Below are 57,671 nucleotides of genomic sequence, written 5' to 3'. Positions count from 1 at the left end.
GCCCGAATAGAGCTCGCTCCGCGATTTGCGAGGCCGTCCGGTCACGTCACGTCGGACGGTGCAGGGTCATCATCAGGTCTCGTATCGCATCACGCTATTCAGATTTCGGTCCCCTCGACAGAACCGAACGCGAAGGTTGGGCAGGCGTGCCCTGAAACAGACATGCAGAACTCGATCGCAATTCGAAAGCAGTTGTATTCTGATGCGCTCGCTCTCCTGCCAGCCGCCGGGCTGTTTGGCATCGGCATGGACCGGTTTATGTCTTTGTCGTGCATACGGGATAGCCAAGTTCACAATTCAATCTTACAGGTGGCGGTGGAGCTAGGATGGGTCGCGGCAGCTATGCTTATCGCGCTTCTTGTCTTGTCGGTTTTCTCACTGTCGCATTTGGCGCGGCAGAGCTATGAGACACGGTTCGCGCTCTGCGGATTGATATTTGTCGCTCTACTCACGATGGCACATGGTCGGCTTAGCCGAGATTCTCTTCTCTTCCTATTCCTAGGCTACACGGCTAGCATCAGGGCGATACGCCCGCGCTGAAGATGGGCGCTGGCTAGTCAGGAGAGATGCCGGGCATCGGGGCAGGTTGCCGACATAGCGATTGATGACCCGGAACAGCGCCCGGATCGCTTCCTGGTTAGTTGTGATCGAATAGAGATTGCACATCAGGTGACTACAGGCAGGGGTAATAGTAGGTGCAAGTGACGGATAGCGCAGCATAGACGCCCGGCCAAATCAGAATCATCAGAAGGCTCGGAAGCAAGAGCAGCAAGGCCCTGGCGCCGCCGTCCCCAAGCTAACATCGCGAACCACACGCAAAACACAATTGCGCTGACGAACATGGGCCCAACGAGGATGTTCGAAACAAAAAATGCAAGTGGCGGTCCGACCAAACCCAATGCACCGACCATCAAGTACCAATCGAAATACCGGCTCATCGCTCACCTGGCCACCACGTCGACGGCGGGTCCTGAGCGGATATCTTGTTCGGTCGCAGTGCCACGAGGTGACTGCGCTTGTAGGGATAGTCTGAAAGTGCTTGACCTCAAACGGCCGATTAGAGAAGCAGACATCCTGCAAACGGGCCAAAAGATGAGGTGAATGTCCTTAAGGTCGGCGTCACGGTTAGCGCCTGCGCATCCAATCAATTACCTTCGGCCAGATTTCTCGATGCGCCTGTCTGCCCACAAGTGGTCCCACGTGCTGAAGCGCCACTCCGACTTCCGGCTCATAAGGAAAAATCGAAGGGTCCCTCAACGCTCCTAACACGGACGAGGATGGGACCACTCGGCTTGCATGATCGACAATTGCCGCGACCGATAGTTTGCTCAGCGAGTTCGATCGGGCAACCTGCCCAAGCACATGAAGCTCGTTCCGGGCGAATCGGTCTTCACGATAGAGCAGCTCGATTACATCTCGGATTAGTTGGTCGCTGGGAGCGAACTCGTCAAGACTCCAACGAATGACAGCAAGATGGATTGCTAACGCTTCCGGGTCCAGCAAGCTTGTGCAGCTATCTCCACAGCGCCAGATTACGAATTCTTCCGGGGCCGCGAAAACGCTCGCAAGATCGAGCAGACTTCCCGGAACAGGACCAGGCGGCACTGCTGGCGAAGACAGCACAAGCGGACCTAGCGCTCCGGTCTGTTCGCCGAATTTCAGGGGGGCTTCAACAAGCACGAGTTTGCTGACCAGACGCGGCGCAATGGACGCAGTGATCGCGGCGAGGGTACCACCAAGAGAGTGCCCAACGAGGATCGATGGGCTGCGATGCTCGGTCGCGATCATTTCAGCTGCAAGGCTGAGCGAGCTTATGCCGGATTCGAGGTTCGACTTGCCATCCTGTTCCTCTGGCCATTCGTACAGGTAGACCGCAAATCCCGCCCGGATGAGACGCCGCACGACGCTCACCTCCGGCAAGAGATCGAATATATATGCCCGCTTGATCGGGGCGGGTACGATCAAGACTGGCAAAGCGTTCGCTGCTAAGGGCGCGTAGCGGCGCAGTCGAAAATCATGATGCTCAAGGCGATCCCATGCTGTTTCATGCGGCCCGTAACCCGCATTTTCCATTAGGTCGCCAACGGACCTTCTAAAGGCGTCGCTGATCGAAAAAATCGGAAACATCGTCCGCCCTCGCTGCTCGTCAAAGACAAAGTTCTCGGATAGCGAAAAGATCACGATCAATCTTGGCTATGTCGATCTTGGTCAGGTCGACTTGATGGTGCAGGAAGGCTTCTATTCGAACCGAACCGATTTCATTCGAACGGCAATCCGCAACCAGCTGGAACGTCATGCGGACGTCGTCAAACAATCGGCCACCCGAAAAAGCTTGGATCTGGGTCTGAGGCACTTCAGCCGAGAGGATCTCGAAGCGGCGCGGCGATCCGGGGAAATGCTGCACATCAACGTTTTGGGCCTTGCCAGCATCGCTCAAGATGTCACGCCCGAGCTTGCGCGCGCCGCAATTGCGTCGGTCTGCGTGCTGGGCGCTTTGCAGGCCAGTCCGGCGGTCAAGGCCGCCCTCGTCGATAGAACGCGGTGAACGCGATGCTGAGACCGGAGATGATTGCAGAAGCCACACGCCTCACGCGCACTGGCCGACTTGTCGAGGCCACCGCGCTGCTGCAACGCATGCTGCGCGGCGAAAGCGCGCCAGAGCCGACATCGCGCACCAGTCAGCCCGCACTTATTCGACAAGAGCCGCCAATCATCGATGCGAAGGCCAATGCTGTTGAGGAGAACAACAGCCCGGACCTGGCGCGGGCGGAATCTCGCATGCTCCGCGAGCTGCTCGAGCGCACCCGAGAACGCCGTGGGTTCAGACTGCAAGCTGTGACTGAGCGCAAGCCGCTGTCCACGTCAGATATCGTGCCTGACGGCACAAGGTTCATCGAAGGCAGCTACAGCAATCCGGCGGGAAGCCGCGTCTACAAACTCTTCATCCCCAGCCGCCATCAGGGTCAACCGCGTCCCTTGATCGTGATGCTACACGGCTGCACCCAATTCCCAGACGATTTCGCCGCTGGCACGAGGATGAACTTCATTGCTGAAGAAAACTCCTGTTTTGTGGTCTATCCGGCACAGCGCAGCGAGGCAAACCCCGCGAAATGCTGGAACTGGTTTCGCGCAGCCGACCAGCAGCGGGGCAGCGGTGAGCCCTCGATCATTGCCGGCATCACGCGCCAAGTCATGCGCGATTGTTCGATTGATCCGCATCGGGTCTATGTTGGGGGATTATCGGCCGGAGCTGCCGCGGCAGCTATCATGGGCAATGCTTATAAAGATCTGTACGCGGCGATCGGCATCCATTCTGGCCTTGCTTGCGGGGCCGCCATGGACCTTCCTTCCGCGCTGGTCGCCATGCGAGAAGGTGGCGGATCCAGTCACAGCGTTCTTTTTGATGACGGGCCACCTGTGCCAACTGTTGTTTTTCACGGCGACCGCGACACCACAGTTCATCCCAGCAATGGCGATCAAATGCTTGCGCGGTCTATGAGAGCCATGAGCCTACAAAAGAAGGTTGATCGCGGCCAGGTCCCTGGAGGGCATGCTTACACCCGCACGATCCTGAGCGACGCGAGTGGGCGCGGAATATTGGAGCACTGGAACATCCATGGAGCTGGACACGCGTGGTCCGGAGGCCACCCTGCCGGCTCCTACACTGATCCGAAAGGACCGGACGCAACAAGGGAAATGCTGCGTTTTTTCCTGGAGCATTCGCTCGCACAGCGATCAGGTTAGCGTCCGCCCGTTGGTGGCCCCAAGCAGCGGTTGAGGGATGGCTGCTATTCTGCCGCTGTCAGGGGATAAGCGGACATCCGGCGAATAGGCCAAAAATGACGCGAGTGACCCGAACCGGACATCGACCCTGGCCGCACCGTCCTGGAGACGGTGTTGACCTCCGGTCTGGCGCAATCGCGGGAAGGTACAGGTCAGGTGGCGCTGCTGGCTCTGCAGCGATTTGGCTTCTGCGCATGGGCAGCCGAAGGGAGCCGACGGATTGAGCAGCATGGTCGATGCGAACGATATGCGCGAGCGTGGTGTTCCGATGACGCACACGGCGCAACATTTGGGTCGAATGTACTATTGGCTATAAGGGTCAGTCCGATTCCAGGCCTCAAGAACTGTTATGCTCGCCTGCAAGAAGGCAAGGTAATTGCTATGGGAAGCTAAAAGACCAAGATTGACCAGTTCAAACGCAGCTTCCCATGAGCTCTCTCTCGGCGCGAATCTCGCTCGCGCGCCCCCATGAATGACCAGCGGTCGGAAGCTACGGCCGCGCTGCCCGTGCTTTGCTCCCTGTCGGATGCCGTTCGAGCAATGGATCAATAGTAGGCGGGGTTTCGACATTTCAATCTCCAGATTTGTGGTCGACGAGGGTTCGCCATCGCGGCCTCGCTCGATCCAGGACTGAAACGGCGTGAGCGTTGCGCAACTCGGTGCCTGATCCGGGAAATTCAGGCGTAGGCCACCTCCGCGATCGCGCCTTCAATCTCTGGAGCGAACGTGACCTTTGCGGTGTGAACTTGGGGAAGATCGGCCCAATGCATGTCTTTATAGTTGAAGCCTCGCGCGAGCGTGGGCTTCACCACCATAAAGTAGGGCGAAACATCGAAGTCGCGCGGCGCGTAAAGTGACGAGTGGCGGGTCTCGGCGATTTCGCGCCGCGCCGTCTGGCTCTCGAGGTGCGTGATCTTGGGCAGGATCGGGTAACGCACGGCGTCGAATGCTTGCGCAATTAGCGAAGAACAGATGATGCGGCTAGCATCGCCGGACCCAAGCGCAATCGTTTGGCGGCGCCAACGCGGCGCCACTGGCCATGGGAATAGATAGCGCATCAGGTCGACGACGTTTTTGAAATCGTAGCTGAGACCAATGCGTTCGATAGCGTAATGGCAGACCTTTGCGCAGTCCGCTCCGCTCAGTCCCACCGGCCGACAGATACGGGTTTGACAATGCAGATATTTCGACAGCGGCGCCGACACGACACCTTCGCCGATATTGGCTTCGATCAGGACATGGCGCTCGCCGTCGGTTGCGGCGCCGGCCACCGGCCCGACGTACAACGCCGAGTGCGACCAAGTCGATTGGGTGAGATATTTGATGCTGCCGGAAATACGACCTTTGCCCTCGACCAGCAAGACATCACCGGGTCGAAGGGTGTCGCGTAAGGCTGTGGAATCGTTCGGAGTGAACGGCTCACAGTGGTTGACCGGCTTCTGCAACCGGGCAATCAGACGTCCGGCATTGTCGAACATCCAGCCCATAACTCGTTTCTCACCTGTTTGGTTTTTTCCGTATGGCAGTTCCAGAGAGTGCTGCCGTTCGGTTACCCAAATTACATCCCAAGCATAATCATTGAGAGATGGACCTGACCATTGCACGGAGGTTGATCCCCCTCGTTACATTTGGTTGAGAAGAGCATACCAAGGTTTAGGATCGGGCACCCGCCTGTTGTGACTGATGGGAGCGTCGCACCTCGTTCGGCGGCCACACCCCCGAACTCGCGATCGCATCATCTTCCGCGCCGACAGGCGCACACGAACAGTAACTCCGTAACCTACGCTGAGCCGTCATCGGTGAGGGGCTCAGCGCTGTCGCCGCGGTGTTCGCGATCTCAGCGTCGATCTCCTTGCTCAAGCCGGCAACGCCTACTGCGCCCACGACTGCGCCATTGACATGGATCGGCACGCCGCCGCGCAGCACCAAGATGCCGGCAGTGACGAAGGCCGTTCGAGCTTGGTTTATGTTGTCCTCGATCTCCGCTGTAGCCGCGCCACCGTTCGTGCCTCCTCGATGGCGAGGCAACTTTGTACCAACGTCGTCTTACGCCATCATGCGGAGGGCTACGGGCGCGGCGATGGCGACGATTACGCTGCCCGTCACGAGCAATGCGGACCCCGGCAGCCTCCATAGCGCCATCGACGTTGCAGCTACACACCGTCAACGGCAATACATTCAACGTCGCTATCAGAACGGCATAAGATCGAAAAAGCGGGGCATTTGGCCTCGGGCCGCCGCCGGTCCCATTTTATTTGTTGCGGCGCATGAGTCTCTTGTTGGCCCAACTCGGACCTCTGGTGAGGTCGGCTTTTGCGCCGCTATCAGGAGCACAGCGGACCTCATCCGCGCCTTAACTGCGGCGCGGGTTTATGAGTATACGCCCTAGCCAGTACGGCGAATGGTACGGCTCAACGTGGAAAGCTTGATCGCCAAGGATCTGGCGCAGGTGCATGACGCCGTAAGCAACACCTTCATCGCCAAGGGCCACGGCCCGATGTACCGCGCGGGATCACTGACGCCGGCCGGCCGAATGCGACTTCAAAGCCTTTCATAACCTAAGTTATTGACCTCGCCAGTTTGCTGCCCCTGACGAGACGCTCCTCTTCGGGGGCTTTCTTTTTGGGCGGCGAGCGCGGAATCGAATTTGAGTAGCACGGGTCAGAAGTGCACAGACGTCCTGCCCATGCCGCGCTTGGCTTGACACGCAACCTCTCGGCCGATCGTCTCGACCCTCAGCCCGGTGGTCGGCCAAAGAGGAGGCGCGGCCCCGGCGCGCTCTCCAGTCGCGTCGGGGCGGCACGCCCTGCCGTCAACGGGAATTGGATGAGCAAACGCTGGTTCGGGTTAAGACAACGAGAGGAAGTGACGATGACGCCGCGCGAGAAACGGGACATGCCCTATATCGTGCTCGCGGCCGTGGTGGCGGCGTTGATGGTCGCCCTTGCTGCGCTGTGGCGATAGCGCCAGGATCATGCGGGACAATGACTGTCTGTTTACCGCGCTCATTATCATCGCGGGCATTGCCTCGACGATCATGGCGGCGATTGCGGTTCTCTCAGCTCGCTGACGCCATGCGCCATCCTAATCGCGGCGCGACCACCCTTGACCGAGCGATGGTGCGCCGGCCGCACTGTGCCGCTAATCCTGGGGATTGAGAAGTAGCCCATGACTCGCTGTAGTTGCGATCATGGGCACCCGTCGAGTAAAGTTTGGCGGTGCGCTTCAGCCGGAATGACTTCTTTCCGCCGACACCGCGCTGCGGCTCGCCCGCTACTTCGGAACTCCCGCGGAAATGTGGGTCAATATGCAGGCCAGCCACGATCTGTCGAAGGCGCGGGTGGAAAGCGGCAAACGGATCGCGGCCGAGGTTAGAGCGCGCACGGCTAAGGACGCGCAGCGATGACAGCCGACGAACGATTTGCGCTTATCGGGCAGAAGATTGATCGTGCTAACAAGCATATCCGCGATCTGCAAATTGCAATCGCAGCTTTCGTCGAGAGCCGCCCCCTCGAAATTGGGGTGAAGCGGGATTCACATACCAAACGACCAATTTATTATGTGACCGCCGTTCGTCCAATCCCGCATGAAATACCGCTCATTCTGGGAGACGCGATTCACAACCTCAGAACGGCGCTCGATCACCTAGCCCAACAACTCTATCTCGTTGGCACCGGGGCGACCACTTACAGCAGCAAAACAGAGTTCCCCATCTCGGAGAGCACCCAAAAATTAAGGGGAGTTATAAAGGATAAGTGCAAGGGTATAAGGCCGGAAGCCATCGACGAACTCCTAGCGCTTGAACCGTACAAGGATGGCAAGGGCAACGACTTATGGGTCTTGCACAAGCTTAACAACATAGACAAGCATCGCACCCTGGTCGCAGCTGGCGTGAAATACCGCAGCGTCAATATTAGATCGATGCTCCTAGCGGCCCTCTCGCCTGACTCTCGCGAAAGATTCGGCGGTCTACCAGACATAGATCTCAAACCAGAGGACACACTCAGCCCACTCAAAGTAGGCGACGAACTCGTCACCGATCTGCCAGGAGCCGAGATATCGTCAATACCATTCAAACTAGAAGTTGCGCTTTTTGAGCCGGAAGTGCTCAAGCCTGCGGCCATGATGGAAATCGTGCAGCATCTCTCCAGCTTAGTCACTGCCACCGTGACGGCGTTCAGGCCGTTTCTCGTCTAGCGGCCTAGCGAGAAGCTCCAGCCTGCCGTGACGTTTTTGAACCGCACGCGCTGAACGGCCCGTGCGGTTCTTTCGTGCCGACGGTCGCACAAGAATTAGATGAAACCTCTCACAATCTAAGCTTGAAATAATAGCCACGATGATCGTATTCAGGCTTTAAGCAGCCTTTTGTACCGACAACTCTTCTTCTTACAGGCGGAGAAAGGTGACGGGATAACAAAGAAAAACATCGAAATCGCCATTGCGAAATTTCACGCGAAGCAGGCAATGCTAGAAGTTGAGAAGGCCGAAGCAAAAGGATCAAGTGGTGGCTGACATAGACGATTTCGCAACTTCACTGCTGGAAGAAGCGAAGCGTTTTTGGAGAAGGCGCAGGGAGCCGCTGCCTCTGATACAGTCGCCCACTTAGCTTACCTGCATGCTGCTCTCATGCTGGGCTTTTGTTCACTTGAAGCCCACGTAAATGCCATAGCAGATGAGCGCCCAGAGTTGTCTCAACACGAAAGAGGATTTCTCCTGGAAAGCGACGTGAAGCTAGAAAACGGCGAGTTCGTGCTTAGTGGCCTTAATGTCGCGGCTCGAAGACCGGCTGGCCTTCTTGCATCGAAGGTTTTCAGGAAAGCAGTTGGACTGAAGTGGACCCCGGATTTTGGACCAGCGGCTTAGGTGGTGCGGATGCCGTTCCGTTTTGATAAACGGAGCGGACCATGAAGAAGACGAGACGGAAAATCGATGCGGCGCTGAAGGCAAAGATCGCCTTGGAGGCGCTGCGAGAACAATCAACGGTGACGGATCTGGCGCAGCGCTACCAGGTGCATGTGAACCAGATTTATGCGTGGAAGAAGCAGCTTCAGGATCAAGCGGTTCGGGCGTTCGAGGCGGGCGCTGGCCGGGATGGCGAGGCGGCCCACGAACTGGAGGTCGAGAGGCTCCACGCCAAGATCAGACAATTGACGGTCGAGCGAGATTTCTTAGCCAGGAGGTCCGGAAGATGAGCGCGCCGGATCGCCGAGGATTGCTTCAGCGCGATCATGAGAGTCTATCGATCCGGCGGCAATGCCAACTGCTGAGCGTTGCGCGATCGAGCGTATATCGGCCGCCGCGGTCGGCCAATGACAACGACGTTGAGCTGATGCGGCGGATCGACCAGCTGTTCACGGCCTGGCCGTTCCTGGGCTCGCGGCGGATGATGGCGATGCTCAATGGCGAAGGATGTCGCATCAATCGCAAGCGCGTGCAGCGGTTGATGCGCAAGATGGGCATCGCGGCGCTGGGACCCAAGCCCAGAACCACAAAGCCGGCGCCGGGACACAAGATCTTCCCATATCTCTTGCGCCATATGGTCATCGATCGGCCGAATCAAGTGTGGGCGGCCGATATCACCTATGTGCCGATCGGCCAGGGCTTCCTGTATCTGGTGGCGATCATCGATTGGGCGAGCCGTGCGGTGCTGGCCTGGCGCCTGTCGAACACGATGGACACCTCGTTCTGCGTGTCTGCGCTCGAAGAGGCCTTGGCACGCTTCGGCCGGCCTGAGATCTTCAATACCGACCAGGGCAGCCAGTTCACCAGCGCCGCCTTCACCGGCACGCTGACCGCCACCGGTGTCAGGATCTCGATGGACGGTCGCGGGCGCTGGATGGACAACGTGTTCATCGAGCGGCTGTGGCGCTCGCTCAAATACGAGGACATCTATCTCAATGGTTATTCGGATGGCCACGAGGCCAAAGCCGGAATCGCCCGATGGATCGAGTTTTACAATTTCCAGCGCCCTCATCAGGCGCTGGAAAACCGCGCGCCGATGGCGGTCTGGCGGGCCGGTGTCACCGGCGCATTCGGCGAAGAGGCTGTGGGGATGACGCTTCTCGCAAGCGAGAAGCTTGGACAACGCTGCGCGTTGCCCACATCCCCACAGCCACAACAGCAGCAAGCAAGAGTAGCGTAACGTTATTGGGAAGAACGAACGGCAGCAGTTCCACTTAAGAAACCGGACCCAGTGGTCCTCAGCATAGGGTCCACTTCAGGACACCCAAGCACCTTGGTGGGGGCAATTGCGGGCGGCTATAACGTTGCGCAATAAGCTTACGCACCCAAAAGATGCTCAGCCGATATCCGATGGAGATGTGCAACTAGCACTCCAAGCCATCATATCGACGCTGGATGCGCTTTAACGTCCTCAGGCCACGATCAAACGCAATACCAACCTTCACCGCGCTTGTTTGTGCGATCAAGTACGGGGCCGTAACCCATTCCGTTTGCACTCCCATTCATAGATCGCGCGATACAACCAAGATCTTTGCCGCCGAACAATGCGTTCATTATAAGTACGCGCCAGTAATCGTTTCCGCTGTAACCACAGCCGATTGGCTTCGAGTACCATTGATCGTTCGGTGGGGTTTCGATTGCGTGGAGCATTGATTCTTCGCAGTCTCGGTGTGTCTCAAAGCTGTTGAAAAACCATTCGACTCGCTTCTGCTTCATGTTCCACGCATACCCCATCCAGGGCTTTGCCGCCGTATCGTTCAACAAGTCACATCCCCCCAAGAATGATGAGACTAGGACCACAAGCATTAGACCAAATTGTTTTTGCTGTTTCAGCATCAGCCGCGATCTTTCGACTAGGTTTGTAGGCGATTTCTATAAGGGTCAGATCAAAGTTCTCACTAGGATGATCTACAGACCTGGACCGTATACGAGTTCATGCAGATGGTTTATGGCCGCGCCCGTGTCATTGATGAACTTTCGAAGGCCGGCGGGCGTGCGGATGTCAAGACCGCTGTACGTCACCTTGCCTGAAGATCGATATTCCTTCCGATTCTCTGGATAGAAGCTGTGAGCCAATGCGTTTCTAACCGCGTTGAGCTTGTTTATCGTACTAGTGACTTCGGGTGGCACCGAGTTGGCCGCATGAACTATGGCGAGCTTTCTCAGCAGGTACATCTCGTCAAGGATGTGGTGATAGAAAACACGTTCTTGCTCACTCGCATGCGAACCATAACGTATTGAAAGTGGTTCGACGTTCAGGAAGTAGGTCGCAATGATCTCTCCGAGTAATTGGTCTATCAGCGTATAGCGCATGAGGACCTCTGCGGTGACCATCTTCGCTATGCCGTGTTCAGCCTGCAACGGACTGGTGGTCAGCGTCTCTTTGTCCAAGCCAACGAGATCGGCGATGGCGAGCGCGTCGTTCTCGTAGTTCATTGATCGCCCCCAGGTTGAGAAGCTTTATCGTCTTTCGGACATTACAGTACGGGGCGATTTGTTCAGCGGTACAACGACGTTTCATTCTCGAATGATGAATCAGACCTAGTGTAGCTCGAACTTGTCTTGCCATCCTCGTGGACGAAGAAAGAATATATCCCGTACTCGTTTGTTTGCTTCAGATGAATGCCGTACCGAACGTCAGCATACGATGGAAGGCGAAACACCCCGACTTGCTGATCTTCATGGTCGTCAATTTGGGAGCCTGACCGTTCGGCCACATGACTGCCTGCGATTGCTTTCCGGTTCAAGCCCTAACGAGCCATCCAATGGATCCGCCAAGGGTGTGGGCCGTCCCTCAGTTTGGAGCTGCAGGGGAATTCGGCTTTGTGCTTTTGAAGTACCTTCCAAACAACCTTTGGAATTTCGACAGGGACATCTTCTGGGGAACTTGCTGCCCTGGCGCGACGGCCCATCTTAAAAGATTGCGCGACAAGAGGGTCACCGCATGTCCTCCGTCAATCGCACAGGTAAATAGCCGTTCGTTTGCGGTCGAGGAGATACGCTAGGATGTCGCGCTCGTGTTTATTCAATGAGGTTAGTTCATCTATTATTTCGGTTTCAAGTTCGTCTGGCGTCTTACGGGTTGCAGTTGGCGGGATAGGCTCAAAGCGTCTTACGTGGACGTTGTGCGAGCGAAGAGCGTCACCGACCGCCGAGTCGAGCCTCTCACAAATCGCTCCAAGAGCGTCCTCTTCAGGCCTGCTAAACGCACCGGTCGTGATGTAGCGTGAGCGGATTACGTTATCGTGCTCATCGATGAGCTTGATGACCTCTTTGTCATCTTCGATCAGTTTAAGCCCTCGCTCTTCCACCGCTTGACCGAGCTTCTTCACTCCATGGGAATACTGTTTAAGCTCCTTGACCGTCACGCCTACGCAACGCAGGTACGATTTTAGGTATAGCTCGATTGCATGGTAGAAAAGGAAGGTGATAGGGGCGGCGGGGTGAGTGATCGGGAGCCGTTGTGTCCGCAGATTGCCAATATGATCGGGCGAAGTGAAACAGCCCCATCGGGTTTGTGCGGTCATCATCGGTTAAGCCTGCTTCGCCGCGCACGTGCTTTCCTTAATCCATGTGAGTTAAGAAGGAGGTGGGAATCACGGCAAGTTGTCGCCTCACTAAGACCGACAGAACGCGCCCGATTCGTCCAGAGGTCCGATCGGCGCTCGCGCGGCTTCGTCCAAAAACTTCGACTGTTTCGGCGAGAGCACTAGTTGCTTCGCGGTTCTCATCGAACATATGCCAGCGGGCATAGACGCCTGTCACGCCCTTGTCTTGTGGTTCAGCGAAACCTTGACCTAGTCGAGGGCAGATGAGCCGCGTGCCGAGTCTCTCGCCACTGTACGTTTGGATGAAGTGACGTTTAGGCATTAAAAATGATTCTGTGTCGGTCGGTGATCAAAATAATGGGGTGTAAGGTGGTAGATAAGTGGCATTGGGCTGAGGGAAACCGGTACGCGGTCGAGGCCATCAAAACGACACTGACGCTCAATCGCGGGGCGACGGTAGCTCTGTTGGCGTTCTGGAAGGGTAGCGACCTAGTCCCCGCAGGCGGTGCCGTGGTGGCTTTTGCTATCGGCTCATTGCTAGCAGCCCTTGCTTTCGGGGCGGCGTACTTCACGCAGCTCTTACTATGGAAATGATAATTGGGCGGGTGCGACCCGCCGACACTATGCTACCTACATCCTATATATCCTTTCGATCCTGGCGTTCATCGCCGGACTTTGGCTCGCGTGGGGCTTTCTCGACGCAAGTTGTCACAACATTGCGAACCAGCCTGCCGACTCCGGCAATGCGTCGTCAGTATCTGTTGCGAAACAGCAGCCTAGGTAATTGCCGCGTAAGAAGACCCAACTCATGGAGATCATGTCGCGGCAGGATGCCTACCGACGCCGACTCGACAGAGAAGCCGCCGAGCGCGAGAGCGGCAAGCCGGTCTCCCCCACGCCGGCGCTAGACGCCGATGGGGGCACACGATGGCCACGCAAAGGCAAGCGGATGCGAGACCGCGACTAAGCTGCCGCAACGTACCTGGGTAGTAACGACTCTACGCCTCACGGGCGCTCAGACATACAGTGCGGAGCCCATTCGTCCATCAAGCAACTTGGCACAAAGTGCGCTGACATCCGCGTTGCGGTTGTGCTTTTCTATTGGTGCGACCTCTCGCTGATCGAACCCCAGCTAAACCAGCCCCGGTGGGTGAGATGGAGCGCGCCCCGGTGCCGATCCGCCCAATGATCGCGCCGGGGCGGCTAACGTAGAAAGTGCGGCATCATGCAGGACCGTCTGTTTACCGCGCTCATCGTCATAGCGGGCATCGCGTCGGCGATCATGGCCGCGTTTGCGGTGCTCTCAGTTAACTGACTTTGCTGGTCGACGCGATCTGCCGCCGGACGCATGATTTCGGAAAGCCCTGCTCACATCCGGACCGGTATCTGCGAGATAGCGATCCGCTTCGCCGCATCCACAACTCCAACCTCGGTGAGCGCTGTAGCGAACGCCTCGTACATTGCAAATGGATACTGGGTTGTTCCGATGACAATTCGGTCCAGCAGTTCGTTCGGATCGAGACCGGTCAGTCCAGCCTCTGCATCATTTGCAACGGTATCCTGAAAATCCGCTGCGGCACACCTCCCAAGCGAGGCTGGGGTAGGGCGCCACTCGCATACGGGTGAGGATAGCGGCCATATCCGCATTACCATTCGTCAAATCTTTGATAGCACTGAGAAAAATGCAACGCCGCTGATCGAGCACTTAATAACCCATTTTTTGCGACCCCATTTCCGTTCCTGCGTTGGTCTGGCAGCACCGACGGCCGCGAACGAGGAGGGGCGATGGGAGAACCCGATTCGGACCTTGACCCAGCTATCATCGAAGCACTGGCCGCTGTATTGGCGAGCATCGAAGGCAAGTCAGGCGCGTTTCAGGCCGGCAGGCATACCTCGCGGAAATCCACCGACTACTATTACGCGTGCGTGAGCAAAGCCGAGAGGCTGGCAAGACGTCTTTTCGAGCACGACCTCACCATTGTCTCGGTGTCGCAACCGGGTGAGATCAATCGCCAGCGCAGGAAGCGTCGGGCTAAAGCCTGCTGAGATGGCCTGGCGCCGCGGCGAGCGCTTGCGAAGGGGATTAAGATAGAGTCAAACGTCGGCGGTTGAGAACAAGCCGTGATCGCGGTCCCGGATTGGTCCCGGAAACCGCTGCAAAAGGGGGGTAACAAACGGCAAAAAACGGCATCAAATCGCTTGAAAATACAGTATTTTTTCCCGACAACAAAAACCCGCCGTATTCGGCGTGTTAACCCGTTGATGCTGCGAGCGGCCTATAGCCAATAATCGATTAGTATGTTGAAAGCCCGATTCGCTCCTTGAAGCCGCGCGAGATGCTCCGAACCGTTGTCCTGACTGGCTTTGCGGCCCTGATCGCCGCCTCAATCCTCGCGCTTGCGCCGCCGGCACGCGCGCAGATCGGCACTATTTTTTCCGATCCCGCGCCGCGCCCGCCAGGCGCGATTCCGCGTGGTGGCCAGCAGGCGCCCCCCGAGGACGAGGAGGAAGTGCCGGAATTGCCGCGTGGCCGATTGTTGCCGGCGCCGAACCGGCCACCGCCGGGACCGGGCGTGCCGCCGCCCGGCAGTGTCCAGTCGCAGCCCCTGGCGCCGCCGCCGGGCACGTCAGGGCCTCCGCAGAATGCGCCGCCTCCGGTGGCCGTGCAGCCGCCGTCGCCAGGGGCTCCCAATGTCGCCAATGCGCCGCCCGGCGCTGGTCCGTTGCCGGGACTGCCGCCCGGACAGCGCCAGCCCAAGGGCGTGCCGCAGACGCCGGCGACGCTGCAGCCCGGCGACGAAGTTGTGAGCGAGCCGCCGTCGACCAAGATCGCGAACAAGAAGGCGAGCTTCTCCGGCCTCGACAAGATCACCGGGCGCATCATCAATTTCGAGGAGGATATCGGCGAGACCGTGCAGTTCGGAGCGCTCCGCGTGAAGACGGATGCCTGCTACACGCGGCCCTCGACGGAAGCCGCCAACACCGATGCGTTTGTCGAGGTCGACGAGATCACGCTGCAGGGCGAGGTGAAGCGGATCTTTTCGGGCTGGATGTTCGCGGCAAGTCCGGGCCTGCACGGCGTCGAGCATCCGATCTATGATATCTGGCTGACCGACTGCAAACAGCCGGAGCAGACCATCGTCAACGCGGCGCCAGATCTGCCGAAGCAGCCAGCCGCGCCACCTCAGGCACAGAAGAAGCCGCCGCCGCAAAAGCAGGCTACCCCGCGTCCGCCGCCGCCACAGCCACAGCAGCAGCAATTCCAGCAGCCGCCGGCGCAGCCTCAACCGCCGCCGCCTCCACCGCAGCAGCGGCCGGGCGGGCTCTTCAGCATCTTCGGCAACTAGAACATTTTCGGTTCTGATTGAATCAGAACCGAAGCTCTAGATTCTTGTTTTGACGCGTTTTCTTCACGCGAACCGGTGTCCACTTCGCTCGAAAACGCTCTAACTGAGATGCGAGTGCTCAACCTCGTGCTGCGATGATCGCGAGCGCTTCAGTGCCCTTGACTGCTTGATCGGCTGGCAGCTTCAGGAAATCCGCCGGCGCGCCGGCGATCGCCTGGTCGAGCAGCGCGCGATAGCGGCGGCGCGGGATTTCGAGCGCACCGAAGCTGCGCAGATGCTCGGTGACATATTGGGTGTCGAGCAACTCGAAGCCGCCGGCGATCAGCCGCGCCACCAGATGCACCAGGGCAACCTTGGAGGCGTCGCGGGCGGTGTGGAACATGCTCTCGCCGAAGAAGGCACGCCCGAGGCTGACGCCGTAGAGACCGCCGACGAGTTCGCCATCCTGCCAGGCCTCGACGCTATGGCAATGGCCGAGCTCATGCAGCCCGACATAGAGTTCGCGGATGCGATTGTTGATCCAGGTGTCCTCGCGTCCGTCCGCCGGCGCCGCACAGCCGGCAATGACGGCCTTGAACGCGGTGTTGACCGTCACGGTGAACACATCGGAACGTACGGTGCGCGCCAGCCGTGAGGTGATGCGAAAGCCGTCGAGCGGAATCACGCCGCGCATTTCCGGCTCGACCCAGAACAATGTGGGGTCGTCGGCGCTTTCGGCCATCGGAAAGATGCCGCAGGCATAGGCGCGCAGCAGCACGTCGGGCGTGATCTCGGATGCGGCGGAGTCGCGCGATGTCATGGATTGCAGGATAGCAGGCGACGGCGGGCGGCGCGATGGGGTTAGCCCGCGGCAGCGCTGGCGGATTTCGTTGTGGTACTGGCACGGGGAAAGCGCACCAGGATGCGCGTGCCGCTATGGCCGGGATCGCGCTCGACGCTGGCCTCGAGCTTGGAGGCCATGGCGCCGACGATGCGCTGGCCCAGGCCCGTGGAGCGCGGATCGGCCTTGACGTTGAGGCCGACGCCGTCATCGGAAATCGTCAGCAGAAGATCGTCGCCATCGGCCTTGAGCTCGATATGGATCGGGCCGGCGCTATCGGGATAGGCATATTTCACCGCATTCATCACCAGCTCGTTGACGATGATGCCGATCGCGACCGCGCGATCCGGATCGATCTCGATCGGTTCGGCATTCAAGGTCAGCCGCGACATTCGGTTGCCTTCGGCCGAGCGGCGGAGATCCTCGAGCAGCGATTCCAGATACTGGTTCAGCAGCACGCTCTTCAGGTCGTGCGAGGTGTAGAGGCGGCGGTGCACCTGAGCAACGGCGGCGACGCGGCCCATCGCGTTGGTCAGCGCGGCCTTGACGTCGTCCTGTGCCGCGGAGCTGGCCTGCAGGTGCAGCAGCGAAGCGATGATCTGCAGCGAATTGCCGACGCGGTGATTGACCTCGCGGAGCAGCACCTCGCGCTCGGCGGCAAGCGCGGCGAAACGATCGCGCGAGGCGTGGATCTCGGCTTCCGCCTCGTCGCGCGCCCGCTGCAATTCCGCCTGACGCAGCGCGCCGTTGACGGCGACCTGCAGCAGCGGAATGAATTCGCCGTGGATGTCCTTGACGAGATAGTCCGCCGCGCCGGCCTTCAGCGCGGTGACAGCGATCGCGGAATCCTGCGATGCCGTGACGAACACGACCGGCGGCGCGTCGGGAATTTTCAGGATCTGTTCGAGTGTCTCGAGCCCGTCGAGGCCGGGCATGTACTGGTCGAGCGCGACCACGTCGATGCCGCCTTGGGCGATACGGTCCAGCCCCTGCTGGCCGCTCGCGGCATGCACGACCTTCAGCCCGAGCCGGGTCAGGCCGCGGTCGACGAGCCGCGCCAGCGCCTCGTCGTCGTCGATATAGAGCAGGGTGGGGCTCGTGGTGCTCATGCTGCGGCTGGCGGAACCTGGATGACCGAGAAGAACAGGCCGAGCTGGCGGATCGCGTTGGCAAAGCTCTCGTAGTTCACCGGCTTCGTGATGTAGACGTTGCAGCCAAGCTCGTAGCATCGCTTGATCTCCTGCGAGTCGTCCGTGGTCGTCAGCACCACCACCGGTGTGGACTTCAGGTGCTTGTTCTCCTTGACCCGCTTCAGAATATCGATGCCCGTCATGTCGGGCAGGTTGAGATCAAGCAGAATGAGCAGCGCCTGGCCGTTTCGGTCTATGCCGCTTCCATCCGGGCCGAACAGATAGCTCACTGCCTCTGTACCGTTCGTGAACGGCAAGATCTCATTGTTGACACCGGATCGACGAATATTCCGCTCAATCAACCGCGCGTGGCCTTCATCGTCCTCGATCATGATGATGGTGACTGGATTGCTCATGCGTCTGCCTTCCGGTTGGCGGCCCAGTTGATTGGAAGTGTTATCGTGAATGTGCTCCCCTTGTGAAGTTCTGAAGCGACCGACATGGTTCCACCGAGTCGCCGCACCAGGGCACGCACATGGGCCAAACCGATGCCCTGACCCGGCTTGTCCTGGGTTCCCGCCCGGCGGAACAGCTCGAAAATGCGTTGGTGATCCCTGGGATCGATGCCGCGGCCGTTGTCGCTGATTTCAAAGATCGCAAAGCCGAGCTTGGTGCGACCGCGGATCGCGATGTCGCCGGGCACGCCGTCCCTCAGATATTTGAGCGCATTGTCCATTAGATTGGAGAATATCTGCTCCAGCGCAAGACGGTCGCTGACAAGATCGGGCAAAGGCTCGACGCGGATTTGCGCATTCGCCTCGGCGGCCTGATGGGCCACGGTGGAGGCGATGCCCTCGATCAACTCGCGGGTGTTGATCCGTTCCGGCTTGAACTCGCGCCGGCCTTCGCGGGTGAGATTGAGGATCGCCGAGATCAGGCGGTCCATCTTGGCGATCGAGGATTTGATGAAGCCGAGTGCCTCGGAGAAATCGTCGGAAAGCTGCTTGTCGGCGCCGTCGAGCACGGGCTCGGCGCTGTCGGTGGCGTTCTCCGGCAGCGCAGCACCATCCGAGCCGGCGTGGCTCAGGGCGGCGATCCGCTTGAAGATGTCGCCGCGCAGCTCCTCCAGCTCGCTGGTGAAGCCCATGATGTTGACCAGCGGCGAGCGCAGGTCGTGGCTGACGATGTAGGCGAAGCGCTGGATCTCGTCATTGGCTTCGCGCAGATCGGCAGTGCGCTCCTGGACGCTGGTCTCCAGCGTGATGTTGAGGTCGCGCAGCTTGGTTGCGGCCTCATCGCGGACACGCGCGGAGCGGCGCACCTGGAACGCCGCGATCGCGCCAAGCGCGATCACGATACACGATCCGGCAATCGTGACGGAGGACGCCAATATCTGCGAGCGGTCGGCATTGGCCGTCCGCAGATCGAACAATCGCGCTTCCTCGGTGCGCATCTTGTCCGTCACGTCGCGAATGATGGCATTGGTATTGCCGGCGGCCGCCTCGCGGACCAGGGCCGCGGCACTGGCCGGTTCGTCGCGCTTGATGAAATCCATTTCGCGCCTGAACTGATCGAGCCGGATGTCGATCGCCCCACGCAACTTCTTCACGTGCTCGACCTGGAGCGGATTGTCGGCTGCGAGCTGCGCCAGCTTGTCCGTATAGGGCGTGATATTGGACACGGCCTGCTCATGGTCGGTCAGGAATTCCGGCCAGCGGGTGAGGAGATAGGCGCGGGCCGCGCTTTCAGCCCGGCGTAGCTCGAGCAGAACGGCATTGATCTGGTTTTCGACTTCGACGGTGTGAACCACCGAGGCGTTGTCCTGGCGCGCCTTGTTCACCAGCAGGACGGACGCGGCGCTGATCGCAACCAGCACCAGGAGCCCCGCCGCGAGCAGCAGGATTTGGCCCAATGCGCGCCGGCGCTTGGCGTCAGACGTCACGGGTGCCTCTGTCATGGATCCAGTGGAGTGCAAGCGGTCCTTGGGGGCGTCGGAAATCCCTGGTCGCTGCCAACGCACGGTTCCGCGCTTTGTTCCATGCGGGATGGAACTGATCTGGTCCTCAGCCGCCGTTCGGCTGTCCGGCGAGATACTGCTCCAGCCAGTGGATGTGATAGTCGCCGTCGATGATCGAGGGCTCGCGCACCAGGGCGCGGAATAGCGGCAGCGTGGTCTCGATGCCGTCGACCACCATCTCGTCCAGCGCCCGGCGCAGCCGCATCAGGCATTCGCCACGGGTCTTGCCGTGCACGATCAGCTTGCCGACGAGCGAGTCGTAATAGGGCGGGATGACATAGCCCTGGTAGACTGCGGAATCGATCCGCACGCCCAGACCGCCGGGCGGATGGTATTGCAAGATGCGCCCAGGTGAGGGGCGGAAGGTCTGCGGGTTCTCCGCGTTGATGCGGCACTCGATGGCGTGGCCGATGATCGCGACCTCGTCCTGCTTCGCCGGCAGGTCACCACCGGCCGCGATCCGGATCTGCTCGAGTACGAGGTCGATATCGGTGATGCTCTCAGTGACGGGATGCTCGACCTGGATGCGGGTGTTCATCTCGATGAAATAGAACTCGCCATCCTCGTAGAGGAATTCGACGGTGCCGGCGCCGAGATATTTCAGGTCTCGCATCGCCTTGGCGCAGGTTTCGCCGATCTTTGCGCGCTGGGCGGCCGAGAGGACCGGCGAGGGGCCTTCTTCCCAGACCTTCTGGTGACGTCGCTGCAGCGAGCAGTCGCGCTCGCCGAGATGGATGGCGCCGCCGCGGCCGTCGCCGAGCACCTGGATCTCGATGTGGCGTGGCTTCTGCAGGTATTTCTCGAGATAGACCGAGGCGTCGCCGAAAGCCGATTTCGCTTCGGTCGCGGCGGTCGAGAGCGCCAGCGCCAGATCGGCTTCGCTGTGGGCGACCTTCATGCCGCGCCCGCCGCCGCCGGCGGCGGCCTTCACCAGCACCGGGAAGCCGATCGACCTCGCGATTGCTATGGCATCTTCATCGGAGCTCACGGCGCCATCGGAGCCGGGCACGACGGGAATGCCGAGCCGCTTGGCAGTCTTCTTGGCTTCGATCTTGTCGCCCATCAGGCGGATGTGCTCGGCCTTCGGCCCGATGAAATGCAGATTGTGCTCAGCCAGGATCTCGGCGAAGCGGGCATTTTCGGAGAGGAAGCCGTAGCCGGGATGCACCGCTTCGGCGCCCGTGATCTCGCAGGCCGCGAGCAGGGCGGGAATGTTGAGATAGGAATCCTTCGACGGCGGCGGCCCGATGCAGACGCTCTCGTCCGCCAGCCGCACATGCATGGCATCCGCGTCCGCGGTCGAATGCACGGCCACCGTCGAAATGCCGAGCTCCTTGCAGGCGCGCAGCACGCGAAGCGCGATTTCACCGCGGTTGGCTATCAGGATCTTGTCGAACATGTGCTTCCAGCTCGCGAGCAGCGGATGGCGAACAGCGAATGGAGTTGTCTCTTCACCATCGGCTGTTCGCTACTCGCCATTCGCCTATTCGATAATGACCAGCGGCTCGCCGAATTCGACCGGCTGGCCGTCCTCGACAAGGATCTGCGTCACGGTGCCCGCCCGCGGCGACGGAATCTGGTTCATCGTCTTCATCGCTTCGATGATCAGCAGCGTCTGTCCGGCGGATACCTTGCTGCCGACCTCGATGAAGGGCTTTGCGCCCGGCTCCGGCGCCCAATAGGCGGTGCCGACCATCGGTGAGGGCACCGCGCCCGGGTGCTTGGCGAGATCGGTCGCGGCTGCGGCAGTCACCACGGGTGCGGCCACCGGCACCGCCGGAGCCACAGTCGCCGGCACATGCGCGGCAATGCTGAGATTGCGCGCGACCCGCAGCCGGACGCCCGCGCGCTCGATCTCGATCTCGGTCAGGTTGGTCTCGTCGAGCAGGAGCGCGAGTTCGCGGATGAGCGCGGCGTCATCCTTGTCGTTGTCTTTGCCGGGCTTTGCGGCGGATTTTTCCTCAGGCTGGCGCGCCATGATCTTGGTCCGAAACTCTCTGTCTGATGACGGGGAATGCGTCAGGCTCTCGCCTTGATGGCGTTCTTGGCGCCGATCCTGGCGGCGAGGCCTGATATCGCGAGGCGATAGCCATCGATGCCGAAGCCGCAAAGCGACGCGAAGGCGGCTTTAGCAGTGAAGGAATGATGCCGGAAGCTCTCGCGGGCATAAATGTTGCTGATATGCACTTCGACGGTCGGAATTTTCACCCCAACCAGCGCGTCATGCAGCGCGATCGAGGTGTGGGAATAGGCCCCCGCATTGATGATGATTCCGACTGCCTGCCTGGCATGCGCCTCATGGATGAAGTCGATCAGTTCGCCCTCGCGGTTGGACTGCCGGCAGTCCGCGGTGAGGCCGAACTGGGCCGCGGTCTCGCGGCAGAGGTTCTCGACATCGGCGAGCGTGGCATGGCCATAGGTCTCGGGCTCGCGGGTCCCGAGCAGATTGAGGTTCGGGCCGTTGAGCACATAGATCGTCGCGGCAGGGGCCTGGGCCATCCGGAATCCAAGAAACAGCGCTAAAGCGTTCTGAGCAGGATCCGTTCCGAAACCGGTTCCGGATCATGCTCCAAGTCGCGGGTTTATAGGTAACAACGGACCCGAGGGAAAGCTTTAGGTTTGTCGGAAACCGGTTCAAACGGCTCATTCCGCCTGTCAGATTGCCCGGCTAACTCACGGAAAACACTAATTAACCAACTTCTGTGGAAAAGCGGCTCCGGCCGCGCCCATATCGACGGACAGGGCAATGCGAGGGCGGGCTGGACCCGCCCTCGCATTCGAGCTGCTGTTAGCCCTCGATGATGTAGACGATCTCATGCGTCTCGGGACGCACGATCACGTAGCGGCCGCCGACCAGGATGAACTGGTATCCACGCCACTCCGGATAGATCTCGACGATCCGCGATGGGAGCGGATGGAAACGCACGGACGAAGGCACGGTGGCGCCGACCGAAACGTTGAAGTTCACGTTCCTGACTTCCTCGACCCGCTCCGACTTGATCGCGGAGGTGATCTGAGTGCGCTTCTCGGCTGGCGGAGCCGCCGTCGCCGAGGTTGCGGCGTTGCCGGTCGTGGTCTGCGAGCGGCTGGTGTCGGTCGCGCCTCGCTGCGTCTCCGTGCCGCTCTTGTCACGGCTTTCGGCGGCGGTACCGCCGCTCTTGTCGCGAGTCTGGGCATCCATGCGATCGCGATCACGACCCTCGCGACCTTCGGCCTTCATGTTGCTGCGGTCACGGCTGTCGCGGCCTTCAGCCTTCATGTCCTTGTCGCCCTTGGTCCTCTCGTCCGAGCTCATGCTCTTGGATTTCTGACCGGGCGCGGTGTCTTGCGCGTTCCTGTCGGCCGCGCCACCCCGGTCGGAATCCGACCTCGTGCCGGAAGAGCCCGTGCCCTTGCCGGATTGGTCGGAGCCACTCATACCCGTGGTGCCGCCGCTATCGCGGTTCATCGTGCCTGACGATGCACCGCCACCGGACGGGCTCTGTTGCGTTGTGGCGCCGCCACCAGATGACGGCGACTCACGGCCCATGCCGGTGCCTTGCGCGTTCGCAAAGCCGGTTCCCGCGATCAGGGCCGCTGTCGCGACCGAAATCAACAAGCGGTTGGTCATTTCGATTCCTCCTCACAAAAGTCCTGCATTGCCCGCGCCAACAACGAAAGGAGGAGAGCGTCGTTCCGCTCTGAGAACGGTTCCGCGCGGTTTGTTTTGTGAATGCGCGATGAACGGCAAGTGTGCAGAACCGCACAAACAAAAAGGCCGGCTGCGAGAGCCGGCCTTTGTGCATCGATGATATTGTTTCGCTGCTATCTCAGCACGTCGCCTTGCCACAGCGGGCGATGCCGATCTTCTCTTTCAGATTTTCGAGCCCGACCGCGCCGATCACGACCTGCTTGCCGATCACGTAGCTCGGCGTGCCGTTCATGCCCATGGCTTCCGCGAGCTTGAAGTTCTCCTCGATCGTCGCTTTTGCTTCGGGGCCCGCCATGTCCTTCTCGAGCTTGGCCATGTCGAGGCCGATTTCCTTGGCAACCGCCATCGCGCGTGCCTTGTCGGCAGCGCCGCGACCGCCGAGCAGCTTCTGGTGGAAGTCGAGATATTTCTTGCCCGTCGGATCCTGCATGCGCACGGCGACGGCGACTTGCGCCGCTTCCACCGAGCCCTGGCTCAGCACCGGAAATTCCTTCAGTACGATCTTCAGCTTGGGATCGGCCTTCATGAGGTCGAGCATGTCGACCATCGCGCGTTTGCAGTAGCCGCAATTGTAGTCGAAGAATTCCACGAAGGTGACGTCGCCATCCTTGTTGCCGAGCGTCACGCCGCGCGGCGAGTTGAAGATCGCGTCCGCATTCTTCGCGATGCTCGCCTGATGCTTTTCGGCCTCGGCCGCGGCCTGGCGCTTGGCGAGTTCGGTCATCGCCTCCTCGAGCACCTCGGGATGCGTGATCAGGTAATTGCGGATGATGCTCTCGATGTCGCCGCGTTGCGCATCGGAGATGCCCTGCGCGGATGCAGGCAGCGAGGCGCCTGCGAGCGCTGCGGCGAGCAGAGCGGGAGCGAGAAAGCGGAGCGGGCGCATGGGCAAATCCTTGTACGGCTTTGGGTTTGGGGCCGGTTTGGCAATCGTTGTAGACGATTTACATCGGTGGCTAGTTGTTTTTCTGACCCGGCAGCGGCCGGGCGCTCACAATATCGTCAGCCTTGACCCAACCGGGGGTTCCGATCGCAAAGCGTGTCTTGGCGCGCGAGGCCAGTTCGCGCGCTGTCTTGCTGTCGCCGCGCAGATAGGCGGCCTGCGCGGACGCGAGGTCGGCCTGCGCGTAGTCGCCCTTGCGGCCATAGGCCATGGCGAGCTGGGTATAGCCGATCGGCGCCTCGCCCTCGCGCGCCACCGCGGCGCGCAGGATGTTGATGGCTTCATCGGTATAGGCGTTGTTGTTGGTCGCAACCAGCGCCTGGCCGAGCAGCATCTCGATCAACGGCGCGTTGCCCGAGAGTTGCACCGCCCGGCGCAATGGTGCGATCGCCTCCGCCGGCCGGCCGCCTTCGAGCAGCGCCTGGCCGCGCAATTCGTAGAAATAGGCGTTGTTGGGCTGTACTTGGATGAGGCCGTCGATCTGCGCCAGCGCGCTGCGGAGATCACCGTGCAGATAGGTCGAAATCGCCCGCGCGTAGCGAGCAGGCAGGCTGTTGTTGGACGAAGGATAGCGGCGATTGACGGTGTCCGGCCGCTCCATGAAGGCCGAGATCTTGGCGCGCACCATGTCGTGGCGAAGCTGCAGCGCCGCGTCGTCCTTCTTGTCCCAATAGGGACTGGAACGGGCGATCTCAGCAAGCGCTGAGACACGATCGGCCGGCATCGGGTGCGACATCAGATAGGGATCGGCGCCACGTGCCGCGAACAGGCTCTCGTCGGTGAAGCGCTTGAACGTCTCGTACATGCCCTTGGCGGACTGGCCGGTCGCGTTCAGGAATTTCACGCCGGCACGATCTGCGTTCTCCTCCTGCTGGCGCTGATAGGAGAGCAGCGTTCGGCGGATCACTTCCTGCGGCGCGGCCACGGCCGCGGCGCCGGCACCAGCGAGACCGTTGTTGCTGCCGCCGCGCACGCCGGCGACCATCGCGCCGGCGCCGAGCAGCATGGCGATGATCATCTGGGTCTGCGCCTGCGCCAGTTGCTCGCGGAGCTTTGCGAGATGGCCGCCGGCAAGATGTCCCGTTTCGTGCGCGAGCACGCCGATGATCTGGTTCGGCGTCTCCGATTGCATGAGCGCGCCGTAGTTGACGAAGATGCGGCGGCCGTCGGCAACGAAAGCGTTGAAGGTGCTGTCGTTGATGATGACCATCTGGATGTTCTGCTTCTCCAGACCCGCGGCGCGCAGGATCGGCCGCGTATAGTCGCGCAGCAATTGCTCGGCCTCGGTGTCGCGCAGGATCGGCGGACCCTTGTTCTGCTGCGCCAGCGCCACCGTCGGCGCAACCGCCAGTGCGATTGCGGTGGCGAGCGCGGTCAATTTCAGGGTCTTCTTGCGAAGCGCGAAACGGAGCAGCATGAAGCAGTCTTAGCGATTGGCGGCGGGCCACGGACAATATATGCCCTAACAAACCGCCGAATGCGGCCAGTCTGGGGCGCAACCGGCTGCTACGGAACCTGAAACCGGCGACGCCGGCCCAAATAGCAGATATCCATGCGCGAAGCGACACTTGAAGGTACCTTTGGGGACCGCGTGAATCATCTTTTGACGGCCTCGGGGAGGAGCGAAGTTCCGCCCTTCATGGTGATGGATGTGATGGCGGCGGCGGCGCGAATCGAAGCGGCTGGCGGCCATGTGATCCACATGGAGGTCGGCCAGCCCGCGGCGCCGGCGCCGAAGGCGGCGATCGCAGCCGCCCACGCGGCGCTCGATGATGGACGCATCGACTATACCTCGGCGCTCGGCATTCCCTCGCTGCGCGCACGCATCGCGTGGCATTACCGCGAGACCTATGGATGCGAGGTCGACGCCGAGCGCATCGTGGTCACGACGGGCTCGTCGGGCGGCTTCATCCTGGCGTTTCTCGCGATGTTCGAACCGGGCGATCGCGTAGCGGTCACCGTGCCCGGCTATCCGCCATACCGGCATATCCTCAGTGCGCTCGGCTGCGAGCCGGTGCTGATCGAGACGACGAACGCAACGCGCCATGCGCTGACCGGTGAGGCGCTGCTCGATGCGCATCGCAAGGCGCCGCTGAAGGGCGTTCTGGTCGGGAGCCCCGCCAATCCGACGGGCACGATGATGTCACGCGACGCTCTCGCGAGCCTGATGGGGGCGGCCGAGAGCGCCGGCATTCGCTTCATCTCGGACGAGATCTATCACGGGCTCGACTACGCTTTTCCGGCGGTGACTGCGGCCGAATTGTCCCCACACGCGCTCGTGATCAACTCGTTCTCGAAATATTTCTGCATGACCGGCTGGCGGGTCGGCTGGATGGTCGTGCCTGAGCCGCTGGTGCGCCCGATCGAGCGGCTGCAGCAGAATCTCTCGATCTCGGTGCCGACGCTGTCGCAGATCGCAGCCGAAGCCGCCTTCGATGGCCGCGAGGAGATGGAAGCCATCAAGCGCGGCTACCAGGAAAACCGGCGCATCCTGATCGACGGACTGCCGAAGGCCGGGCTGACCAAGTTCCTGCCCGCCGATGGCGCATTCTACCTCTATGCCGACGTGTCGGATTTTACGTCCGACAGCTTCGAATTTGCCCGCGAGATGCTGGAAAAGGCCCATGTCGCGGCGACGCCGGGCATCGATTTCGATCCGATCCACGGCCGCACTTTCATCCGATTTTCCTATGCGCGTTCCGCAGAGGAGATGCAGGAAGCGGTTGCGCGGATCGCTGGTTGGCTTAAATAGCGCGCCAGATTGTCACACCCCCGGAGTTGGCCTTGTCAGTCAGATCGGTATCGGAGTCCGCCGCCACCTCGCTATGGCGCGGCGCCGTCCTCGTGCTCCTCGGCACGGCGCTGCTGGCACTGTCGGCCAAGGTCAATCTGCCGCTGCCCTATGTCCCGATGACGCTGCAGACGCTCGTGGTGCTGATGATCGGCGCCGCCTATGGCTCTGGGCTCGGAGCTGCGACCATGATCGCCTATCTTGCGGAAGGCGCGATCGGCGTTCCGGTGTTTGCCGGACCGGTCGGCGGGCTCGCGCCGCTGATGGGCCCGACAGCCGGCTATCTGTTTGGCTTCGTGGCGGCGGCGTTCGTCACTGGCTGGTTGGCCGAGCGCGGCTGGGACCGCAGCATCGTCTGGCTGTTCCTGGCCATGGCACTGGGCCACATCATCATCCTCGCCGCCGGTTTCACCTGGCTTGCCTACGGCGTCGGCCTGGGCGCTGAGAAGGCCTGGTTGGTCGGGATCGTGCCGTTCATTGCGGGCACGGTCGTCAAGACCGCGCTCGGGGCCGCGCTGCTGCCGGCTGGGCGGCGGATCGCCGATCGCCGCATCTGAGAGAGCCTCGGGCGAGGCACCATCGCCTGTCCATCCAACTGTTCGAAATGGTCATCCCCGAGAAGCTCGGCGGACCGACCTTGCGCATCTTCGATTGGGAGTAAGAGTCATGGCAACGATTGCCACGAGCGGGCCTTCCGAGGCCAGCACAGCAAAACCCTGGTACCGGATTCTCTACGTCCAGGTGCTGATCGCGATCGTGCTCGGTGCCGTGGTCGGCTGGCTGTGGCCGGGCCTTGCGACCAACGACTGGATCAAGGCGCTCGGCGACGGCTTTATCAAGCTCATCAAGATGGTGATCGCGCCGATCATCTTCTGCACGGTGGTCTCGGGCATCTCCCATATCCAGGACGCCAGCAAGGTCGGCCGCGTCGGCGTCAAGGCGCTGTTCTATTTCGAGATCGTCTCCACCTTCGCGCTGATCCTCGGCCTGATCATGGGCAACCTGTTCCAGATCGGCCATGGGCTTGCCGCCAAGCCGGACGCGGCGGCGGTCGCCAGCTACGTCAAGCAGGCGGAGGCGCAGAAGAGCGTCGACTTCGTCCTCAACATCATCCCCGACAGCGTGTTCGGCGCGTTCGCCCGCGGCGACATCCTGCAGGTGCTGCTGTTCGCGATCCTGTTCGGCTTCGCATTGATGGCGATGGGTGAGCGCGGCGCGCGCTTGCGCGACATCATCGACGATTCCGCACATGCGGTGTTCGGCGTGATCAGCATCGTCATGAAGGCCGCGCCGGTTGGCGCGTTCGGCGCGATGGCCTTCACCATCGGCAAGTTCGGTCCCGCGGCGCTGGGCAATCTGATCGGCCTGATCGGACTGTTCTATGGCACCGCTGCGTTGTTCGTGGTCCTCGTGCTCGGCCTGATTGCGCGGGTGATGGGCTTCAGCATCTTCAAGTTCATCGCCTACATCAAGGATGAGCTTCTGATCGTGCTTGGCACGAGCTCATCCGAGAGCGCACTGCCGCAATTGATGGAAAAGCTGGAGCGGCTCGGCTGCTCCAAGCCAGTGGTCGGGCTGGTGGTGCCGACCGGCTACTCCTTCAATCTCGACGGCACCAACATCTACATGACGCTGGCGACGCTGTTCATTGCGCAGGCTCTTGGTGTCGATCTCACCTTCGGCCAGCAGTTGACGATCCTGATCGTGGCGATGCTGACCTCGAAAGGGGCGAGCGGCGTCACCGGCGCGGGCTTCATCACGCTGGCGGCGACGCTGACCGTGGTCAATCCCGCACTGGTGCCGGGCATGGCCATCGTGTTCTCGATCGACAAGTTCATGAGCGAGGTGCGCGCGCTGACCAACATCACCGGCAACGGCATCGCCGCAGTGTTCGTCTCATGGTGGGAGGGCGAGCTCGACCACGCCAAGCTCTACGCCAACCTGAACAAGCAGATCGATCCGTCCGACGTCGAGACCGCGATCACCACGGGCTAAATGGGGGCGTAGCCCGGGTGGAGCGAAGCGCAACCCGGGATGCCTGTGTCCACGTCTGCGAACGATCCCGGGTTACGCTGACGCTTCACCCGGGCTACGCTTCGAAAACGCTCTAACCGCCGCCAAAGCGGCGCGACCACCATCCGGCCTTGCGCGGCTGGGCTTCGGTCGTTGCTGCAGGGGCGGGCTCTGCGACCGCCGCAGGAGCGGGCTCTGCCGACGGAATCGGTTCGGACTCGCTCTGCACCACCACCGGCGTGGGCTCAGGCTGGGAGCCGAAGCTCACTTTCTCACGCACGGTCGAGCGGCGACGTATCGCGCGATCGTTCTCCTGCGCCGGCTCCTCGGGCGCGGCGACGCTCACCGGCTCTGGTTGCGGGTTCTCGGCCGGATGCAGCTCGGGCTCCGCAACCGGCTCGGGCTGAACTTCGGGCTGTTCAGGCCGAATTAATGCCTGTGCGGGCTCCGGCGAACCGCCGTCAAAATCGGCGACAGCCTCCGTTGCTTCGAGCTCCGAGAGCGGGCCGAGCTCATCGGCGATCGAGGCGGCAAGACCCTCTTCGCCACCCTGACCGCCGCCACGGCGGCGACGTCCGCCGCGACGTCCACGCCGGCGCGGACGGCGTTCGCCGCTCTGGCCCTCACCGCGCGCGAAAGCCGGCTGCTCTTCGCTCTCGTCCTCGTCGGTCTCGACTTCGTCGGTGGCGATGCCGTCGCCGGTCTCGGGCGCAAGCGGCAGAGCCTCGCCATCCTCGCGCGGCACGCCGCCCTCGCGGGCTTCGCCACCACCACGGCCGCGACGCCGCCGGCGTCGTCGCCGACGCGGACCCTCGGCTTCGGCACCGCTCTCTTCGCCAGCCCCTTGCTCGTCGCTCAGGCCCTCTGTCTCTTCGGTTTCGATCTCGCCCTCAACGTCGAACGGTTCCTCATCGTCGTAGGACTCTTCGACTTGAGGCGGCGCGGATACGGCCTGTGCCGCGAGCAGCGCCTTGGCGGCTTCCAGCGTATGCACCTGCTCACCGCGGTCGATGATGTAGGACTGCTGGCCGCTCACGGTCGCATCCGCCGCCACCGAGATCTGGACCTTGAAGGCGGTTTCGAGATCGCGCAGATGGCCGCGCTTGTGGTTGAGAACGTAGAGCGCGACGTCGGTGCGGGTGCGCACCACGAGATTGTGGGTCGCGCCCTTCATCAGGATTTCCTCGATGCCGCGCAGAAGCTGCAGCGCCACCGACGAGACCGAGCGGACATGGCCGGAGCCGCCGCAATGCGGGCACGGCTCGGTCGAGCTCTCGAGCACGCTGGCGCGGATGCGCTGACGCGACATCTCAAGCAGCCCGAAATGCGAGATGCGCCCGACCTGGATACGCGCGCGGTCCTGCCGCAGACAGTCGGAGAGCTTGCGCTCGACTGCGCGGTTGTTGCGCTTCTCGTCCATGTCGATGAAATCGATCACGATCAGGCCGGCGAGGTCGCGCAGGCGAAGCTGCCGCGCAACTTCCTCCGCCGCCTCGAGATTGGTCTTGAGCGCGGTGTCCTCGATGTGATGCTCGCGCGTGGCGCGGCCGGAGTTGACGTCGATCGAGACCAGCGCCTCGGTCTGGTTGATGACGATGTACCCGCCGGAGCGCAGCTGCACGGTCGGGGAGAACATCGCATCGAGCTGGCTCTCGACACCCATGCGCGAGAACAAAGGCTGGCCGTCACGGTACTGCTTCACCGCGCGGACGTTCTCCGGCATCAGCATCTTCATGAAATCGCGCGCTTCGCGGTAGCCAGCTTCGCCGGCGACCATGATCTCGTCGATCTCCTTGTTGTAGAGGTCGCGCAGCGAGCGCTTGATCAGCGAGCCTTCCTCGTAGACGAGGGTAGGGGCCTGCGACTTCAGGGTCAGATCGCGCACGGTTTCCCACATGCGGATCAGATATTCGAAGTCGCGCTTGATCTCCTGCTTCGAACGCGAGGCGCCGGCGGTGCGCAGGATGATGCCCATGCCCTCGGGCACGTCGAGATCCTGCACCACTTCCTTGAGCCGCGAGCGGTCCTGGGCCGAGGTGATCTTGCGGCTGATGCCGCCGCCACGCGCGGTGTTGGGCATCAGCACCGCGTAGCGGCCGGCGAGGGAGAGATACGTCGTCAACGCCGCGCCCTTGTTGCCGCGCTCTTCCTTGACGACCTGCACCAGCATCACCTGCCGGCGCTTGATCACTTCCTGGATCTTGTACTGGCGGCGCGGACGGAAGGGGCGCTCCGGCACCTCTTCGAGCACATCGTCGCCGCCGACGGATTCGACGACTTCCTCTTCTTCGCCGTCTTCGCCTTCCTCGTCGTCCTCATCGTCGTGGGCGTCGTCATCGTGCGCTTCGTCGCCGAGTGGCGCGGCGCCATGCTCGTCCTGCGGTGCGGCCTCCGCCGCGAGTTCTGCAGGGGCGTGCTCATCCGGCGCGGGATGCTCCTCGCCGGGCGCTGCGGCCTGCGGCGCATCTTCGGCGTGGGCGGCGTTCTCCTCGACCTGCTCCTCGCGGGCGCGCTCGGATTCGTGGCTCACCTCGATCTCGGCCCCCGCTTCGGGGGTGGCCGCGGCCGCCGATGCTTCGACCACGGCGACAACCGGGTCCGGTTGCACTTCCTCTGGGGCGGCGGTTTCGCTCAGTGCGGGCGCATGATCATGGTCGCCATGGGCATGCTCGGGCTCGCGGTGCTCGTGCCGATCCTGATCGTGCTGATCCTGATCGCGCTCGTCATGACGGTCGTGATCGTCGGAATGATCGTGCGCTTCGTATTCATGATGCTCATGCGTGTCGGCGCCGGGCTCGTGCTGCTCGGCCTCGGCATGAAGCACACGATCCTCGTCGGCCTGCGCGTCGAGCGGCTCGGCACCCTCGACGACCTCGCTCTGCACGCGTTCGCCATGGCCGCGGCGGCGGGCATTGCGGTGGCGGGAACGCCGGCGGTGAGGCCGGCTTTCGCTCTCCTCTTCGGCCTCCCGGTGGGCGCGTTCTTCGGCCTCGATCAGCGCCTGCCGGTCGGCGACCGGGATCTGGTAATAGTCGGGATGGATTTCGCTGAAGGCGAGGAAGCCATGGCGATTGCCGCCATATTCGATGAAGGCCGCCTGCAGCGACGGCTCTACGCGCGTCACTTTGGCGAGGTAGATATTGCCGCGCAGTTGTTTGCGTTGGGCGGTCTCGAAATCAAATTCTTCGACGCGGTTGCCGCGCACCACGACGACCCGGGTCTCTTCCGGGTGGGTGGCATCGATCAACATCTTGTTGGGCATTTTGGAGCTCTTGAAGGCGGCGGGCGCGTAGCATGGCGCGCGCAAATTGCGCCGCCTGGTGACGCGACGGTCCACCTGATTCGGGGGTGAGGGGAAGGCCAAAACGCAAATCGCGGCGCCGTGCGAAGCCCGTTCCCACCGGAACAAAGCGGCGTGCGGAGCTTTCGCCTCGCGTGGTCGCGATTGTCTGGGGGATGTTGGTCGGCAACACAGTCTGGCGCATTAAGCGGTCGGCCCGTCTGAACATATTTTGGCGGCAAAGAGTACCGCCGCATCCTTCGCTGAAGGCCCGGCGCGGCGCGAAAGCGCTCGCCGGCCAATCGCATATCGGGCCCCTTGCTTGAGCAAGATCCTTGCGGAAAACCGGTATCCAGCTTTCCGGACCATGCTCTGGGGCCGAATAATCAGTTCTGCCGTGTCTCGCCCCTTGCCACACAGAATGTGTCTGGGACCGGACGCCGCTCGGGCTCAAACCGCCACTCCATGTCAGCCGCGCGCGGCGCGGGCTGGGGAGGGACCGGGAAAACACGCTGGCTCCTTCGGGCTTGAAGGTTCCACCGCTGCACCGGGAGGCTGAACGCGACACAACCGGGAGTATTAGCCGTCAGCACCCCGTACATACGTGGATTGGTCGTCGCACGCAAGGGAGCGTCGCGGCGGGGCAACACTCGAACCATTTCGCGAGCGCGGTATTAGGCTCTCGTTAACCCTGTGGTTCTAATGCGGTATGACGGCGGCTCGGAGGGTGCCGAATCGTGGCGGACCGCGCAAATGGACGGGTTTTGCTGGGATGCGGGCTGTTGTGCGCCGCAGCATTGCTGTGCGGCCCCGTCGTTGTTCCCAGCTTAGCTGAGGGAACGCCGCCAAGCCCTTCTGTAAGCTCTGATTTTCCAATCGTTTCCGATGCGCGCTTGGCCGGTGACGCCAAGCAGACCCGATTCGTCGTCGACCTTGACAAGAAGATCCCGTTCCGCGCTTTCACGCTCGCCGATCCCTACCGGGTCGTCGTGGACATTCCCCAGGTGACGTTCCGGCTCGCCCATGGAACCGGCAATACCGGTCGGGGGCTGGTGAAGGCATTCCGCTACGGGCTGGTGCTGCCGGGCGGCTCGCGAATCGTCTTCGACCTGACGGGACCTGCGAAGATCGCCAATTCCTACGTGCTGGACGCGGCCAACGGCCAGCCGCCGCGCCTGGTCCTGGAACTGGAGCAGGTCGACCGCAACGCGTTCAATCAACAACTCACGCCCGAGGACCGGCCGGAGCTGAAGCCGACCATTGCGGAAGCCAAGGCGGCGATGCCGGCCGAAGCTGCGCCTGCCGCGACGCCGGGCGAGCCGCCGGATACGCGACCCCTGATCGTGATCGATCCCGGCCATGGCGGCATCGACAACGGCACCCAGTCGAACGGCGAGCTGGAAAAGAATCTCGTGCTCGGCTTCGGGCTCGCATTGCGCGACCGGATCGAGAAGTCGGGCAAATACCGGGTCGTCATGACCCGCACCGACGACACCTTCATTCCCCTGAACGACCGGGTCAAAATTGCCCGCAGCCAGTCGGCGGCGCTGTTCGTCTCGATCCATGCCGACGCGCTGCCGCGCCGGGAAGGCGACGCCCAGGGCGCGACCGTCTACACGCTGTCGGACAAGGCCTCCGACGCCGAAGCCGAGCGACTGGCAGAAGCCGAGAACAAGGCAGACGCCATCGCCGGGGTGAATCTGTCCGACGAGCCGACCGAAGTCGCCGATATCCTGATCGATCTCGCCCGCCGCGAGACCAAGACATTCTCGAACCGTTTTGCGCGGCTCCTGGTGTCGGAGATGAAGACGGCGGCGCGGATGCACAAGCACCCGCTGAAATCGGCGGGCTTTCGGGTCCTGAAGGCGCCCGACGTGCCCTCGGTCCTGGTCGAGCTCGGCTATGTCTCCAACAAGGGCGACCTCGAGCACCTGGTATCGGAGAACTGGCGCAACAAGGCGGTCGGATCGATGCTGCAGGCCATTGACGCCTTTTTTGCCAAGCGACTCGCGACGGCCACGCCCGACAAGTGACTTTGAGGGGAAGTGACTTGGTCGAGAGAAGTGACTTGGCCGAGAGAAGTATTTGGCCGAGAAAACGCGCCGCTGGGAACCGGGAAGCCCTAGTTTGGCCACAGCGGCAACGGTATAGGGAATTGATTGGGGCCCCGCGGAATCAGCCGATTTTGTCCGCCGAGCGCTGTATTGTTCGCCTCAAGCACCGGCAGGCTGTTAAGGCCGGGGCATTCGCAACGAGGAACTGTCGCCGGCTGGTTCGGCGCAACAGGGTTGGAACGGAACTTCGATAATGCGCTTGCTGGTGCGGTTCATGGGTTTCTTGTTCGCCGCGGGGACCGTCGTGTTTCTGGTTGGCGTGGCCGGCGTCGCGGGCGCGATCTGGCATTTCTCCAAGGACCTGCCCGACTATTCGCAGCTTCAGGATTATGAGCCGCCGGTGATGACGCGCGTGCACGCGTCCGATGGCTCGCTGCTCGGTGAATATTCCAAGGAGCGGCGGCTCTATCTGCCGATTCAGGCGGTGCCGAAGCTCGTCATCAACGCGTTCCTTGCGGCCGAGGACAAGAATTTTTACGAGCACGGCGGCATCGATTTCCAGGGCATGGCGCGCGCTGCGATGCTGTACGCGCAGAACTATGGCTCGGGCCGCCGGCCGCAGGGTGCGTCGACGATCACCCAGCAGGTCGCCAAGAACTTCCTGCTCACCAACGAGGTCTCGTTCTCGCGCAAGATCAAGGAAGCGCTGCTGGCGATGCGCATCGAGCGCGCCTATTCCAAGGATCGCATCCTCGAGCTCTATCTGAACGAGATCTATCTGGGCCTGGGTGCCTACGGCATCGCCGCCGCCTCGCTGGTCTATTTCGACAAGTCGGTGAACGAACTGACCGTCGCGGAGGCCGCCTATCTCGCCGCGCTGCCGAAGGCGCCGGCGGCGCTGCATCCGGTACGCAACCGCGACCGTGCGATCGAGCGCCGCAACTACGTGATCGACCGCCTGCTCGAAAATGGCTGGATCAAGCAGGCCGACGCCGACAAGGCGCGCAAAGAGCAGCTGATCGTCACCAACCGCAGCAACGGCGCGCATACCTTCGCCGGCGAATATTTTGCCGAGGAAGTCCGCCGCGACATCTTCGAGCGTTACGGCGAGAAGAAGCTTTACGAGGGCGGCCTGTCGGTGCGCACCTCGCTCGATCCCAAGATCCAGGTGATGGCGCGCAAGACCATGGCCGCCGGTCTCGTCAACTACGACGAAGCGCAGGGCTGGCGCGGCCCGATCACCAAGCTCGATGTATCAGGCGATTGGGGCGTCAAGCTCGCCGATGTCAAATCGCTCTCCGACATCTCGCCGTGGCGAATGGCGGTGGTGCTCGAGACCAGCGACCAGTCGGCGCGGATCGGATTCCAGCCCGGACGCGAGCTCGGTGGCGCCGTCAGCAAGCAGCGGCAGACCGGCATTATCACGCTCGATGGCGTACGCTGGGCGAGGCCCACTGCCGGCGCGGCGCGCGGGCGGACGCCAACGGCGGTGTCGCAGGTGCTCGCGCCCGGTGACGTCATCTATGCCGACCCCTTGGTGACGAAGGAGGGGACGGCGGTGGAGGGCCAGTACCGGCTGCGGCAATTGCCGGAGATTTCCGGTGCCATGGTCGCGATGGATCCCTGGACCGGCCGCGTGCTGGCCATGGTCGGCGGCTTCTCGTTCGATCAGAGCCAGTTCAATCGCGCCACGCAGGCCTATCGGCAGCCGGGCTCGTCGTTCAAGCCGATCGTCTATTCGACGGCGCTCGATAACGGCTACACGCCGTCCACCGTCGTGGTCGACGCGCCCATCGAAATCGACCAGGGGCAGGGGGCCGGCGTCTGGCGTCCGGAGAACTATTCGACCGGCAGGTATTACGGCCCGACCACGCTGCGCAATGCGCTGGCGCGCTCGCTCAACACCGTCACGGTGCGGCTGGCGCAGGACATCGGCATGCCCCTGATCGGCGAATACGCCAAGCGCTTCGGCGTCTATGACGAACTGCCGAACTATCTCTCCTATGCGCTGGGCGCCGGCGAGACCACGGTGATGCGGATGGTGACGGCTTATTCGATGTTCGCCAATGGCGGCCGCCGTGTGAAGCCGACGCTGATCGACCGCATCCAGGATCGTTACGGCCACACCATCTACCGGCATGACCAGCGCGAATGCCGTGGCTGTGATGCGCCCGGCGGCTGGAAGAACCAGCCCGAGCCGCAGCTCGTCGATCGCCGCGAGCAGGTGCTCGATCCGATGACGGCCTACCAGATCACCTCGATGATGGAAGGCGTGGTTCAGTACGGAACCGCTACTGCAGTGAAGGAAGTCGGCAAGCCGATTGCCGGCAAGACCGGCACCACCAACGACGAGAAGGACGTCTGGTTCATCGGCTTCTCGCCGGATCTCGTGGTCGGCGTCTACCTCGGCTACGACAAGCCGCGCAATCTCGGCCGCAAGGCCACCGGCGGCGCATTGGCCGCGCCGGTCGCGCGCGACTTCCTCAAGCTGGCATTGGCGGACAAGCCGGCGACGCCGTTCAAGATCCCGGCCGGCATCAAGCTCGTCCGTGTCGATTCCAAGAGCGGCATGCGCGCCGGTCCGGGCGAAGGTGGACGCACCATCCTGGAAGCGTTCAAGCCGGGCACGGCGCCGCCGGATAGCTACTCCGCGATCGGCGTGGCCGATGCCGAGGGCCGACTGCCGCCGGCGGTCGCGCCAGACGCGGGTGCGATCATGCGTCCCGGCGGATTGTATTAGCATCGCGGCCGATTGCGCTTTTGCGCTTCGGTCGCTACATCCCTCGCCAGAGATTCATCATTCAGACCTGAAGAACCATGCGCGCGGAAGTCGAACGCCTTGTTGAAGAGATCAAGCAGTCTGTCGGGCTGCTGAGGAGGCATCTTTGACGTCGAGAAATCGACGGCACGGCTGGCCGAGCTGAACAAGCTCGCCGAAGATCCTGATCTCTGGAACGATCCCCAGAAAGCCCAGAAACTGATGCAGGAGCGCACCTCGTTGGAGGATGCGCTGTCCGGCATCAGCAAGGTCGAGCGCGAGCTCGAGGACAACGTCGGCATGATCGAGCTCGGCGAGGCCGAGAACGATGAGGGCGTCGTCGCGGAAGCCGAGAAGGCGCTCAAGGACCTCAAGAAGGAAGTCGCGCGGCGCGAGCTGGAGGCGCTGCTGTCGGGCGAAGCCGACAAGTTCGACTCCTATGTCGAAGTCCATGCCGGTGCGGGCGGTACCGAGAGCCAGGACTGGGCGCAGATGCTGCTGCGCATGTACACGCGCTGGGCGGAGAAGCATGGCTTCAAGGTCGAGTTTCTCGAGGAATCCCAGGGTGAAGAGGCCGGCATCAAATCGGCCACGATCCAGATCAGCGGCCACAACGCTTATGGTTGGCTGAAGACGGAAGCCGGCGTGCACCGCCTGGTGCGGATCTCGCCGTTCGATTCGAATGCGCGCCGCCACACCTCGTTCTCGAGCGTGACGATCTTTCCGGTGGTCGACGACAGTATCAAGATCGACATCAAGGAATCGGATGTGCGCACCGACACCATGCGCTCCGGCGGTGCCGGCGGCCAGCACGTCAACAAGACCGAATCGGCGGTGCGCCTGACGCACATTCCGACCGGTATCGCCGTGGTCTGCCAGGCCGGCCGCTCCCAGCACAAGAACCGCGCGCAGGCGTGGGACATGCTGCGCGCCCGGCTCTACGAGATCGAATTGAAGAAACGCGAGGAGCAGGCCGCCGCCGATCAGGCCGCCAAGACCGATATCGGCTGGGGCCACCAGATCCGCTCCTACGTGCTGCAGCCCTATCAGATGGTGAAGGACCTGCGCACGGGCGTGCAGACCTCTGACACCGCCGGCGTGCTCGACGGCGATCTCGATGAATTCATGGCGGCCACGCTGGCGCAAAAGGCTTTCGGCACGACGGCCGGCGCGATCGAGGACGTCGATTAAGGGAGCGCGCCGTTCGGCTAGAGCATGATGACTTTTCTTCGAATCGTCATCCCGCTCTAGCTCTTTGTTTGAGCATGATCTTTTTCGGAAAGCCGGTCCCACTTTTCCGGATCATGCTCTGGCTCACGCAAGCGGCTACGCGCTCTTCCACTCTGACAACCAGCCTGTGAACCGGCCGCTGTCGCGCTCGCCGCCGTGCCATGCCGCGTGCACGGTCCCGTCGCTTGCGACCATGATGACGGCGTCCAGTCCCTTGGAGCGGCGCAGCGTATCGACGGCCTGGCCCGGCGTCTGCGCGATCGGGCCTGCGACATTGAACGAGGTGTTGACCGACAGTTCGACGCCGATGCGGCGGCCGAGCGCCTTGAGATAGGCGTAGGTGAGGGGATCGTCCTGCTCGCGCACGATCTGGATGCGGCCGGTGCCATCGGCGTGGATGACGGCCGGAATCTTGTCGCGCGCGTGCGGCTTCGACCGCGCCGTCAGCACCATGTAGTTGTAGGCGTTGTAGTCCTCGTCGGAGGCCCCGGGCAACAGCTCGAAATAGTACTGCGCCGCCTGCAGCGTCGCCATCGGTGCCAGGGGTCGGATCGCCTCGCGATATTTGACGCGTTGGTTGAGCCGCTCACGCGTGTCGGGATCGCAGGGGTTGGCGAGGATCGAGCGATGGCCGAGTGCGCGCGGACCGGTTTCGGCCGCACCCTGATAGATCGCGATCACGCCGTTCTGCGCCACCATGAGCGCCATCAGGTCGGCGATTGCGTCGCGTCCCTCAGGCGTCGAGATGTCGCCGATCCGCCGCGATGCGATGTCATTCGCCTTCAAGGCGGCGGCGATGTCGTCGGACGCCGGCGGCGTGCCGCAGAAGAACGCATGCGTCATGGGCGCGCCGCGTGGTGCGCCGGCGAGATGCGCGAACAGCCAGGCGGCGCCGATGGTAACGCCGGGATCGCCGGGCACCGGCGGCACCCACAGATGCAATCGCGCGCTCCGGCCCTGCGCATTGGCAAACCAGGTTTCATCGAAATGCTCGATCAGCCGCATATTGCCGACGGCGTTGAGCGCGACGCCGCCGGTCAGCACCAGTCGATTCGCACCGGTCATGCGCAACAGATGATCGACGACATGGATCATCGCATCCTCGAACACGAGCTGCGTCGCGGCGGCCTTGTCGAGACGATCCTGGGTGTCGGGGCGGTGCTTGATGTCCTCGACACGCAGCACGGCATCCGGATTCCAGAGCTGTTCCGGCTTGAGCGGTTCGCCGAGGATATCGGTGAGCGCGGCCTTGTACGGATTGTCGAACGGGTCGCAATACCAGTTCGCCAGCGTGCGATTGAGCCAGATCTCGCCGTCGGCGCCGAGATGCAGCACCTTGCGCAGTCGCCGGTAATAGGGGTTGCTCGATCGGCTCATGTCGCCCCAGGCGGCCGCGCCCATGTAGCGTCCCTCGCAGGACAGCCAGGTCCAGCCGCCCTGGGTCGAGGCGATCACGCTGTAGAACGCGCCTAGTGAATCGAACATGCTCTCGTTGCAGTAGAGGCGGCGCATCGCGCCTTTCTCGACGACATAAAGCGACACCGAGCCGAGATCGCCGGTACCGTCGAGCACGGCGATGGCGACCGGCTCGCCGTCATCCTTGAAGGGAGAGGCCGCAAACGAGAACCAGGCGTGGTTGTCGTGGTGCGGCAGGCAGATCAAGGGCACGCGTTCGGAAAGCTTGAGCTGGCGCGCCAGGATTTTTGGCGTCCGCGTCATCTGCTCGAGGCGACGGCTGTCGAAGCCTGCGGCCTCCGTGGTGCGCAACAATTTCAGGCTGTGCGGCAATTCCTCCAGCACCGAGCGCGCTAGCGTGCCGGCGAGCGTCGGATAGTCCCAGCTCGTCAGCCAGGCGTCGATCGCGCCGACATCGCGTCCCATGCTGCGCAACGTCGCGACCACCGCGTCGATCGATTTTTCCGGATATTCGGTGGTGTGCTTGTTGCCGGAAAAGCGCTCCTCCTCGTTGTTGACGATCAGGCGCGGGCCGTCCCGCTGCGTCACCTCGACCAGCGCGATGCCCGAATTGTGCGTGCCGGGGGCGCCGAGGCCCGCAAGATAAACGGTCTCACCACGCGCGAGCTTGTCGCGCACGGCGGCAATCCGCGCGTTGGCAAACTCGGAGCCGAGCTGATGGAAGCCTGCCGCTCCCATTGTCTTCGCCGCCAGCCATCGCGCGGCGCGAGAGCCGGCGGCGGCGAGCCTGCGATGTCGCGGACCAATTCGCGTATTCGGTTCCAAGTCGAGTGCCCCGTCATCGGTAATCGTCTGCATCAATCACACTTGGCGCTGCACAACAATGCCGTTTCGTTGCGCGGAATAAGTGTGCGCTTGCAGGGGGCCTGGAGCCTTGCAACACTCGGACAAAATAAGGCCGATAAGAACAAAACAAAAAGGGAGAAAACAATGCTGCCTCGCATGCAGAAGCTTGTCTTGCCCACCATGGTCGCCGCTGCAATCGGCCTTGCGACCGTTGCCAACGCCCAGAAAAAATACGACCCCGGTGCCGGCGATACCGAGATCAAGGTCGGCAACATCATGCCCTATAGCGGGCCCGCGTCGTCCTACGGTGTGATCGGAAAGACCGAAGCGGCTTATTTCAACATGGTCAACGCCGAGGGCGGCATCAACGGACGCAAGATCAATTTCATCTCCTACGACGACGCCTATAGCCCGCCGAAAGCGATCGAGCAGGCGCGCAAGCTGGTCGAGAGCGACGAAGTGCTCCTGATCTTCCAGCCGCTCGGCACGCCCTCGAATTCGGCGATCATGAAATACATGAACGCCAAGAAGGTGCCGCAGCTCTTCGTCGCTTCCGGCGGCACCAAATTCGGCGATCCCAAGAACTTTCCCTGGACGATGGGCTTTCAACCCAACTACCAGAGCGAGGGACGGATCTATGCCAAGTACATCCTTGAGCATTTCCCAAACAGCAAGATCGCCGTGTTCTGGCAGAACGACGATGCCGGCAAGGATCAGTTCAAGGGACTGAAGGATGGGCTCGGCGACAAGGCGAGCATGATCGTGGCCGACAAGTCCTATGAGGTGAGCGATCCCAGCGTCGATTCCCAGATCGTCGCGTTGCACGATTCAGGCGCCGACGTCTTTTTCTCCTGGGCCGCACCAAAGGGCTCGGCACAGGCGATCCGCAAGGTCGGCGAGCTCGGCTGGAAGCCGAAATTCTTCCTCGCCAACACCGCAACCTCGGTGGCGTCGGTATTGAAGCCCGCCGGCCTGCACTATGCGAAGGATATCATCTCCACAGCCTACCTGAAGGATCCGACCGACCCCACCTGGAAGGACGATCCCGGCGTGAAAGCCTGGCGCGCCTTCATGGACAAGTATTATCCTGATGGAGACAAGGCGAATGCGAACAATGTCTATGGCTATGTCCAGGCGCAGGCGATGGTGCAGGTCCTGAAGCAGTGCGGCGACAATCTCACGCGCGAGAACGTTATGAAGCAGGCCGCGAACCTGAAGAATTTCCACTCCGACCTGATGCTGCCGGGCATCATGGTCAATACATCCCCCGACGACTATTTCCCGATCGAGCAGATGCAACTGATGCGGTTCAACGGCGAGTCGTGGGAGCTGTTCGGCGATGTCATTACGGGCGAGGTCGGCTACGACAGCTCGCGCTGAAATGCTCGCGTCGCTCAGCCTGCGCTGAGGCGCACGCCGGCGCGCAGGAATTTCTGCGGGTCGACCGCGTCGCCGTCGATGCGCGTCTCGTAGTGCAGATGCGGTCCGGTCGAACGGCCGGTCGAGCCGACCGCGCCGATCACCTGACCGATCTTGACGTTTTCGCCGACCTTGACGTTGATCTCCGACAGGTGGCCGTAGCGGGTCGAAAGGCCGTTACCATGGTCGACTTCCACCATGCGGCCATAGCCGCCGGCCCAGCCCGATGACACCACCTTGCCGTTGGCGGTGACGCGGACGGGGTCGCCCATCGCGGCGCGGAAATCCAGGCCGGTATGCATCGCAGGGCGGCCGAGGAACGGATCGGTGCGGACGCCGAAGCCCGAGGTGAACTCGACTTCGCCGATCACCGGCTTGCGGTACGGCACCAGTGCCAGCGTCGCGTTCAGCCGCAGCATCTGTGCGCGGGTGATGTTGATCCGGTTGAGTTGCCGCTCGAACGGACCGGCGTCGGCGGGCAGCTTCACCGGCACGAAGGGACCGCCGATGCCCGAGCGCGGGGTCGCGGCTTCGAGCTGGGCCATGTTGAGGCCGAGATCGGTGATCACGCCGCGCATCCGGCGCACGCGCGATTCCATGGTTTCCTCGGCCGAGCTCAGTGCCGCCATCTGGCGCCGCTCGACCTGGTCGAGCGAGGTCTGCAGGCGGACCAGAACATTGTCGACGCCCTGCAGTTTGGCGAACTGGTTCACCGGCGCCGCTGCCTTGATCGGAGCACGGGATTCCAGCCGCGCCTCGCGATCCGGCGGCGCCACGAAGATCACGGTGTCGTTGATCGGCGAGGGTTTCGGTGTCGCCGCCTGATCCGGCGCGGCATTGCGTCCGGGCGGGCGGATCGAGCCGGTCGTTGCAAGATCCGGCATCGAACCGAGCGCGGTGGCGCGCGCCTCGAGCGCGGTCTGCCGGCGCATGATCTGCTCGAGCTTCTGGTCGAACTGCTCCTGGTCCAGGAGCTGCCGGCTGGTGGTGCGGTCGACCTTGGCACGCAATTCGGCGATCCGGTCCTCATAGGCGAATTGCATCTCGGCCTGGCGGGCGAGCAGCCGGGTCAGGACGTCCTCGCGGAACGCAAAATAGGTCGCAGTTGCCGCCGACCAAATGCCGAGCAGGACCACCGAACCGACCGCGGCCCAGAACAGGACCGGGCCAATGCGGACCTGCTTGCCGGCATGGACGAGGGTGTAGTCGTTCGCCGGCTGTGTGGCGCCTGCGGCATGAGTGGCCGGGCGGCGGGGCGACGTCCGCCCGTGCTCTCGTGGATGATGATAGTGGTGCTGGTGATGGTCGAAATGGTGACCGGAACGATAAGACATCGGCACTCCCGCGCCGGTCGGATCAAGTTCCGTACGGCCTCAGCAGGGTCGATTTGAGCCGGTCATGGTTAATTTTCCGGAAACGGGGCTGGTGATCACAGCGACCGCGCGGCGGCCAGGACCGCGTCGGCATGGCCATCAACCCGCACATTACGCCAGATCCTGGCGACCCGGCCGTCGGCATCGACCAGAACCGTGGTTCGAAGAATCCCAAGGAAGGTCTTGCCGTACATGGATTTTTCGCCCCAAGCCCCGTAGGCCTCCAGCATCTCGTGCTGTTCATCCGAACCCAAGGGAATGCCGAGCTGGTGCTTGTTCCTGAACGATTCCTGCGCCTTCACCGTGTCGCCGGAGACGCCGAGGACCTCGGTGCCGCTTGCGGCAAATGCATCCTTGAGCCGGGTGAAATCGATCGCCTCCCTGGTGCAGCCGGGCGTGTCGGCGCGCGGGTAGAAGAACAACACCAGCTTCTTGCCGGCGAAGTCGGTGAGTGAAACCTCACCACCGCCATCGCGAGGCAGGCGGAAGTCGGGGGCCTTGGCACCCTCGACCAGGGTGGTCGATTTGGCCGCAGCCGATGCAGCGGATTTTAACGATTTCGATGCGGCCTTGTGGGACGATTTGGCCGAAGCGGCTTTGGCCGCCTTGCTGGATTTCTTTGCGACCGCCTTGCGCGCCTTTGCGGCGGGCGGTGTGACCGATGCGACGGCCCTGCTGCTGCGAGCCTTGACCCCAGACGATTTGGCCCCAGACGATTTGGCCCGAGACGATTTGGCTCCCGACGGCTTGGCCGAAGACGACCTCGCTGTGGTCTTGGAGGATTTCTTGCGCGTTTTCTTGGACATACGCCTTCCTTTCGTCGCTTTCCGCGGCTCAACAATTGAATCAGTGCGGGTCTTGTCCCCGGCGATCGGATTTGCGCCGACTGCTGGGCAAGTGTGATGGCGCCGGAGTATGGTCACAAGGATTTCGACGCGTCATCCGTCCGCTCGCCGAGCCGGCCTTCGAAAGTTCGCTCAAATGTTCACTTGGGGCTGACGGCGAGTAACAGTATTAATCGAGGATTGGCAGCGATGCCGGCACAGGAGCGCTCGATATGGATCGACGGGCGCGCCTTGGGCGGCGATCAACCTCAACGCCTGCACCGAGAGGCAATGGCAAGGAATACGTCGTCCGAAGGATCGCTCCAAGGCCACAGCCCGAATCCGCGTGCCGACGCCCCTTACTGCGGTTGGGGCGACGAGACCGGCTGGGATGAGCATGACGAGGCGGCCGGCCATCGCGCGCGGCGGCTGTTGTCGCGTTCGGATTCCGGCCTGCATCGAATCGGCGCCTTCTTCGGCGGCACGCGGCGGTCGGCTCATAGCCGGCGTTGGGTCAAGCGTATCGCGCTCGTGCTGGGCGTATTGGCGACGATCTTCATCGGCTGCTTCGGCGCGCTGTGGTGGCGGCTGGGAGCGGGACCGATCAATCTCGACATGGCGACCCCGTGGCTCGCGGCGGCGATCGAGGACAATATCGGCCACGGCAACACGGTCGAGGTCGGCGGCACCCAGATCGAGCGCGCCGGACCTATCCGGATCGCCGTGCGCATCCGCGACATCATCGTGCGCGACCGCGACCATGCGATCGTCGCGAGCGCTCCGAAAGCCGAGGTCAAGCTGTCCGGCACCGCGCTCCTGATGGGGCAGCTCCGCGCCGAAAGCCTCAACCTCGTCGATGCCGAACTCGCGATCCGGATCACGCCGGACGGCTATGTGACCGTGTCCGCCGGCGACACTGCCAAGCCGCTCGCGACCGGTGTCGCGTCCAAGCATAAGGCCGGCCTGCCGCCGACATTCCCGCGGCCGGCGTCGCCGGAGCAGCCGCTGTCGCCGCCGTCGTCGCCATCCGTCAGCGCGCCGGCGCCGCCCGAGAGCACGCAGAGCGGATTGCTCGCCGGCCTCGACTGGCTCGACAGCCTCAGCATGACCGGCCTCGACGGCCAGAACCTCAACGAGATCGGCCTGAAGAACGGCAACCTGATTGTCGATGACCAGCAGCGCGGCAGCAAATGGACCTTCGAGAATATCAGCCTCAGTCTGCGGCGGCCAAGCAACGGCGGCGTGGCGCTGAGCGTCGGCGAAGAGGGCGCCCGTCCGTGGTCGCTGCGCGTCGCGGTCGGACCGCTCAGGGATGGCGTCCGCTCGGTCGACCTGCGCGCCGACAAGCTGCCGTCCGCTAACATCCTGCTCGCGCTCAGGGTGAAGGATCTCACCTACAATGCCGAGCTGCCGCTGTCCGGCGAGCTGAAGGGTGAGCTCGGCCGCGACGGCCTGCCGACCTATTTCCGCGGCAAGATCACCGCCGGCGCCGGCAACCTGATCGACACCGATACGCCCGATTATCCGATGGCGATCGATTCGGCGGAAGTGAACGTCGAATGGGACGCCGGACGGCGCGTGCTGCTGGCGCCGTTCAAGGTCATCTCCGGCGCCAACCGGGTCACGCTGCTCGCCCATCTCGAGCCGCCGAATGACGATATCAACGACTGGCAGCTTGGCCTGAGCGGCGGCACCATCCTGCTCGCGGGCATCGACAATGAGCCGCCGCTGATCTTCAACCGCATCGCGGTCGGCCTCCGTTTCGACACCGACAAGAAACGCGTGCTGCTGACGCAGGCCGATATCAGCAATGGCGAGATCGGCATCGCCGGCACCGGCAGCGTCGATTATTCCGGCGAACCGCGGCTGCAGCTCGGCTTCGCGGGCACGCCGATGTCGGCCTCGGCGCTGAAGCGGATCTGGCCGGCCCTGATCGTGCCGGAGTTGCGCGAATGGGTGATCGAGCGGATCGAGCGCGGCACGCTCCAGCGCATCGAGGTCGGCGTCAACTCGCCGGTGCGCAACCTGTCGCGCAAGGGGCCTCCGATCCCGGATGAAGGACTTGCCGTCAACATCATCGCGAGCGGCGTGACGGTGCGCCCGGTGGACGAGATGCCTGTGGTCCATGACGCCGACTTGCGGGCACGGGTGACCGGCCGCACCGCCACCGTCAACATCACCCAGGGCATCGCCGACACGCCGGGCGGGCGCAAGATCACGCTGTCGGACTTCAGTTTCGAAGTCCCGGACCTGGTGCCGAAACCCTCGCCGGCGAAGATCAAATTCCGCGTCGACTGTCCGGTCCCGGCCTGCGCCGAAATCCTTGCCTCCGATCGCCTCAGCGATGTGTCGGGGACGTCGTTCGTCGATCCCAATGCAAGCAAGGGGACGGTCTCGGCCACGATCAATCTCGGTCTTCCGGTCAAGGGCGTGCTGACCAAGGAAGACACGACTTACGCCGTCACCGCCGATCTCGGCAGCGTCGCGATCGACAAACTGGTGATGAACCAGAAGCTCGAGGCCAACGCGCTGAAGGTCGTCGCCAACAATGCGGGCTATCAGGTCAAGGGCGACGTCAAGATCGGCGGGCAACCGGCTTCGCTGGATTACCGCAAGCCGAGCGAGGGCGATGCCGACATCCGCCTGCAGTCGACGCTCGACGATGCGGGCCGCGCGCGGCTCGGCCTCGACCTCGGGTCTGCGGCGAGCGGCGCGATCCCGGTCAAGGTCGTGGGCAAGATCGCGAGCAGCAGCGATCACGACAGCAAGCTCGGCGTCGAGGCCGATCTGACCCAGCTCAGGCTGGACAACGTCCTGCCCGGGTGGGTCAAGTCATCGGGCAAGTCGGGCAAGGTCACCTTCAACGTAGTGCAGAAGCCGCAGTCGACGCGCTTTGAGGACATCGTGGTCGAAGGCGCCGGCGCCTCGATCAAGGGATCGGTGGAAGTCGACCAGAACGGCGATCTCATGAACGCCAGCTTCCCGACCTATTCGCCCTCGGAAGGCGACAAGACCACGCTGCGCGCCGACCGCGGGCCTGACGGCATCTTGAAGGTCTCGATGCGCGGCGACGTGTTCGATGGCCGTGGCTTCCTCCGCACGGCGATTTCGGGCCGCGACGACCCCAAGAACAAGACCAGGAACATCGACTACGACATCGACCTCAAGCTCGGCGCGGTTGTCGGCTTCAATGGCGAAGCATTGCGTAGCGTCGACGCAAAGGTCTCCAAGCGCAACGGTGCCATCAAGGGTATTACGCTGAACGGCAAGATCGGGCGCGATACGCCCGTCACCGCCGATCTGCGCGGCCGCCAGCAGGGGCGCGAGGTGGTCTACCTGCAGACCAACGACGCCGGCGCGTTCTTCCGCTTCACCGACTTCTATTCCAAAATCGTGGGCGGTCAACTCACGCTCGCGATGGAGCCGCCGGCGGCGGAGCCGAGCCCCAAGGAAGGCCTGATCAACATCCGCGACTTCTACGTCAAGGGCCAGGCCGAGCTTGACCGCATCGCGGCGGGCGGCGCGCCAGGCTCGACGAGCGGCGTCGCCTTTACCGCCTTGCGCGCCGAGTTCACGCGGCAGAGCGGATTGCTCACGATCCGCGACGGCGTCGTCAAGGGGCCGTCGATCGGCGCGACCATCGAGGGCAGCATCGACAACAACGCCAACCAGGTGCGCATGAGCGGCACCTTCGTGCCGATGTACGGGCTGAACAACATGTTCGGCCAGTTGCCGGTGCTTGGCCTGTTCCTCGGTGGCGGCAGCAACGAGGGCCTGATCGGCGTGACCTACGAGGTCGTGGGGACGCCGGCGCAGCCGGTGCTGCGCGTCAATCCGATTTCAGCGATCTTTCCCGGCGTGACGCGGAAGATCATGGAGTTCAACACCGGCAAGCAGAACAACCAGGTGGAATTCCCGCCGAATAATTGAGCGGTCCACGGCCTCCCATTCGGCCGCCGAGTCCACCGCCCGCGAGATGCCGCGCCGAAGTCATCGACAGCGGCAGTCACCCCTCGGCTCCTCTCAACCACGGTGCCTTGGTTTTCCTGAAATCCTGCCACGTGTTTCGCAGGCGTGCCTCGACGCCGATCGATGCATGCGCCTGCCAACCGGCGATCGCGGCTGTAGCTGTGCGGCTCTGCGAGAGCTCGCCACCGAGTTCAGCAAAAAGCGAGTCCGTGATCGCCATGTCGTTAAAGGAGCCAAGTTCCTCCTGTAAGTCAGCGAGCCTGCGAGAGAACCGCCTGACGGACTTTCGGTCTCTGTACAGCGGCAACAGGAAGTCGCCGACGTAACGCAGTCGCTTCGCCGCGAGCCTCAATCGGTGCAGCTTTTCCGCCGGAAGCGATTTGAAGCGGCGACCGCGCTTCAGCACTCTTGCATACTGATCCGACAGGATGCGTCCGGCGAAGTTGATGGCGGGCTCGGCCAGTCGTCCGAGATCTTCGGCGGCGACGTCGCTGCGCCATCCTCTGGCCTCGATCCAGCCGCCGAGGCCGATCAGGAAACATGAGCAGCGGCGGTCGGCCAGCGCGAGACGCACCTTCTGGTAGGCCGCTGATCGGCAATTCTCTGCGATCTGCTCCAGGGCATCGAAGCCGGCGACCGACGGACAGGCCCGCGCGATGGTCGGCAGCGTCCCCCGTTGAAACATATCCCAATCACGCGCGGCGGATAGGTTTTGCGCCAGCCACCTTGCTTCCGACCGGAACGAGTCGAGGTTGCTCAACGGGCCGACGGATCGCATCAGATCCAGGGCCGCGCGAAGGCGGCGCAGCGACACGCGAAGCTGGTGGACTCCCTCAGGATCACGACCGTCCTCAGCCGCCGCCAGAGATCCAAGCAGATGGTGAAGGCAGGAGCGCAGGATCTTTGCAAAGGCCTCATCGAGGGATATTGCCGGATCGAGCCGAAGCTTTCGCGGTTTCCGCAGGGCTGGGGAGGCATTGGCCGCGAGGTCATAGCCGCGCGCCGACTTGCTGCGGATTGACGGTCGCACTTGCCCATGATCCGCGAGACGCAGCGCGAGGTCGTAAATCGCGCTCGCGCTTCCACCCTTGAGCTCCAACTCGATCTCGCTCACGGACATCGATTGATTGCCCGACTTCAGCGATCCCTGATCGAAAGCGACCTCGATCGTTCCCGACGGCAGCTCAACGATTCGCGCGTGCCGGTGGATGTCAGCGGTGAAGACCGCCTCAAGCGGATCACGTCTGAGATCCGAGCGAAGTTTGGGCGGAATGAAGGGCATCGCGAGTTCGACATCGGGCGCAATCGATGGAACATTCGCCTCCCACTCGCCACGCCGGAGCGGATCGTCTGCGAATTCGGCTTTCACGGTCTGCACGAACCGTGTGCCGTTCTGGCGAACTCGCAAGCTTAATCCGTTTTGTCTCAGCGTCCGCTTGGGCGTATCGTAGTAGACGGATTTGAGGTGCTTTCGTGTGCCCTTGTTGCGTGCATTCGTCGCAATGATCGGAGCGGCGTTGAAATCCGCCATGCGATCGGCATCGACAAGAAGCTTGAGTTCGATCTCACTGCCGGGAGGGTGGCCACCGTTTTGAACGCGCGGTTCTGACGTTGGGTCGTCGCCTTGACTCTGCGCCGTATGACGTTGCGACTCTTCAGGGAGAATCTTCGGCGACTCCTGCGGGCTGGGTTCTGTGATGCCGTGTTGCTTGGAGGCAACAGACTCTTCCGCCCTTTTGTTGTCCTGCGTGGCAGGAACGTTATCGAGCTCGTGCACGGCGTGTGTACTTGCCTTGGCCGGCGTCGGTAGGTCGGATTCTGGCATGAGATTGTGTGACGGTTGGATGACGATTGGATAACACATCGTAGCGCGATCCAAAAGAAGAACGACATCAATCGCCGTGAAGAGATTATCTGCTTGGGCAAGCCGGATCAGGCAAAGTTTAAGCTTTCATTCTGGCCCACTCGGACGGAATGGACGCATTGTCGCAGCGCAAGAAAGACAGGCGATGTCAATGTTGGGACGACAACGTCGAATAAGGCCCGATTGAGCTTTCATCGCTCCGGGACCGCGGCTTGCAAAACGAGGAAAACCACCGCCAGCCTAACTTTGCCGCGCGAATCCATTTGTCGCCATCCCGTGCGAGTGGTTCAATTGCTCGCCAATTCGACTCGTTGAAATCCGGGAGATGCAAAGGTCAGCGAGGTTTACGCTATGCTTGCCGAAAAGTTCTTTCTGGTGCTGGAGACGCTAAGAAGCCACGCATCCGATGGGAAACCGCAGATCGTGACAAGCACCACGGAGCATGTTCCAGTCGCTCCGTCGCGCAGGAAGCCAGTGAAGGGCTGAGTTACGTCGCAATTTGAGACCACGCATTGCGAGGTCAGTGATGTCCGCGCCTGGCCTTAAGTCTGCGCTCCAGCTTCACCATGCCTGCTGTCTGAGGTCGGCCCGACATCACTGTGCGCTTGCTTAATTGCAGCGTTTGACCTGGCCGGGTTTGACGCCGGCCGGCTTCGGCAACTGGCGCGAGGTTTATTGACCCCGTTAACTGCAGGGAACTGATCACGGCATTGGCATCGCTGCGGGGGCTATTGCCCCGCCTTCACCATGATTTGGGGCGTAAATCCTGCGAATTCCGAGCAAAGAATGGGCAGGGCAGTGCCAGTGACGGCTCAGCTCCATAAGACAGCGGAGGAGGAGCACGAAGAGCAGCTTCGCAACCTCGTCCGCGTCGTTTCAGCCTGCACCTTGGGACTTTGGTCCTTTGCTGCGGGCATCCTGATCGGGACCTTTTTTCTGTTTTGAGCAGCGTTAGACGCCGCCTGACATGCTGTCGGCGTGCGTACACCCGATTCAATGGCCTCGTAGCAAAGCGCCCGCTTACGCGGCGCGGACGCCGGCGAGGAACGTCGAGACTTCGCCGGAAAGCTGTTCGGCCTGCTTGGAGAGGTTGCTGGCCGCGGCGAGCACCAGTCCTGCGGCATTGCCGGTCTCGTTGGCTGCGGCGCTGACGCCGCCGATATTGGTCGTCACCTCCCTGGTCGCTTCCGCCGTCTGCGACACGCTGCGCGCGATCTCGGCTGTTGCGGCGCCCTGTTGCTCGATCGCGGAGCCGATCGATGTTGCGATCGTGCTGACCTCTTCGATCGTGGCAGTGATGCCGTCGATCGCCTCGACCGCCTCCCTGGTTGCGCCTTGGATCTGCGCGATACGCGTGCCGATCTCCTTGGTCGCTTCCGCAGTCTGGCTCGCCAGGCTCTTGACCTCGGAAGCAACCACGGCAAAGCCGCGGCCGGCTTCACCGGCGCGCGCGGCCTCGATCGTGGCGTTGAGCGCCAGGAGGTTGGTCTGCTCGGCAATGCTGGAGATCAGCTCGGCGACGTGCTCGATCTGCTGGGCACCGTCGGCGAGCGCACGCACGATGGTATCGGTGCGGCGCGCGCTTTCGACGGCGCGGCCGGTGATATTGGCGGACTGGGTGACCTGACGGCTGATCTCGGAGATCGACGAGGACAATTCCTCGGCAGCCGAGGCGACGGTCTGGACGCGGGAGCTTGCTTCCGTTGCCGCCGAGCCGACCACGGATGCGCGATGATTGGTGCCTTCGGCTGTCGCGGACATCGACTTCGCGGTGGTTTCCAGCTCGCTGGATCCCGACGCCATCAATCCGACGAGCTGGCCAACCGATGCGTCAAAGCGATCGGCGAGCGCAATCAGGGCGTCGCGCTTTTCCTTTTCGCTCCGCTGCTTGGTCGCAACCTGTTCGGCTTCCAGCGCCCGTGCGGTGATCGCGGTCTGCCGCAGCACCTCCAGCGTTTCCGCCATGCGGCCGATCTCATCGCCGCGCCCAGTCTCCTCGACCGCTTCGTCGAGCGAGCCTTCGGCAATGCGCTGCATCCGGTTCTTCTGGCGCTCCAGCGCGCCCACGACGTCGCGGGCAATCAGCCAAGACAACAGCCCCATCAGCAGCATGAGACCGCCGCCGATCGCGCCCAGCTGCAGCAGCACGGCATTCATGTCGGCGTCGATGTCATCCACGTAGAGTCCGTAGCTCATGACGATGTTCCACGGCTCGAAGGCGCGAACATAGGTCATTTTCCGCGCCGCCACGGTCTGACCGGGACGCGGATAAAGGTAGGACGTGGTGCCGCCTTCGGGGCTCTGCCGGCCGGCGGCGATCTGGGCATCGGCGATCAGCACGCCATTGGCATCCTTGGTGCCGTTGATCTTGCCTTCGAGTTTGGGATTGGCCGTGTTCAACAGCAGCGACGTGTCCGCGATATTGTAGGCGTTGGGATATCCCTGGCCGTTGTTGAAGGTCATTTTCCGGCCGCGCTGGCGAAACTGTTCCTTCGCCTCGGCAATTGTCATCTTGCCGGCCGCGACATCTTCCTGCAACGACTGCGCCACGCCGTAGAGCAGGTCGACGGCGGTCCGCATCTGGGCGACACGATCGTCCAGCATCCGGTTTCGGTTGATCCAGGCCGCACCCGCGACGATCGCGAAAACGGTCAGTGCCGCGAGAACCACCATGCTGGCGAGTTTGGTGCGGATCGTCAGTCGGCTGAGAAGGTTCATTGCGGCCTCTGCGGGAATAGTTTCCCGAGGCGTAGCAGAAACTGTCTTACCAATGGTGAATGCGGCAGGCCATCAAGGGGATACCTCCGAGGCGCGCGGCGAACACGATGACTTGGTCAGCGGCGCAGCGCCGGCACCACCAGGAACGGAATCATTCCGATGACTACGCTGACCAGCGCGAAGGCGATCACCGGATTGTAGCTGTGGGTGAAGTCGTGGATCAGGCCGCCGGCCCACGAGCCGAACGCGGAGCCGAGCCCGCTGCCGATCGAGACCGTGCCGTAGATCGTGCCGACCCGCTTGCCGCGGAAGAGCTTCATGGCGGTGGCCGTGAGCAGCGGCCCGCGGGAGCCGATCATGCTGCCGAAGGAGACGACGAAGCCGGTCAGCAGCCAGAAGTTCGGATACCACTGCAACAGCCAGAGCAGGATGATGCCGAGGATCGAGACTGCATAGCTGAACAGGACCGACGGCCGGCGCCCGATGATGCCATCGAGTTCGGAAACACCGAGCATGCCGAACAGGAGCACGACGCCGCTGAAGCCCCACGCGGTCGCAGCCTGCAGCGGCGGGAAGCCGGCGTCGATCAGATAGGCCACGATCTGTGCCGAGATCGCATACATGCCGATCGCGGTGAAGAAGAAGGTCGCAAACAGCGCCCAGAACGCGTGGTGGCGCATCGCGCTCAGCAGCGTCCAGCCTTCGTCGACGATGTCAGGATCGACCTTTTTCACCACATGCGGCGAGCCACGCGAGAAGCGTCGCCATGGCAACAGCAATAATGGCACCAGCAGGCACAACGCCGTGATGCCGAAGATCTGGTAGGCGCCGCGCCAGCCGACGTGATCGATCAGGATTTGCGAGGCCGGCAGCAGCACCAGCACGCCGGCGCCGGTGGCGGAATAGACCACCGCCATCGCGGTCGGCAGGCGAGGGCCGAACCAGCGGCCGAGCAGGATCGAGTTCGGCACATTGCCGATGAAGGCGATCCCGACGCCGACGCAGAGGCCGATGCTGAACTGCAATTGCCAGAGATATTGCGCGTGCGCCGCGACCAGGAACGAACCGCCGAGCAGGAGCAGTCCGAGCGAATAGACGGCGCGCGGCCCCGAATGGTCGAACAGGCGACCGATCAGCGGCGCGGTCAGGCCGCCGGCAAGCCAGGTCAGCGAATAGACCGAGACGATCTGCGCGCGATCCCAGCCAAAACTTTCCGAGATCGGTTTGAGGAAGACGGTGAAACTCTCGCCGAGGCCGCGACCGATTACCGAGAGTGCAAAGCACAACGCAAGCACGTTGAGCGCGACGCGCGTCGGCGGCTTCGCGGCGTTTTTCTCCCCAGGCGTGTTCTTGTCCATGAAGGGAGGGAGCGCGTTTCCGCGCCTCCCCGCAAGCCGCAAAAAGCGAATGCGCCTATGCAGCCCTCAACAGGACGTGCCGCTTCTTGCCGAGCGACAGCTTGATCACGCCTTCCGCGGTGAGGTTCAACGGCGTCAGCACCATCTTCTCGTCGGTGACGGCGATGTCGTTGACGCGCAGTCCGCCGCCCTTGATCTGGCGCCGGGCCTCGCCGTTGGAAGCGACAAGGCCGGCCTTCACATAGGCTGCGAGCACGCCGATGCCGGCATCCAGTTCGCCGCGCGGAATTTCCACCGTTGGCAGCGTCTCGGCCAGCGCGCCTTCCTCGAAGGTGCGCCGCGCGGTCTCGGCGGCTTCATTGGCGGCGTCGCGGCCGTGGAGCAGGGCGGTCGCTTCCGTCGCCAGCACCTTCTTGGCCTCGTTGATCTCGGAGCCCTGCAGCGCCTCCAATTTCGCGATCTCGCTCATCGAAAGCGTCGTGAACAGTTTCAGGAAGCGCCCGACGTCGGCGTCTTCGGTGTTGCGCCAGTATTGCCAGTAATCGTAGGGGCTGAACTGGTCGGCGTTCAGCCACACCGCGCCGGCCGCGGTCTTGCCCATCTTGGCGCCGGAGGCCGTGGTCAACAGCGGTGTGGTCAGTGCGTAGAGCTGACGGGTGCCCATGCGGCGGCCGAGGTCGACACCGGTCACGATGTTTCCCCACTGATCGGACCCGCCCATCTGCAGATTGCAGCCGTACCGACGCGCCAGTTCGACAAAGTCGTAGGACTGCAGGATCATGTAGTTGAATTCGATGAAGCTCATCTCCTGGTCGCGCTCGAGGCGGAGCTTGACCGAGTCCATGGAAAGCATGCGGTTCACGGAGAAATGACGACCGATGTCCCGCAACATCTCGATGTAGTTGAGCTTGGTCAGCCACTCCGCATTGTCGGCCATCACGGCGTCGGTCTTGCCGTCCCCGAACTTCAGGAATCGCTTGAAAACGTGCTTGATCGATTCCTTGTTCGCGTCGATCTGCTCGATGGAGAGAATTTGGCGCGTTTCGTCCTTGCCGGAGGGGTCACCGACGCGGGTAGTGCCGCCGCCCATCAATGTGATCGGCCTGCCCGCACCGGTTTCCTGCAGCCAGTGCAGCATCATGGCCGACAACAAATGGCCGATATGCAGAGACGGGGCGGTGCAGTCGTAGCCCACATAGGCCACGACCTCTCCCTTGGCGGCGAGCGCGTCGATGCCCGCGGCGTCCGACACCTGATGAATGAAGCCGCGCCACTGCAGCTCATTCATAAAATCCGATTTAAATGTAGTCATTTGTCGGCGACTCTGATCATTCTTATTTTACGGTAATTGCAGCCAGTTGCGGAACTATGACCGAACGGGCTGCCGCCGCAGGGAACGCTGTGGCATTATAAGATGTGCTTGTTTGATACAAGTCGGGCGTCAGGGCAGGGCAAAGGGGCGTCGAAGGCACACGGATGATGTTGACCGCACTCGGTCTGATGAGCGGGACCTCGCTCGATGGGGTCGACGTTGCACTGATCGAAACCGACGGAAAGCAGGTCAAGTCGTTCGGGCCGTCCGGCTACCGGCCCTACACCAATGCCGAGCGCGGCCTGCTGCGCCAGGCGCTCACCGAAGCCGTTCATCTGTCGCATCGCGACGCGCGGCCCGGAATCCTGGGCGAGGCCGAACGCGCCGTGACGCTGGCGCATGCCGAGGCGGTGGCCGCCTTCATCGCGCAAAATCGAATCACGCCGGAGGAGATCGATATTGTCGGCTTCCACGGCCAGACCGTGCTGCACCGGCCCGAGCGCAGGTTGACGGTGCAGATCGGCGACGCCCCGGCGCTGGCGAAGGCCATCCACATTCCCGTGATGCACGATTTCCGTGCCGCCGATGTCGAGGCCGGCGGTCAGGGCGCGCCCCTCGTGCCGGTCTATCACCGGGCGCTTGTGCAATCCGTGCCGCGGGAGGGGCCGACCGTGGTAGTGAATGTCGGCGGCGTCTCCAACATCACGTATATCGACGGGACCGACACGCTGATCGCCTGCGACACCGGTCCCGGCAACGCGCTGCTCGACGACTACATGTTCCGCGTCATGAGCCAGCCGTTCGACTGCGACGGCCGGTTTGCCGCACAGGGCAGGGCGGATGAGGCCTGGATTGCGCGCGCGCTGGAATTGCCGTTCTTCGCGCTGCCGCCGCCGAAATCGCTCGACCGCAATGATTTCGCCGCGTTAAGGCTCGGCGAGGTCGCGCCCGCCGACGGCGCGGCGACGCTGACCGCCTTCACTGCCGCCGCGATCGCTCGCGTGGTGCCGCTACTGCCCAAGGTGCCGAAGAGCTGGATCGTCGCCGGCGGCGGCGCGCGCAATCTGACCATGCTGCGGATGCTGCGCGAGCGGGTTGCGCCCGCGACCGTCGAAGCGGCCGATGCGCTCGGCTGGTCGGCGGATGCGATCGAGGCACAGGCTTTCGGCTTCCTTGCGGTCCGGGGGATGAAGGGCCTGCCGCTGAGTTATCCCGCCACCACCGGCGTGCCGATCCCGATGACCGGCGGCGTCATCGCGCGGCCCTGATAGATGCAACTGCATCCATCTTGACGGTTTCATGCAAATGCATTTAAATCGGGGTGCGTGCATGAACCAGCAAGGAGGGCGCCATGGCCGCCGCGTTGAAACTGATCAGCCACAAGCTCTGTCCCTATGTGCAGCGTGCGGTGATCGCGCTCGCGGAGAAGGGCGTCGCTTTCGAACGGATCGATATCGATCTCGCCAATAAGCCGGACTGGTTCCTGAAGATATCGCCGCTCGGGAAGGTGCCGGTGCTGACGGTTGCGACCGACAGGGGCGAGGTCGCGCTGTTCGAGAGCAATGTGATCTGCGAATATATCGAGGAGACGCAAGCCGGCGCCAAGCTGCATCCGCAGGATCCGCTGGCGCGTGCCGAGCACCGCGCCTGGATGGAATTCGGCTCTGCGATCCTGAGCGATCTCTGGGGCCTCGAGATCGCCACGGACGCCGCGACGTTCGAGACCAAACGGCAGGCGGTCGCCGCCAAGTTTAGCCGGGTCGAGGCGGCGCTCGGCGCAGGCCCATACTTCGCGGGCGAAAGATTCAGCCTCGTCGATGCGGTGTTTGCGCCGATCTTCCGCTATTTCGACGTGTTCGATGAGTTCACCGATCTTGCGGTGTTCAACGATATGTCAAAGGTGCGGAAGTGGCGCGCGGAACTGGCGAAGCGTCCGAGCGTGAAGGCCGCAGTCGGCGCGGACTATCCGCAACTGCTGCGCGCGTTCCTCAAGCAGCACGACGCGCATTTGTTGAAGCTTGCGGCGTAAGCCGCCTGGATCTGTCGCCCGGATGGAGCGAAGAGACTGGGCAAGAATAGTTTTGAGCGTCCGGCTAGGCTGGCGCGCTCAATTCCGGACAGATCCTAGCTTTTGGGCAGAAGATCAGGGTGTGGAAGCCGGCTATGGCCGCTGACGCAATGTTGAGCAGCAGGGGCACGAGATAA

General features: G+C 62.4%; 42 protein-coding genes and 2 pseudogenes (1 of these 44 running past the window's edge). 19 read left to right on the top strand and 25 right to left on the bottom strand.

Annotation, left to right across the window (positions count from 1 at the left end; genetic code table 11):
• On the top strand, nucleotides 1-540 hold the 3' end of the coding sequence (locus I6F35_RS02495) for an O-antigen ligase family protein (RefSeq protein WP_225116063.1). Its footprint begins 720 nt before the window's first position; 540 of the gene's 1,260 nt are visible here — the last part of the coding sequence; its start codon lies off the left edge, out of view; it ends in the stop codon at nucleotides 538-540.
• A gap of 16 nt (nucleotides 541-556) precedes the next feature.
• On the opposite strand, the pseudogene I6F35_RS02490 reads toward I6F35_RS02495, so the two are convergent.
• A pseudogene (locus I6F35_RS02490) lies at nucleotides 557-666 on the bottom strand (SOS response-associated peptidase); the annotation flags it as partial.
• 459 nt (nucleotides 667-1,125) lie between these two features.
• On the bottom strand, nucleotides 1,126-2,181 hold the full coding sequence (locus tag I6F35_RS02485; protein WP_225116452.1) for an alpha/beta fold hydrolase: 1,056 nt from the start codon (nucleotides 2,179-2,181) through the stop codon (nucleotides 1,126-1,128).
• On the opposite strand from I6F35_RS02485, the gene I6F35_RS02480 reads away from it, so the two are divergent.
• Both I6F35_RS02480 and I6F35_RS02475 read left to right on the top strand, forming a co-directional pair.
• Nucleotides 2,126-2,545 (top strand): CopG family transcriptional regulator, encoded by a 420-nt coding sequence (locus I6F35_RS02480; RefSeq protein ID WP_225116451.1) that lies wholly within the window; start codon nucleotides 2,126-2,128, stop codon nucleotides 2,543-2,545. The two genes, I6F35_RS02485 and I6F35_RS02480, sit on opposite strands and share 56 nt — an antisense overlap.
• Nucleotides 2,546-2,550: 5 nt before the next feature.
• Entirely contained in the window at nucleotides 2,551-3,744 is a 1,194-nt protein-coding gene (locus I6F35_RS02475) for a PHB depolymerase family esterase (protein ID WP_225116450.1), read from the top strand.
• Between the two features lie 716 nt (nucleotides 3,745-4,460).
• Here the strand turns inward: I6F35_RS02475 and I6F35_RS02470 are convergent.
• Nucleotides 4,461-5,270 carry a YiiX/YebB-like N1pC/P60 family cysteine hydrolase gene (locus tag I6F35_RS02470; protein WP_225116062.1) on the bottom strand — a complete coding sequence of 270 codons (810 nt, stop codon included), beginning with the start codon at nucleotides 5,268-5,270 and terminating at the stop codon, nucleotides 4,461-4,463.
• A gap of 166 nt (nucleotides 5,271-5,436) precedes the next feature.
• On the bottom strand, nucleotides 5,437-5,811 hold the full coding sequence (locus tag I6F35_RS02465; RefSeq protein WP_225116061.1) for a heme-binding protein: 375 nt from the start codon (nucleotides 5,809-5,811) through the stop codon (nucleotides 5,437-5,439).
• Nucleotides 5,812-6,208: 397 nt separating this feature from the next.
• On the opposite strand from I6F35_RS02465, the gene I6F35_RS40095 reads away from it, so the two are divergent.
• The 4 genes and pseudogenes from I6F35_RS40095 to I6F35_RS02445 form a co-directional block, all read left to right on the top strand.
• Nucleotides 6,209-6,340, top strand: coding sequence for a hypothetical protein (locus I6F35_RS40095; protein WP_275945429.1), 132 nt, complete (start codon nucleotides 6,209-6,211; stop codon nucleotides 6,338-6,340).
• Nucleotides 6,341-6,609: 269 nt separating this feature from the next.
• Nucleotides 6,610-6,747 (top strand): hypothetical protein, encoded by a 138-nt coding sequence (locus I6F35_RS02460; protein WP_225116060.1) that lies wholly within the window; start codon nucleotides 6,610-6,612, stop codon nucleotides 6,745-6,747.
• Nucleotides 6,748-7,185: 438 nt separating this feature from the next.
• The gene (locus I6F35_RS02450) at nucleotides 7,186-7,980 is read left to right on the top strand and encodes a hypothetical protein (RefSeq protein ID WP_225116059.1); all 795 of its coding nucleotides are present in this window, start codon (nucleotides 7,186-7,188) and stop codon (nucleotides 7,978-7,980) included.
• 707 nt (nucleotides 7,981-8,687) lie between these two features.
• Nucleotides 8,688-9,781 (top strand): annotated as a pseudogene (locus I6F35_RS02445) (IS3 family transposase); the annotation flags it as partial.
• A gap of 386 nt (nucleotides 9,782-10,167) precedes the next feature.
• Here the strand turns inward: I6F35_RS02445 and I6F35_RS02440 are convergent.
• The 3 genes from I6F35_RS02440 to I6F35_RS02430 all read right to left on the bottom strand — a co-directional run bounded on the left by I6F35_RS02440 (nucleotide 10,168) and on the right by I6F35_RS02430 (nucleotide 12,113).
• Nucleotides 10,168-10,581 (bottom strand): hypothetical protein, encoded by a 414-nt coding sequence (locus I6F35_RS02440; protein WP_225116058.1) that lies wholly within the window; start codon nucleotides 10,579-10,581, stop codon nucleotides 10,168-10,170.
• A 72-nt stretch (nucleotides 10,582-10,653) separates the two neighbouring features.
• Nucleotides 10,654-11,181, bottom strand: a complete 528-nt coding sequence (locus I6F35_RS02435; protein WP_225116057.1) for a hypothetical protein — start codon at nucleotides 11,179-11,181, stop codon at nucleotides 10,654-10,656.
• A gap of 518 nt (nucleotides 11,182-11,699) precedes the next feature.
• Nucleotides 11,700-12,113, bottom strand: a complete 414-nt coding sequence (locus I6F35_RS02430; RefSeq protein ID WP_225116056.1) for a hypothetical protein — start codon at nucleotides 12,111-12,113, stop codon at nucleotides 11,700-11,702.
• 1,965 nt (nucleotides 12,114-14,078) lie between these two features.
• Between I6F35_RS02430 and I6F35_RS02425 the strand changes: the two genes are divergently transcribed.
• The gene (locus I6F35_RS02425; RefSeq protein WP_225116055.1) at nucleotides 14,079-14,339 is read left to right on the top strand and encodes a hypothetical protein; all 261 of its coding nucleotides are present in this window, start codon (nucleotides 14,079-14,081) and stop codon (nucleotides 14,337-14,339) included.
• A 290-nt stretch (nucleotides 14,340-14,629) separates the two neighbouring features.
• Nucleotides 14,630-15,640, top strand: coding sequence for a DUF2155 domain-containing protein (locus I6F35_RS02420; protein WP_225116054.1), 1,011 nt, complete (start codon nucleotides 14,630-14,632; stop codon nucleotides 15,638-15,640).
• A 118-nt stretch (nucleotides 15,641-15,758) separates the two neighbouring features.
• Here I6F35_RS02420 and aat read toward each other — a convergent pair whose 3' ends face one another.
• The 10 genes from aat to I6F35_RS02370 all read right to left on the bottom strand — a co-directional run bounded on the left by aat (nucleotide 15,759) and on the right by I6F35_RS02370 (nucleotide 25,658).
• Nucleotides 15,759-16,439: a leucyl/phenylalanyl-tRNA--protein transferase gene (gene aat / locus I6F35_RS02415; protein ID WP_225116053.1), complete on the bottom strand. Its 681-nt coding sequence runs from the start codon at nucleotides 16,437-16,439 to the stop codon at nucleotides 15,759-15,761.
• Between the two features lie 41 nt (nucleotides 16,440-16,480).
• Entirely contained in the window at nucleotides 16,481-17,569 is a 1,089-nt protein-coding gene (locus I6F35_RS02410; RefSeq protein ID WP_225116052.1) for a response regulator, read from the bottom strand.
• A complete protein-coding gene (locus tag I6F35_RS02405; protein WP_225116051.1) occupies nucleotides 17,566-18,006 on the bottom strand; it encodes a response regulator in 441 nt (146 codons plus the stop codon). The genes I6F35_RS02410 and I6F35_RS02405 overlap by 4 nt, the downstream gene beginning before the upstream one ends.
• A complete protein-coding gene (locus I6F35_RS02400; RefSeq protein WP_225116449.1) occupies nucleotides 18,003-19,532 on the bottom strand; it encodes a CHASE3 domain-containing protein in 1,530 nt (509 codons plus the stop codon). The genes I6F35_RS02405 and I6F35_RS02400 overlap by 4 nt, the downstream gene beginning before the upstream one ends.
• A 121-nt stretch (nucleotides 19,533-19,653) precedes the next feature.
• Nucleotides 19,654-21,006 carry an acetyl-CoA carboxylase biotin carboxylase subunit gene (gene accC, locus I6F35_RS02395; protein WP_225116050.1) on the bottom strand — a complete coding sequence of 451 codons (1,353 nt, stop codon included), beginning with the start codon at nucleotides 21,004-21,006 and terminating at the stop codon, nucleotides 19,654-19,656.
• A gap of 84 nt (nucleotides 21,007-21,090) precedes the next feature.
• Nucleotides 21,091-21,585 carry an acetyl-CoA carboxylase biotin carboxyl carrier protein gene (accB, locus tag I6F35_RS02390; RefSeq protein ID WP_225116049.1) on the bottom strand — a complete coding sequence of 165 codons (495 nt, stop codon included), beginning with the start codon at nucleotides 21,583-21,585 and terminating at the stop codon, nucleotides 21,091-21,093.
• Between the two features lie 41 nt (nucleotides 21,586-21,626).
• Nucleotides 21,627-22,106: a type II 3-dehydroquinate dehydratase gene (aroQ, locus tag I6F35_RS02385; protein WP_225116048.1), complete on the bottom strand. Its 480-nt coding sequence runs from the start codon at nucleotides 22,104-22,106 to the stop codon at nucleotides 21,627-21,629.
• A 289-nt stretch (nucleotides 22,107-22,395) separates the two neighbouring features.
• Nucleotides 22,396-23,217 (bottom strand): DUF1236 domain-containing protein, encoded by an 822-nt coding sequence (locus tag I6F35_RS02380; protein WP_225116047.1) that lies wholly within the window; start codon nucleotides 23,215-23,217, stop codon nucleotides 22,396-22,398.
• Nucleotides 23,218-23,416: 199 nt separating this feature from the next.
• Nucleotides 23,417-24,184, bottom strand: a complete 768-nt coding sequence (locus tag I6F35_RS02375) for a DsbA family protein (protein ID WP_225116046.1) — start codon at nucleotides 24,182-24,184, stop codon at nucleotides 23,417-23,419.
• 70 nt (nucleotides 24,185-24,254) lie between these two features.
• Nucleotides 24,255-25,658 carry a M48 family metalloprotease gene (locus I6F35_RS02370; protein ID WP_225116045.1) on the bottom strand — a complete coding sequence of 468 codons (1,404 nt, stop codon included), beginning with the start codon at nucleotides 25,656-25,658 and terminating at the stop codon, nucleotides 24,255-24,257.
• A gap of 135 nt (nucleotides 25,659-25,793) precedes the next feature.
• Between I6F35_RS02370 and I6F35_RS02365 the strand changes: the two genes are divergently transcribed.
• The 3 genes from I6F35_RS02365 (at nucleotide 25,794) to dctA (ending at nucleotide 29,027) form a co-directional block, all read left to right on the top strand.
• Complete coding sequence (locus I6F35_RS02365) at nucleotides 25,794-26,993, top strand: aminotransferase class I/II-fold pyridoxal phosphate-dependent enzyme (RefSeq protein ID WP_225116044.1); 1,200 nt, start codon at nucleotides 25,794-25,796, stop codon at nucleotides 26,991-26,993.
• Nucleotides 26,994-27,025: 32 nt separating this feature from the next.
• A complete protein-coding gene (locus tag I6F35_RS02360) occupies nucleotides 27,026-27,589 on the top strand; it encodes a biotin transporter BioY (RefSeq protein WP_225116043.1) in 564 nt (187 codons plus the stop codon).
• Between the two features lie 109 nt (nucleotides 27,590-27,698).
• Complete coding sequence (dctA, locus tag I6F35_RS02355; RefSeq protein ID WP_225116042.1) at nucleotides 27,699-29,027, top strand: C4-dicarboxylate transporter DctA; 1,329 nt, start codon at nucleotides 27,699-27,701, stop codon at nucleotides 29,025-29,027.
• Nucleotides 29,028-29,139: 112 nt separating this feature from the next.
• On the opposite strand, the gene I6F35_RS02350 is transcribed toward dctA, so the two are convergent.
• Nucleotides 29,140-32,307, bottom strand: a complete 3,168-nt coding sequence (locus I6F35_RS02350; protein ID WP_225116041.1) for an Rne/Rng family ribonuclease — start codon at nucleotides 32,305-32,307, stop codon at nucleotides 29,140-29,142.
• Nucleotides 32,308-33,062: 755 nt separating this feature from the next.
• On the opposite strand from I6F35_RS02350, the gene I6F35_RS02345 reads away from it, so the two are divergent.
• From I6F35_RS02345 to prfB, 3 genes are all read left to right on the top strand, one after another.
• Entirely contained in the window at nucleotides 33,063-34,358 is a 1,296-nt protein-coding gene (locus tag I6F35_RS02345; protein ID WP_225116040.1) for an N-acetylmuramoyl-L-alanine amidase, read from the top strand.
• A gap of 274 nt (nucleotides 34,359-34,632) precedes the next feature.
• A complete protein-coding gene (locus I6F35_RS02340; RefSeq protein WP_225116039.1) occupies nucleotides 34,633-37,119 on the top strand; it encodes a penicillin-binding protein 1A in 2,487 nt (828 codons plus the stop codon).
• A 77-nt stretch (nucleotides 37,120-37,196) separates the two neighbouring features.
• A protein-coding gene (prfB, locus tag I6F35_RS02335) for a peptide chain release factor 2 (protein ID WP_225116038.1) occupies nucleotides 37,197-38,328 on the top strand; the annotation gives its coding sequence in 2 pieces (ribosomal slippage) (nucleotides 37,197-37,265 and nucleotides 37,267-38,328; 1,131 coding nt in all).
• 135 nt (nucleotides 38,329-38,463) lie between these two features.
• Here prfB and I6F35_RS02330 read toward each other — a convergent pair.
• A complete protein-coding gene (locus tag I6F35_RS02330; RefSeq protein ID WP_225116037.1) occupies nucleotides 38,464-40,521 on the bottom strand; it encodes a carbamoyltransferase C-terminal domain-containing protein in 2,058 nt (685 codons plus the stop codon).
• A gap of 288 nt (nucleotides 40,522-40,809) precedes the next feature.
• Here I6F35_RS02330 and I6F35_RS02325 point away from each other — a divergent pair, with 288 nt between their 5' ends.
• The gene (locus I6F35_RS02325) at nucleotides 40,810-42,009 is read left to right on the top strand and encodes an ABC transporter substrate-binding protein (protein WP_225116448.1); all 1,200 of its coding nucleotides are present in this window, start codon (nucleotides 40,810-40,812) and stop codon (nucleotides 42,007-42,009) included.
• Between the two features lie 14 nt (nucleotides 42,010-42,023).
• Here the strand turns inward: I6F35_RS02325 and I6F35_RS02320 are convergent, their stop codons facing one another.
• Nucleotides 42,024-43,382, bottom strand: a complete 1,359-nt coding sequence (locus I6F35_RS02320; RefSeq protein WP_225116036.1) for a M23 family metallopeptidase — start codon at nucleotides 43,380-43,382, stop codon at nucleotides 42,024-42,026.
• 95 nt (nucleotides 43,383-43,477) lie between these two features.
• Nucleotides 43,478-44,227: a peroxiredoxin gene (locus I6F35_RS02315; protein ID WP_225116035.1), complete on the bottom strand. Its 750-nt coding sequence runs from the start codon at nucleotides 44,225-44,227 to the stop codon at nucleotides 43,478-43,480.
• 228 nt (nucleotides 44,228-44,455) lie between these two features.
• On the opposite strand from I6F35_RS02315, the gene I6F35_RS02310 reads away from it, so the two are divergent.
• A complete protein-coding gene (locus I6F35_RS02310) occupies nucleotides 44,456-48,175 on the top strand; it encodes an AsmA-like C-terminal region-containing protein (RefSeq protein WP_225116034.1) in 3,720 nt (1,239 codons plus the stop codon).
• A gap of 76 nt (nucleotides 48,176-48,251) precedes the next feature.
• On the opposite strand, the gene I6F35_RS02305 is transcribed toward I6F35_RS02310, so the two are convergent.
• From I6F35_RS02305 to tyrS, 4 genes are all read right to left on the bottom strand, one after another.
• On the bottom strand, nucleotides 48,252-50,039 hold the full coding sequence (locus I6F35_RS02305) for a CYTH and CHAD domain-containing protein (protein ID WP_225116447.1): 1,788 nt from the start codon (nucleotides 50,037-50,039) through the stop codon (nucleotides 48,252-48,254).
• Between the two features lie 1,059 nt (nucleotides 50,040-51,098).
• Nucleotides 51,099-52,796 carry a methyl-accepting chemotaxis protein gene (locus I6F35_RS02300; protein ID WP_225116033.1) on the bottom strand — a complete coding sequence of 566 codons (1,698 nt, stop codon included), beginning with the start codon at nucleotides 52,794-52,796 and terminating at the stop codon, nucleotides 51,099-51,101.
• 116 nt (nucleotides 52,797-52,912) lie between these two features.
• Nucleotides 52,913-54,154, bottom strand: coding sequence for an MFS transporter (locus I6F35_RS02295; RefSeq protein WP_225116032.1), 1,242 nt, complete (start codon nucleotides 54,152-54,154; stop codon nucleotides 52,913-52,915).
• Between the two features lie 55 nt (nucleotides 54,155-54,209).
• Nucleotides 54,210-55,466, bottom strand: a complete 1,257-nt coding sequence (gene tyrS, locus I6F35_RS02290) for a tyrosine--tRNA ligase (protein ID WP_225116031.1) — start codon at nucleotides 55,464-55,466, stop codon at nucleotides 54,210-54,212.
• Between the two features lie 164 nt (nucleotides 55,467-55,630).
• Between tyrS and I6F35_RS02285 the strand changes: the two genes are divergently transcribed.
• On the top strand, nucleotides 55,631-56,734 hold the full coding sequence (locus I6F35_RS02285) for an anhydro-N-acetylmuramic acid kinase (protein WP_225116030.1): 1,104 nt from the start codon (nucleotides 55,631-55,633) through the stop codon (nucleotides 56,732-56,734).
• 83 nt (nucleotides 56,735-56,817) lie between these two features.
• The gene (locus tag I6F35_RS02280; RefSeq protein WP_225116029.1) at nucleotides 56,818-57,495 is read left to right on the top strand and encodes a glutathione S-transferase family protein; all 678 of its coding nucleotides are present in this window, start codon (nucleotides 56,818-56,820) and stop codon (nucleotides 57,493-57,495) included.
• The last annotated feature ends 176 nt before the right edge of the window (nucleotides 57,496-57,671 follow it).

Origin of the sequence: Bradyrhizobium sp. BRP22 (assembly GCF_020194175.1) — a bacterium.
Taxonomy (GTDB): Bacteria; Pseudomonadota; Alphaproteobacteria; order Rhizobiales; family Xanthobacteraceae; genus Bradyrhizobium.
This window is presented reverse-complemented; position numbering and strand designations above follow the sequence as displayed.

Coding starts and splice junctions, on each gene's coding strand:
- I6F35_RS02310 (WP_225116034.1), top strand. CDS start 44,456: ATGCCGGCACAGGAGCGCTCGATATGGATCGACGGGCGCGCCTTGGGC.
- I6F35_RS02330 (WP_225116037.1), bottom strand. CDS start 40,521: ATGGGAGCGGCAGGCTTCCATCAGCTCGGCTCCGAGTTTGCCAACGCG.
- tyrS (WP_225116031.1), bottom strand. CDS start 55,466: ATGACTACATTTAAATCGGATTTTATGAATGAGCTGCAGTGGCGCGGC.
- I6F35_RS02320 (WP_225116036.1), bottom strand. CDS start 43,382: ATGTCTTATCGTTCCGGTCACCATTTCGACCATCACCAGCACCACTAT.
- I6F35_RS02375 (WP_225116046.1), bottom strand. CDS start 24,184: ATGCGCCCGCTCCGCTTTCTCGCTCCCGCTCTGCTCGCCGCAGCGCTC.
- I6F35_RS02300 (WP_225116033.1), bottom strand. CDS start 52,796: ATGAACCTTCTCAGCCGACTGACGATCCGCACCAAACTCGCCAGCATG.
- I6F35_RS02425 (WP_225116055.1), top strand. CDS start 14,079: ATGGGAGAACCCGATTCGGACCTTGACCCAGCTATCATCGAAGCACTG.
- I6F35_RS02370 (WP_225116045.1), bottom strand. CDS start 25,658: ATGCTGCTCCGTTTCGCGCTTCGCAAGAAGACCCTGAAATTGACCGCG.
- I6F35_RS02440 (WP_225116058.1), bottom strand. CDS start 10,581: ATGCTGAAACAGCAAAAACAATTTGGTCTAATGCTTGTGGTCCTAGTC.
- I6F35_RS02450 (WP_225116059.1), top strand. CDS start 7,186: ATGACAGCCGACGAACGATTTGCGCTTATCGGGCAGAAGATTGATCGT.
- I6F35_RS02475 (WP_225116450.1), top strand. CDS start 2,551: ATGCTGAGACCGGAGATGATTGCAGAAGCCACACGCCTCACGCGCACT.
- aroQ (WP_225116048.1), bottom strand. CDS start 22,106: ATGGCCCAGGCCCCTGCCGCGACGATCTATGTGCTCAACGGCCCGAAC.
- aat (WP_225116053.1), bottom strand. CDS start 16,439: ATGACATCGCGCGACTCCGCCGCATCCGAGATCACGCCCGACGTGCTG.
- I6F35_RS02380 (WP_225116047.1), bottom strand. CDS start 23,217: ATGACCAACCGCTTGTTGATTTCGGTCGCGACAGCGGCCCTGATCGCG.
- I6F35_RS02280 (WP_225116029.1), top strand. CDS start 56,818: ATGGCCGCCGCGTTGAAACTGATCAGCCACAAGCTCTGTCCCTATGTG.
- I6F35_RS02350 (WP_225116041.1), bottom strand. CDS start 32,307: ATGCCCAACAAGATGTTGATCGATGCCACCCACCCGGAAGAGACCCGG.
- I6F35_RS02420 (WP_225116054.1), top strand. CDS start 14,630: ATGCTCCGAACCGTTGTCCTGACTGGCTTTGCGGCCCTGATCGCCGCC.
- I6F35_RS02460 (WP_225116060.1), top strand. CDS start 6,610: ATGAGCAAACGCTGGTTCGGGTTAAGACAACGAGAGGAAGTGACGATG.
- I6F35_RS02315 (WP_225116035.1), bottom strand. CDS start 44,227: ATGTCCAAGAAAACGCGCAAGAAATCCTCCAAGACCACAGCGAGGTCG.
- I6F35_RS02405 (WP_225116051.1), bottom strand. CDS start 18,006: ATGAGCAATCCAGTCACCATCATCATGATCGAGGACGATGAAGGCCAC.
- I6F35_RS02305 (WP_225116447.1), bottom strand. CDS start 50,039: ATGCCAGAATCCGACCTACCGACGCCGGCCAAGGCAAGTACACACGCC.
- I6F35_RS02435 (WP_225116057.1), bottom strand. CDS start 11,181: ATGAACTACGAGAACGACGCGCTCGCCATCGCCGATCTCGTTGGCTTG.
- dctA (WP_225116042.1), top strand. CDS start 27,699: ATGGCAACGATTGCCACGAGCGGGCCTTCCGAGGCCAGCACAGCAAAA.
- I6F35_RS02295 (WP_225116032.1), bottom strand. CDS start 54,154: ATGGACAAGAACACGCCTGGGGAGAAAAACGCCGCGAAGCCGCCGACG.
- I6F35_RS02325 (WP_225116448.1), top strand. CDS start 40,810: ATGGTCGCCGCTGCAATCGGCCTTGCGACCGTTGCCAACGCCCAGAAA.
- I6F35_RS02410 (WP_225116052.1), bottom strand. CDS start 17,569: ATGAGCACCACGAGCCCCACCCTGCTCTATATCGACGACGACGAGGCG.
- I6F35_RS02365 (WP_225116044.1), top strand. CDS start 25,794: ATGCGCGAAGCGACACTTGAAGGTACCTTTGGGGACCGCGTGAATCAT.
- I6F35_RS02470 (WP_225116062.1), bottom strand. CDS start 5,270: ATGGGCTGGATGTTCGACAATGCCGGACGTCTGATTGCCCGGTTGCAG.
- I6F35_RS02340 (WP_225116039.1), top strand. CDS start 34,633: ATGCGCTTGCTGGTGCGGTTCATGGGTTTCTTGTTCGCCGCGGGGACC.
- accC (WP_225116050.1), bottom strand. CDS start 21,006: ATGTTCGACAAGATCCTGATAGCCAACCGCGGTGAAATCGCGCTTCGC.
- accB (WP_225116049.1), bottom strand. CDS start 21,585: ATGGCGCGCCAGCCTGAGGAAAAATCCGCCGCAAAGCCCGGCAAAGAC.
- I6F35_RS02285 (WP_225116030.1), top strand. CDS start 55,631: ATGATGTTGACCGCACTCGGTCTGATGAGCGGGACCTCGCTCGATGGG.